Genomic DNA, 57671 nt, shown 5'->3' with positions numbered 1-57671 from the left:
ACTTTTTATTCTGTTAGCAACTCCATCCTTACATATATTTAACTCCTCACATCTAAGGGCTATAGAGTACATCCCTATAGCTACAGCTTCTCCATGAGAAACACCCTTATAATTTTCAAGCTTTTCTATAGCATGACCTATAGTATGACCAAAATTTAAAATCATCCTCTCTCCCTTGTCCTTTTCATCCTGCTCTACTACTTGTTTTTTTATACTACAGCATTTATATATTATATCTTCTATATATTCAAATAAAACTTCATAGCTTTCTATACTTTCAAACTTTTCAAAGAGCTCTTTATCCTTTATTAATCCATATTTTATAGCTTCACCTAATCCATCATTTACATATCTCTTCTCTAGGGTTTTAAGCACCTGAGGATCAATATATACTGCCCTAGGATGATAAAAATTACCTATTAAGTTTTTTCCACTAGGTAAATCTATAGCAACCTTACCTCCTATAGATGAATCGATTTGGGCAAGTAGTGATGTTGGAACTTGAACAAATGGAATTCCCCTTAAAAGAGTGGCTGCACAAAAGCCTGCTAAATCTCCAATGACTCCTCCCCCTAAAGCTATAATTAAGTTTCCCCTGTTTAGCTTAAAATCTAAAAGTTCATTATATAGCTTCATTAAAGATTCTATTGATTTACTCCTTTCACCAGGTTTCAAAACCACCTTTAAAACTTTAAAATCATTATCCTCTAAAGACTTTTTAACTATATCTCCATAAAATTTATCTACATTTTCATCAGTAATTAAAGCTATTTCATTTCCTTCATATATCTTTGAAATCTCTTCACCTATACTGTTTATAATTCCTGATTTAATGAGAATTTCATATTGATTATTGAGAAGGTTTATTTGTAAATTTCTCATAATTATCTTCCTTAAATCCCACTAATACTTTATCTCCATCTATAAGTATAGGTCTCTTTACTAACATTCCATTAGTAGAAAGAAGTTCTATGGCTTCATCCTTTGACATGTCTTTAATCTTATCCTTTAAATTCATTTCCTTATAAAGCTTTCCTGAGGTATTGAAGAATTTCTTAATCTCAAGTCCACTTTTGTCAATCCATAAAGTTAACTCTTCCTTCGTTGGGTTATTCTCCACTATATGTCTATCCTGAAATTCTATGTTATTTTCAACAAGAAATTTTTTTGCCTTAATGCATGTAGTACACTTTGGATACTGAATAAATAATATGCTCATATATGTTCTCTCCTTTTATTTTAAATAGTTACTTACTGTTATTATAAGATATTTATTACTAATTATTATACATTAATGAATTATATTTTCACATATGAATTCATTAATAGAAACTTATGAATTCATTAATAGAAACTTATGTATTAAGTTACTCCTTTTGTATTATATATATTGTGAATTAATATATATAGTGTAAAATATAATATAATGTTACATATACATTACTGTGTATATTTTATAATTTTAATTGGGGGATTCTTATGAAATTTTTTAACACACATTCCGTTATGATTGAGGAAGCAAAAAAAGCTAAACTGAAACACAATCCATTTCTCAACTTACTTATATCCTTAGTTCTTATTTTAGTAAGTCAATTTATACTTGTGGTTCCTATGGCAATAATAGGTTTTATAACTGTGATTAAATCCAATGGATTATCTATGACCATAGATAATGAAACTTTAACTCTTATAAATTTATTTGGTACTGGATTTTTAATTATACTCTGTATTTTATATTGCAAATTTAGTGAAAAAAGAAATCTTCGCTCCATGGGGTTAATAAAAAAAGGTGCTTTTAAAGAATATGGGATTGGATTAATAGTAGGACTTGTTATGTTTAGTGCTGTTGTATTGATTCTAATGATTTCTGGACAATTATCCTTTGTTAAGGTCACTCTGTCTTCTCTTCCTCTAATTATTATTTTCTTTATTGGTTTTATGATACAAGGTGCCAGTGAAGAATTTCTATGTAGAGGCTTTTTATTAACTTCCATTGCTGCTAAAAATGGAATTATTCTCGGTATTATTTTGAACTCCTGTTTATTTGGGTTTCTCCACATTTTCAATTCAGGCTTTTCTATACTACCAATGATTAATATTATTTTAGTTGGTATATTCTTTTCCGTTTATGCTTATCGTACAGATAATATTATTGGAGTATGTGCAATTCATACCATGTGGAACTTTGCTCAAGGTAATATATATGGAATTCTTGTTAGTGGAATGAACATAGGACCTTCTATTTTGAAAGTTAATAGTTTTAGTAACTCTTTACTATCTGGTGGTAACTTCGGAGCTGAGGGTGGCCTTGCTTGTACAATTGTATTAATTATATCTACATTACTTGCAGTATTTATTCCTAAAAAATCTATCTCTACATCACCTAGTGAATCAAATTAAATTATATTAGATTATAAGGAGGCTTTTATGGAGACTTTATTTGCTTTTATTCCAATGTTAATTATTTTACCCATAATTTTATTGTTTTGGGGTTTAGGTATTTATGCACTTGTACTTATGATTAAAGCTTTAAAAATTTATATTAATAAAAACTCATAATGTATCTAAATTATAGAAGACCATATCATAACTATGACATGGTCTTCCAATTTTTTATTCTTGAGCTGATAACTTCTTATAGTTATTATATCTTTCCATAGCATCTGCTTCTGTTTTTGCAAATAATTCCTCTGCTACTTCTGGGAATACTTTAGCTAAGGATGCATATCTAACCTCACCTAATAAGTAGTCTTTAAAGTTTCCATTTGGTGCTTTTGAATCTAAGGAGAAAGGATTCTTAGTTCCTTTTAAATCTGGATTATATCTATATAAAGTCCAATATCCACACTCTACTGCTCTCTTCTGTTCTTCTTGTGAATAAGACATTCCAGCTTTAATACCATGATTAATACATGTAGAGTAAGCTATTATTAATGATGGTCCATCATAAGCTTCAGCTTCTGAAATAGCTTTTATAGTCTGATTTTTATCTGCTCCCATGGATACTTGAGCTACATATACATAACCATAGCTCATAGCCATCATTCCTAAATCCTTCTTCTTAGTTCGCTTTCCTGATGCTGCAAACTTAGCTACTGCAGCCGTTGGAGTTGATTTTGATGATTGACCTCCTGTATTAGAATAAACTTCTGTATCAAAGACTAATACATTTACATTTTCTCCTGATGCCAATACATGGTCAAGGCCACCATATCCTATATCATAAGCCCATCCATCTCCTCCAAATAGCCATTGAGATCTCTTAACAAAGAATTCTTTATCTTCTAGTATCTTCTTAGCTATTTCACTATTTTCTTTCTGAAGAACTTGGGTTAGTTTAGTTGCTCTATCTCTTGTACCTTCACTCTTATCCATGTTATCTAACCAATCCTGCAACACAGACTTAGCTCCCTCTGAAATATCCCCACTTAGAGCTTCTCTTATATTCTGTGCAATTCTTTCTCTTATGGTTTTAACAGCCATAAACATTCCAAAACCATACTCAGCATTATCTTCAAAGAGTGAATTAGCCCATGCTGGTCCATAGCCTTCTTTATTAGGTCTATAGGCTGTTGAAGGTCCTCCTGCTGCCCAAATTGATGAACAACCAGTAGCATTAGCTACCATCATTCTATCTCCAAATAATTGAGTTACAAGTTTAGCATATGGAGTTTCTCCACATCCTGCACATGCACCTGAGAATTCAAGGAGAGGTTGCTCAAACTGGCTACCCTTCACAGTATTTTTATTCAATGGATTCTTCTTGTTTGCAACTTTTTCTACAACATAATTCCAAACTTCTATTTGATCATGTTGACTATCCTGCGGCTTCATAACTAAAGCTTTTTCTTTAGCTGGACAAACCTCTGCACAGTTTCCACATCCAGTACAATCTAAAGGTGTAACTCCTATATGGAAGAACATTGGAGCTTCAGTTTTAAGAGCCTTGGCTTCTAGTAACTTCATATCCTTTGGAGCATTTTCTTTTTCTTTTTCATCTAATAGAAAGGCTCTAATAGTGGCATGTGGACATACATATGAACATTGGTTACATTGAATACAGTTCTCTGAAATCCACTGCGGCACATTTACTGCTATTCCTCTCTTCTCAAAGGCAGTAGTACCTGCCATGAAGGTACCATCATCTACTCCCTCTCTAACCAATGTAGAAACTGGAATAGCATCTCCTTCCATTCTATTCATTGGTTCTACAATATCCTTAATAAATGCAGGATAATCCTTCATTATATCTAACTTATCATCCTTAGCATCCTTCCATTTACTTGGAACTTCTATTTTAGCTATAGAATTTATTCCTGAATCAATGGCAGCGTGGTTCATATTTACAACTTTTTCACCCTTCTTACCATAGGAAGTTATAACTGCTTCTTTTAAATATTTTACTGCATCTTCAATAGGTATGATATCTGCTATCTTAAAGAAGGCAGCTTGCATTATCATATTTATTCTTCCACCTAACCCAATTTCTTGGGCTATTTTAACTGCATTTATGATGTAGAGCTCTATATTATTTTCTGATATATATCTTTTTAAGTCAGCTGGTAATCTATCTTCCAAATCTTTTTCTGTCCATTGAGTATTTAAAAGGAATTTTCCACCCTTCTTTAATCCTTGTAATAAGTTATAGCTATAAACGTAGGATTGGTTATGGCAAGCAACAAAATCTGCTTTGTCAATGGTATAGTGAGATTTAATTGGTTTATTACCAAATCTTAAGTGAGAAACAGTTATTCCACCTGATTTCTTAGAATCATAAGAGAAATATCCTTGAGCATACATATCTGTATGATCTCCAATAATCTTTATAGCACTCTTATTAGCTCCAACGGTACCATCAGAACCTAATCCCCAGAACTTACATGAGGTTGTGCCTTCTGGCGTAGCATCTATATCTTCCTTTGGCATTAGTGATGAGTTTGTAACATCATCAATTATTCCTATAGTAAATCTATCCTTAGGTTTATCTTCTTTTAGGTTTTCAAATACGGCAGCTATATGAGCTGGAATTGGATCCTTTGAACCAAGTCCAAATCTTCCACCTACTACTAATGGAGCATTTTCTTTTCCAAACAGTGCTCTTACTACATCTAGATAAAGAGGTTCCCCTATAGAACCTGGCTCCTTAGTTCTATCAAGTACTGCTATCTTCTTAACTGTACTTGGCATAGCTTTTATAAACTTCTCTATAGAGAAAGGTCTATAAAGTCTTACTTTTACAAGTCCTACCTTTTCTCCCTTAGCTCTTAGATAATCTATAGTTTCCTCAACTACTTCAGATACAGAACCCATTGATATGATTATCCTATCTGCATCCGGTGCTCCATAGTAATCAAAACAGTGATATTCTCTTCCTGTTAGTTTTGTTATTTCACTCATATAATTTTCTACTACAGTAGGTATATCTTCATAGTATCTATTAAGTGATTCACACATTTGAAAATACAAATCAGGATTTTGAGCAGTTCCTCTTGTAACTGGATGATCTGGATTTAAAGCATTTTTTCTGAATTCATCAATAGCTTTATAGTCCACTAGTTTTGCAAGTTCCTCCTGCTCTATAACCTCAACTTTTTGTATTTCATGGGAAATTCTAAAGCCATCAAAGAAACTAAGAAATGGCATTCTAGCCTTTATAGCACTTAAATGTGCTACTGCTGCTAAATCCATAACCTCCTGAACAGAACCTTCTGCAAGCATTGCAAATCCTGTTTGTCTTGTAGCCATAACATCTTGATGGTCACCAAATATACTTAAGGATGACGTAGTAAGAGCTCTAGCTGCAACATGTATAACTCCAGGTAATCTTTCTCCTACCATCCTATACATGTTAGGTATCATAAGTAATAGACCTTGTGATGCTGTATATGTAGAAGATAGAGCTCCTGCTTGTAAGGAACCATGCAATGCTCCAGCTGCCCCTGCCTCAGATTGCATCTCTACCACTTTAACAGGATGACCAAATATATTTTTTCTTCCCTTAGCGGCCCATTCATCTACTAGCTCTGCCATAGGTGTAGATGGTGTAATTGGGAATATAGCAGCTACTTCTGTAAATGCATAGGATATATGTGCTGCTGCTGTATTACCATCCATAGTCTTCATTTTTCTCATGTTATTACCTCTTTTCTTACAGTTTAAATATATTGGTATGAAGGTATTTAGAACATATATCTAATGTCTCAATAGCCTTTTGTTACTTTGCTCTAAGTTATAAATTTTTAATTTTTACTCTTATACCATTTATATGTTGAGCTAAATGAGTAGATATTATGTATATCATTAAAATTTATTAAAGACTTATTACTTAACTATAAAAAAATTAGGCTTTCACAAAATAGAGTTATCCATTTTATGAAAGCCTAATTGGTAAAACTATATAATTTTTAATACTCTATATTGTAGGTTCAACACTATTCATAGACCAACCATCATTTCTTACGTCATGTATATCTATAAACTCATCCTTCTCTTCTATAGCCTTAAGCCTCTTTACTACTCCATAAGGCTCCTTTAAAGATAATTTATATCCTCTGCCTGATATTATCCATAAAGTTCTATAACCTTTTGGAGTAACCTTTAATTTATCTTCGCCTTTACCATCAGTAAAGTATATAAGTAAGTTAGTGTCAGTGTTATTTATATATTCAAATACAGGAGTAAACTGTGTTCCTCCCCCTTTAGTAACCCTTTCTCTTATATCCTTTACAGACTTAACCTTATATGCTCTTTTAATATTGCTATCACACTCTATTATAGTTACTTCACTATTGTAATTTTTTACTATTGAAAGTACTTCTTTCATAGCTTGCATAAATTCAGCATCACTTATACTTCCACTTATATCTATAGCTACAGCAATTTTAGCCCTATGCCCTCTTAACTCCCCTTTTAAATCTAATCTATTAGGTTGCCTTCGACTTCTTCTTGTTACAGTTTTCTTCTTACTACTCTCTAAGGTTCCCATTATTTTTTTCAAATAAATATTCCATGGGATTTCATTTTCACTTCCCTTTAAAGTCTTTAGCATAGCTTCTATCTCTATTGGAAGCTTTCCTTTACTAGAAAGGTCTGCAAATTTCTCAGTAAAGGACTTCAGAGTTTTATCATCTATATCATCAGATTCATCCCAGGTATCATGAGTCTTTTTAGGATCATATTCATCCTTAGTATCGCCTTTAGAATCATCCTCTTCTCCTTCTTTGTCCTCTTCTAACAAATCCAATTCTCCTTGAATTTCTCTCACATAGTACTCCATAGAATTATATGGCTCTAACTTCAAATTATATTTTGTATTTACCCACTCTAAGGTAGTTGCATAGGCAGGTAAGAAATCAATATATTGATTTGCCACTATGTCCATAGCCATATTAACAGCTAAAGTACTGTACTTTCTTCTTAACTCCTTTGCTCTTACCAAATGTAATGCTAAAATATGATGAATTTCATGTTTTATTGTTCCTTGCATCTGACTCAAGTTGAGTTGTAAAAATATAAGAGGATTAAAATAAATTATATATTTAGCTCCCTTAAAACTAATAGATGTAGGTGTAGCTATATCATATCTTATTTCTCTTTTTACCTGAAATAAAAAGTATCCATAGAAATTTTCCTTATCTTCCATCATGGCTAGATTTACTCTATCTACTAATTTATAAAACTCCATCTTTAAGTCTTCTGGCATATCTACTACAAATTTTTCGCCATCTCTTCTTGCTTTAAACATCTCTCCACCATTAACTATATTAGTTACCCTATTATAAAGCTTAGCCCTCAATTTTTCAAAATTCTTACTCATGGCTATCTACCCTTTTATCTCAGTATAAGCTGCAAAGTAATTCTCTACAAAGTCTTCATTTTCTAATATGAAGTTATATATACTTTTTTGACTTTCTCTCATATCCTGCATAATTCCAATCATCAAATCTACTGGATAAAAGCTAAGAAACTCTACAAATCTATCTATAACTCTCTTTATAGCTGCTCCTTCTAGCTCTTCAACTTTGCTGCTAATATAGTTTATTATATTACTTCCTGTTAAATATAATCTAGTGTGGCTCTCATTGGATATCCTAATTTTAACCTGCTCTGATAAAACTTCTTCTTCAAATACTTCTTCTGGAGAAATTAAAGCAGTATTATCCGACTCCATAAAATCCATAAGTTGCTCTGCAATAATTCTTCCAAGATTCCCCCTTAAAACATTTAAAAATACTCTTCTTGGTATACTATCTTTATTTTCTTTATATAACTTATAACTTTTAGACACTCTTTCAAAGCTTCGTGGGGTAGCCCTTATATCATCCTCGTTAATACTGTGTAGATGCTCTGGAAAAGTAGATATGAATTCTATTACTTTTCTATCAACTTTATTTTCCAAAGCCCATTTAATCCAACCCTTTGCGTCACTTTCCATGTTAAGCCAAACAAAGCGATTTTCTTGGGCAGCATCCATATCTACTACTTGATAATCAAAGTCTGAGCCGTATTTACTGGATGGATTCATTGCAGCCAATATCTTTACTTTATCGTGAAGCTTATATCCATTTATTTCTCTATTTAATATCAAATTCATAAGCTCTTGTTGTACACTATGCTCACACCTATTTATTTCATCTATAAATAAAAGTACATCTTTACCTTCTAAAATAAGATTATCTATTTCTCTAAGCTTTGTATGAATAGCATAGATAGTTGTCTTTTTACTTACTACTCTTCCATGTTCATCTTTAATAGTATATTCTTCCACTGTAGGGAGTCCACCTATTTCACCCTCCTTTAAAAGGTTTCCATCTATAACAACTAAACTCCATTCTCTTTGTCTCGCCAAAGTCTTTGCAAGAGCAGTCTTGCCTATTCCACTCTCTCCTACAATAAGAGGTACTTCATTAGTTTCTATTACAAGCTCTACACTTTTTAATGTATCATTAAAGTTCATTTGCATTATCCTCCTACATAATCTTTAGCTTTTCATCTATAGCAACTCTTTTTGCTCTACTACTTCCATACTTATGAATAAATATAATCTTATCCATAGAAATATTATTATACTTTTTATTTATACTTTCACAATTGATAAAATTTCTTACATAGCTCTCTTCTATATCTTCACTAGATAATCTTTCTTTTAATACTCCTTCAAGCTCTTCTATAGAAATATCTTTTATAAGATATTTAATTACTAGTATATTTTCTTTTAAAAATATTATCATCTTTTCTTTATCTAGATTATGAACAAACTTAATAGCAGCTTCATTATTTCTAATGGCAGATATCTCAGCTTTTTCACTAGGATTATTAATATACCTTAGGGCATCATAGCTAATATTTACAGCCGCTAGCTGCACCTCTTCACAAGGATTTTCTATATACTTAATGGAATCATAGTTTTTCTCAATAGCCAACCTCTGAAGATGACAGCTAGGATTCTTTATATACTGAATAGCCCATCCCTTTTGTTCAATCCCTAGATTTACTAGTTCTTCACTTGGAGCATCTATATATTTTAAAGTATTCCAGCTTTCCTTTACTGCATACTCTTTCATTTCTAAGGTAGGCTCATCTATAAATTCAATAGCATTTATATTACTCCTCAATGCTTTTATATTCATTTCCTCTGTTGGATTTTTTATGTACTGTAGAGACATTCCATCCTTCTCTACAGCCAAAAGCTTCATTTCTTCTGTTGGGTTCTTTAAGGTTTTTATAATAATTGGATTCCTCTTTACCATTTCTATAGCTCTATTATAATCCATACCCATATTCCTCCTAGGTTCATAGCTCATATAAGATTTGTAAAAATCTTATAACTCCATAACATTCACTAAATAATAGCTTTATTAAGTAATAATAATTCTCCATTTAATTATATCATTTTATAGTATATTTAAAAGCACTTTATTGAATATTTTTATTATAATTTCTTCAAGGTATATATGATTATTCTAAAAAAAATGAATATCAAAATTAATTGATATCCATTTTCTAAGTTTTTAAATATGTATTTCAACAGAAAGCATATCGTCGTCTGTTTCTATTAAAATATTTCCTTTATTACCACTCACTATTTTTTGAACATTATGTAGTCCATAGCCCCTACTAGAACCCTTAGTTGAATATCCCTCTTTAAACATTGAGGATATATTTATTTTATTCATATCTTTTACAGTGTTTTTTATAGTGATAATATATCTACCGTTAGTTGAATAATCTTCATCTATATATATCTCAACTAATTTATTTGGACTCTCCTTAGCTGCTTCTATAGCGTTATTTAATAAGTTAGTTAATATAATTACCATATCTGATTGACTAATCTTTATATTATTCAAGCTATTTTTAATGTTACACTTTATATTTACATCAGCTTTTTCTGCTTCGCAAATTTTACTATAAATAAGAGCTCTTAAAATTATATTATCTATAGTCATTAGCTTTGTTAAAGTATCTTTATAAGTTATATCTTCTATATACTTCTTTATTACTTTATTAACTTCATCATAATTTCCCACCTGAAGGGTTGAGTATATCACATTTAAATGATTTTTATATTCATGTTCACTAGCCCTTAACTTCTCAATATACTCATTTAAAATCAAATTATATTTATTTTGAATTTCTAATATCTCATTCTCCTTCATAATTTTATATATATCTCTACATAAAATCATAGTTATTATAATGAATACTAACAATGCTGAAAATAATCCAATTCTTAATCCACTGCCTATAAAATGACTATCATTTATAAATATTAATATAGTTAATATTAGAAATAAATTCACTATTCCTGTTATAATAATTTTAGTACTTATCTTAGGTATAGTTGAAATATTCACCTTAATATATTTAGTAAAATAATATATAGTACCTAAGGTAATTGTAAATACACCCACTAATGTTAAGGTTAAATTTATACTTTCTGTATTAATATCTAGTATACCTACTATAATTCCTACAATACTTTCTGCTATCATTAAAACTAATAATGATATAGTTATCTTTATTAGAGCTTTATAAAAAGTGTCATTATATAAAAATTTATTTATGAATGCATATATTATAGTTAAAGCTCCTATAGTAACTACTGGTATTTTTATAACAGTACCAAAAACATATGCTAATATAATAGAAATTAAAACATTTTTAATATTAATTTTATCAAATAAAATATTGCAAATCATACCTAGTGTAAACAATTCTAAAAAATTATTTATACTCATTTTCATACCCTAAAATCTCAAACACTTTTTCACTAAAACTTATGGATAAATCAATAACTTCACTAATGTTAACAAAATGTACTTTCCATAGCTTAGTATACATCTTGTCTATTTTCTTTATATATTTAGTGTTTACAATAAAGGATTTATGACATTGCACTATACTATTTGATTCAATCATACTTAACAGTTTTCCTAGAGATAACTTTGCATAAATTATTCCATTCTTAACTGTTACAATTTTGCACTTCCTCGGTATATACTCAACAAAAACTATATCATCGTGATATAGTTTATAAGTTATCTTACTTTCTATAGTTATCATACTATACTTTCGGTTGTCATTTTTCTTAACATTTTCTTTCATAAACACATCTATGATTCTTTTAATATCTTCTTTACTATAAGGCTTTATTAAAAAAGGCTTTATTAAAAAATCATAGCAGTGTATATTTTTAAATGCATCTACCATCTGATAACCTTGACTTGTTATAAATACTATTCCTTTTAATTCATAACCCTCCATAGCTCTAATTTTTTTAGCTATATCTATCCCAGATCCATCTGGTAAGTTGATGTCAATAAAGAATAAGTCAATATTTTTTTCATTAATAATTTTTAATGATTCTTTAAATGAATGTGCCGTTAGGAGCTCCACATTATTATAGCTTTCTTTAATTAGGTTAGACAAATTATCACTTTGAATAATATCATCTTCTATTAACAATAATTGCATCTTCATCACCCCTAACAATTATAGCACATTTTAGATAATTATTATTTACTTTTTTCTCTTAATTCCAATGGTAATTCAACTTCTCCCCAAAAGAATATAGAAGAAGATTTTAATGCTGCTTCTCCTACTCCTATACTAGCATTAGTTAATACATCACTCATAAGTTTCTTTAAATCGAATTTTTTTGTTAAATTTTTCATTACAGATTTCCCCCTGTTATTCATATAATATTCATAAATCATATATGTTCCAAATAATAATACAAGATTTATGTATACAGAATTATTTATTACTCTTACTAAAGCATATGTGAATAAATATATGAAGCTTGTCCTTAATTTTAATTTTAAAATTACTTTAGGCGCTTCTATTGCTTTAATCTTAGTTCTGTATTTAGCAGTAAAAATTGTAGCTATAACAGATACTAATATTAAAACTCTTATGAATCTTGGTATTATTACTATAGAAGATAAGAAGTACATAATTAAATATATTCCTGTAGTCTTTATAAAGCATGTTATAAAGCTATTACAATGTCCACCTCCAAGTTTAGTTCTAACTCCTAAAATTAATACTGTAATTATAAAAAATTCAGGTAATCTTTTTAGTATAAGAGATATTAAAAGTATTATAATGAATTTAATCCCTTCACTGATAAAAACCTCTACCCCATATCTAATTCTATCAAGATAATATATATCTTCTATATTAGATTCTGTGGCAATAAAATTCACAATTTTTTTTACTAAAATACTAATCATAAAACCCCTTCTTAATTTTAAGTTTTAACAAAATTATACACCATTGTTATATGTTTTATTTTGAATTTTCACGAAATTACTTATTTCGTACCTGAAATTCCTTATTTTTCACACTTACACTTTATTTTACATTAATTTTTAACTTACATGTTCGATATTTGACCTTTCGTTCCAAAAATCACATCCCAAGATTATTTTAAGCTATAATCATATATGAATAACACACTTATATAGAGGTGGTTTAATTACAACACCAGTAAAATATTAATAGAAATAATAATCTCAAATTCCTTTCATTAATATACATAAAGCACCTCTATATTCATTTTACACTAAACTTATATTTATAATTAGAATCTTTTATTGTGAGGTGCTTCTGATGAAATCTATCAAAAAAGATTTAAAATTAGATTTGATAGCTTCTATTGTAGCTATATTGATTTTCTTATTTTCAGTACCTAGATTAATAAAGACATCTGACCTTACTACCATTGCATTTTTAGGTATTTGTGTATTACTACTCCTTATATGTAACTTGCGTAAAATTCATAGTAATGATTAGGTTATTATTATAATAAATTATATTCAATAATTTAACTTAATATATGTAATTAACCAATTTAATTGTAATTGTGACTATAGAGTGTAAAGTCAATGTCCCCTATATAAAAAAGAAAACACAGTAAAGTTTCTAATCTTTTAGTACTTTACCGTGTTTTCTTTTTGTTGATAAATAAAAATAATGAAGCTTTAAATTTAATATATTAGTTTAATAATTAATTACTTTTGAATAAAATATTTTTTTAATAGTCTTTACTACAGAATCACTTTCACTATCTCCTATGATTTGTGAATTATTTTCTTTAACTGTAATAGATGCATTTTCTACTACATATCCTTCATCTGCTACTTCAAGCATAGAACTATCCTGTTCTACACCAGCAAATACAACTACTTTCTCACTTTTAATCATCTCTCTTAACTTTATCAAAGCGCTTCCTCTAGATGTTTTACCACTATACACTTTTAAAATATAGTAATCTTCGTTATACCTTTCATATATAATCTTGATGTTTTCATAATCGCTACATCCTTTAAGCCTATTATGTAGTATTTCTATTTTATCTATCTTATTAATAACCATGATGCAAATTACATCTAGCCCTTGTGGTAGTTTACTATATATATAATTTTTCAATGGAAGTACTTTCTCTAAATTATAAAATCTCTTTTCTTCTTCATTAGTAAAATTACCATAATAAATGTGCATCACATCATTAATTATAGTATGAGTAAAGGTGTTTATAGATAACTCATCACATATATTTAAGATTCTTTCAGCTATTTCATTATTTATTCCTTCATGGTAAACATAGCTTTTCTTATTAAAATCATATATTGCTGCTCCATTCATTGTAATTACTGGTAACTTAATATCCATACTACTAACTATAGGTGCTACAGTTTCTGGAGTTTTATCTGTTACTAATGTCACTAGTGCTCCTTCTTCTATCATTTCCTTTAGTTTTACCTTAGTATAAGCACTAACTTGATTTTTAGAATCCATTAAAGTATTCGTTAGTGTACTTACAAACAAAATTTTAGTATTTCTCTTCTTAGGTAACCTCATAGCATTGACCCCTAACGCTACAAAAATCCCAATTAAAGTGTCTATAATTCTATTAATAGTAAATGCATAAGGAACTACATCATCTCCATGATTTATAGCCACACTTAAAAATACTACACAACTAATATAGGATGCTGTTTGTCTTTCAAGTAATATAGTAGTATATATTAAAGGTATGATAGCTACAGATGTTAATAGATATCTTAGTTGTGGCATAGATTCAGGTATAAATCTTCTTTCTAATAATAACACTATCACTCCAAAGGCACCTCCAATTAAAGTCCCAATGGTACGATTTAAACCAACCTGCTTAGTACTCTCCACACCTTGTTGCATGCATAAAATTGCCGCTATTGCTGAATAGAATGGCATTCCTGTGCCTCTTACTAAATATATTAAAAAGCATATAAAGACTGCCACTGCTGATTTTATAATCCTCATTCCTATCCTTGGCATTAAAATCCCCTTCTTTAACTAATAATTTATAATACATTATATCATGAGTATTTATAACTTTTTATATTTAAACGTATTCTAATTTTACATATAAATATTCAAATATTCTTTAAAACCTAATGAATTTTAGTTATTCTGAAGTTTACATACATAATTAATATTGACATTCATCATGTTTTCCATATATAATTATTCCAATTATATGGAATTTCTTGTCATTACCTTTATAAAATAAGTATAAATATAAATATAGGATTTTAAGGGGGAGAAACTCATGCTTGAATTTTTTAAGCTCATACCTATAATTATTATGATTATATTTCTTTGTTTGGGAATTGGTGTCTTTCTACTTATTAATAAGATATTTAAATGACGTATTTATCTAAGTTTTGATTTGGCTTTTATAATGAATAAAGTTATATCTTATTAGATAATATAAATATATAAACTTAATAGGAGGTTCATAAATGAATAGCTTAAATTCTAAAGAATACCTTTTAAAACTAATTGATACTTCTGATTTACTTTTATGCTTCTTTACTGGAAAATGTTTTTGAGGAAATGATGACCTGCTTTGTAAAGTAGATGACTTGCTTTCTAATTATCCTAAGGCTAAATCTATAAAAATTAGTATTGATGAATTTCCTTCCTTGTGTGCAGAATTTTCAGTTTTCATAGCCCCTACAATTTTACTTTTTACTCAAGGAAAAGAAACCCTAAGAGAATCTAGGTTCATTGTCATGAATGAGTTAGATAAAAATATAAATAGATATTATAGCTTATTATTTTAATAATATCCTTTTCAACCTTTTAGTAATTTATATAATAACTAAAAGGTATTTTTTATATCTTTACTTAAAATAATTATTAAAATTATTTTATATTTGTATAAACATCCTTGACTCTATAGTGCCTATAGGGTTTAACCTTTGAAATATAAAATATTAAATTTAGGAGATGATTTTATGAATAAGGAATATTTAAATGATACTATGAAATTATTATGTGAACGTGCAAGTTGTCGAAGCTTTCTAGATAAGAAAATTCCTGACGAGCTATTGAATGAGATTATATCTTGCGGTTTACATGCTGCTACTGGAGGAAATCTTCAACCTTACTCTATAATAAAGATAACTGATGATAAGACTAAGGAACGTTTAGTTAATGAATGCGATATGCAATCACTAGTTAAAAATGCACCTGTTAATCTTCTATTCTGTATTGACTGGAGAAGAATTCAACGTTGGTGTGAAGCCTCTGATGCTCCTTTTGTAGCTACCAAGAGTTATAGACATTTTTGGATTGCTCTTCAAGATACAATAATATGTGCTCAAAATATTTGTACTGCTGCTGATTCTGTAGGTTTAGGTTCTGTATATATAGGCACAGTAGAAAGTTGTTTTATGGAATTAAAATCTATATTTAATATTCCAGAAGGCGTATTCCCTGTAGTTCTTTTAAGTATTGGATATCCAAATCAACCTTTAATTCCTGCTCCAAAGTTAGGCATAGAAGCCATAGTTCATGAGGAAAGCTATAAAGACTTAACTATAGACACTTTAGTAAAGCTACAAAATGAAAAGTACAATTCTAAAAAATTTCCCCTTAGTCCAACTAATATGGCATCAATGAAAGAAGTGACTTTAGATATAGGCGGAGAAGATTACAGTAATAAGATTATTACATCTATAGAACAGCAAGGTTATATTAATATGGCCCAAAGATATTTTGGTCTTCACTATAAAGCAAATTGGTCTTGTATAGGAAATAAGAATTTTATAGAAGCTCTTAAGGCATATGGATTTACATGGATTATGGGAGAGGACTTTCCTACTGGTGACAAATAAATATTAAAATTAAAGGATATAATTAATCAATAAATCACCAATTATATCCTTTAAATATTTCACGATAATTATTATTTCAATAATAGCTGAATCTGTCTCACCCATTTTTCATTATTATCAGATATGTTTGGCCCTATAATCAATTCTTCTATACCGATTCCTTGTAATTCCATTTTAGAAGATTTTATATATTTTAATAAGCTATGATAACTTTCTTTTAAACTGTCTCGACTACCTATATGGTCAATGACTCCATAAACCCCTTCTTTTAATGTGTATTTATTCTTAGAATCATTTAGCTTTTCTTCTTTGCTAAGAGCCAGATAACTTTTAAGATGAGTTTCTCCTTTATCATTAATATTTATTAACCTTGACGGCTTAAACATAACTTCTACACTAATACTACAATTTCTATCAAAACTTACCAAAGACCTTATTACATTATCTATAGTGCTATTTTCATTTACGTCTATTAAATATCCTTCCCTTCTTTCTAATACCATAATTCTCGGCTCTGTAGAATAATTTCCTTCCCTTAAATCATTTATATTTTTTAATTGCTCTTCTACATAACAAGAAACTTTTTTTAAGTTCTCTATGTTTTCATCAATTACATTTTTTAAATTATTAAACAATTTTTCTGTTTCACATATATCTCCACTTAAAACCTTCATAATTTCACTAAGAGATAATCCCGTAGACTGTAATGCTTTTATTTTCCACAATCTCTGACTAGAAGTACTATCATAATATCGATAACCGGACTTAGAATCTACTTCTACAGGAACTAATAATCCAATATTATGGTAGTACCTTAGAGTTTGTATGTTTATATTATGTAGTTTAGCCATTTCACCTATACTAAATTTCACTTCGTTTTCACCTCATATATTAAATAAAATTAAATTATAACCTTATAAGAAAATAGGAGACATATTACTGCCTCCCATTGTTAACACTGCTCTAAAATAATAGTTCTACTCCGGAATCCAAGCCTCTCATAAAACTTAAGTACATCCTCATTTCCTACAGCTACTCCAATTATTTTTTTATTAACCTTGTTATCATCTAGCCATTTAATGGCTCTTTTAATAAGTTCATCACCAATGCCATACTTCCTATATTCAGGCTCTATATATAAAGAACTAACTTCTCCTACAAGACCACTATTTATTGTAGAAACACAATATCCCACATATATTTTTTTATCTTTGTCCTTAACTAGATTAATATTTATATTGTCCTTCTTGTAAATAAGGAATCCATTACTTCTTTCCTTAAATGAGAGCTTCTCATATTTTTCTTTAAAATTTATAGATTTATTTTTATGATGATTATTAAGCTTATCCCACAGTGGACCTACATATTCTAATAGTTCCTTTGAGCCTGAAATAATTTCAATATTTAGCATTTTAGACACCCTCTTTAACTATAATAAATATCTATTTTTTCAAATAAAACTCCATAACATTTTTAACCATAGCTGTTGGTATTCCACTGCCGCCTCTATCCTTTACATCTTCTATTATCATAGATATGGCAACTTTAGAATCATCTGTGTTTACAGCTACAAACCATCCATTTTCTTTACCCGATTCATCTTTTTGGTCTTTCTTTATCTCTGAAGTTCCAGTTTTACCAGCTATATTAAATCCATTTACTTTTGCAGTGGTAGCTGTTCCATCTGCATCATTTATTACAGCTGAGAAAGCATCTACTAAAGCAGGTACTTTTTCTGCCTTTATAGCATTTTTCCAAACTTTTGCTTCTGGATTTTTTCCAATGTTAAGTCTTGGCTGCATTATATCTCCATTGTTTCCTAATGCACTATATGATAATGCAATATCTAATGGTGACATAAGCACCTCACCTTGACCATATCCTGTGTCAGCAAGAAGTATTTCTTTACTTAAAGTATTATCATTACTAATTTGAGAAGTCTCCATTGGGAAATCAAAACTTATCTCTTCTCCAATACCAAAGTTTTTAGCTCCATTTATAAAGGCATCTGCTCCTATATTCAATGCTACTCTTGCAAAATAAATATTATCTGAGTATTTTGTAGCTTCTTTTAAGTTTATAGCCTTACCAGGATCTTTTACTCTCGTAACCTTATATCCACCCCATGATGAATTATTTTGCCAATCTAATCCCTTAATATCCATAGTTTCTCCTGGATTAAGTGCGCCTACATCCAATCCTATAGCCGCTGTAACTAGCTTCATTGTAGAGCCTGGTGCGTATACATTATTAAACCTATTGTCAAACTGCTGACCATCAAGCTTTTTCCACTGTTCACTTAAGAATTTTGTTTTATATGTTACAAATATATTTGGATCATAGGAAGGTGAACTTACCATAGCTAAAACTTCTCCAGTTTTAGGGTCTACCGCAGTAGATGCTCCCTTCTCACCTTTCATTTCACTATATATCTTACTTTGAAGCTCTGGGTCTATTGATAGTTTTATATCCTGACCATTCTTTGCTTCTGTTTTAGCTAAAGTTATTTTTTCTTCTCCCTTTTCAATGTATATTTCTCCACCATCTTGGCCCCTTAATATATCTTCATAAACCTTCTCAAGACCAGCTTTTCCAAGGAGACTTATTTGTGAATAACCCTTATCTTTATTATTTTCTATTTCTTCTGCTGTAATGGCTCCCACATATCCTATTAGATTTCCAAAAGCTTCTCCTCCGGTGTAAACTCTGGAGTTTTTATTGTTTATTTGAACGCCTTCAATGGTGGAAAGCTTATTTAACTTTTCAGAATCAGATTGAAGTACAGATACTATTGGTACAAAATAATCTGGGTTAGTATTAGCTGCTAGCTGTTCTTCTATATATGACTCACTTATGTCTAATATATTTGCCATAGCTGTTATTTTTTCTGACTTTTTATTTTCAAATTTACTTGGATGAATCCCTACAGACTTTACTATATCATCTTGGGCTAAAAAGTTCCCATTTCTATCTAATATACTTCCACGTTTAGAATAATAATCTTCTACCCTCACCTTATCATCTGGTTTTTCCATTTGAGGGAATATTAAACTCTCATTCCACTTTACCTTATACCCGTCCTCTTCTTTAACTAAAGTTGCTTTATAATCTTTGATATCTACCTTTCCTGCCACTGTATCCATGGTCATAGTAAATGGTATCTCCAATGACTTTTTATCTCTTTCCTTTTCTCCTACTATTTGAATATCCATATTACTAGCTACAATAGCGCTATATATATTAGTGTATCTTTCTAAAAATTCTTCCTCGTTTATATATGCTTTTGATTCCACTGAAAGCATATTATACATACTTTTAAAATCTTGCTTAATCCAAGCATTTTTATAAATGTTAAAGGCATCCTTTATTTCATCTTTCTTAGAGCAACCTGTAAATAAAGCTATACCTATAATTATAGTTCCAATAATTAAGCTTAGTTTCTTTAAATTATTTTTCATTGCTATCCTCCTTATAAAATGTATTTTCTTACTGGGTATTTCACAGTTTAAATATAAGCTTATCTATTCTACTCAATAAATAAACTACTACATCTATTGTAAGTTTATATATAGTTTTATTCAATGAATTTTCTTAAAAACAAAAGTGAATCTTTTACAAATTTAAAAAATATTAATATATAATTAAAATAGAAAGGATTGGTGAAATCATGATAGATATTGAAAATGAAAGCAAAATTTATCTTCAACGTGAAGAAAGAACTAAATGGTTCCAAGAAGCTAGATTTGGAATGTTTATACACTGGGGATTATATAGTATACCTGCTGCAGGTGAATGGATTATGACTAACCGACAGATGACTGTTGAAGAGTATAAACCATACTTTGCTGAATTTAATCCAACCAAATATAACCCTAGACAATGGGCCAAACTTGCAAAGAAAGCCGGTATGAAATATGCAGTTATGACTGCTAAACATCACGATGGGTTTTGCTTATTTGATAGTGCTTATACTGACTATAAATCTACTAATACAAAAGCTGGAAGAGATTTAATTAAAGAATACATAGATGCTTTCAGAACAGAAGACATTAAAATTGGTCTTTATTACTCACTTCTTGATTGGCATCATGAAGACTATCCAGCCTATGGTGATAGGCACCATCCAATGAGAAATAACACAGCCTTTAAAAATAAAATTCATAACTTCGATAATTATGTTAAGTATTTTCATAATCAAGTTAAGGAATTAGTTACTGGCTACGGTAAAATTGATATAATGTGGTTTGACTTTTCTTATGATAATATGACCGGTGAAAAGTGGAAAGCTACTGAACTAGTAGATATGATAAGGAAATATCAACCTGATATAATTATTGATAACAGATTAGATGATAAAAAAAGTATTAAAAAAGCTAACCTTTCTCCCTATACCGGTGACTTTGACTCACCAGAACAAATTATTCCTCCAAAGGGCGTACTAAATGAAAATAGAAATCCTGTACCTTGGGAAGCTTGTATTACTCTCAATAATAATTGGGGCTATGCTTCTATGGACAAAGATTATAAATCCTCAAAGCAAGTGGTTAGGAGCTTAGTTGAATGTGTTAGCAAAAATGGTAATATGATTTTAAATGTAGGACCTAATGCAAAGGGTGAAATTCCCAAAGAATCCGTAGCTATTCTGGAAGAGGTTGGGGAATGGCTTGATGACAATGGAGATAGCATCTATGGTTGTAAAGGTAGCTACCTACCAAAACCAGAATGGGGAAGATATACCCAAAATGGGAATCTACTTTATGCTCATATTTATGATAGAGGAATCGGTCACACTAATCTGAACAATCTAAGGGGAAAGATTAAAAAAGCTAGATTGCTTAAAGACTGTTCTGAAATTAAAGTAGAGTTTCCATGGATGGCAGAAGAATTTGAAGCTGATGCCTTTATACTCTTACCTGGTGCAATTCTTCCTGATGAAAAAGATACAGTAGTAGAGTTAGAACTACTATAAACTCTATTAAAGTTCAAGCTTAATCCATGAAAAAACCTCTTTAGTTAAAATCTAAAGAGGTTTTTATCCATAATTTTTCCTATAACTAACTTTGTATGAATATTTACTATAGTTATTAAACTTTTGCTGCACTATTCTAAACTTTGTAATAAATTATCTAAATTACGTTTAAGCTCCTTTGCTTCATCATTAGATATATTCAATTTGCAAAATACTTCTCCTGGCACATCTAAAATCTCACTTTTTAGTTTTAAGCCAGCTTCTGTTAACTCTATTATGACTACTCTATCATCATTTACGTCTCTATGTCTTGTAATTAGCCCCATAGATTCTAATTTTTTTAATAATGGAGTTAAAGTACCTGAGTCTAAGTGTAGTCTTTTACCAATGTCCTTAACTGTCATCTTTTCTTCTTCCCATAACACTAACATAGCTAAGTATTGTGTATAAGTAAGATTATGCTTATCAAGAATGGATTTATACAACTTTATTACCTCTCTAGATGCTGCATATAGAGAAAAACATATTTGATTTTCTAGTTTAATACATTCACAATTCTTCATATAAATTCTCCATTTCACAGAATGACTTATTAAAATTAATTCTTAATAAACCATATTGTTTGAGATTATTTTACAATTTTAAAATTTATATGTCAATACAACAAATAATTTGAATAACATTATAAATAATTCATACAAATATCTCTTATTTTACTTTTCCTTTGAATCTACATAGGAAACCGCTGATAATGCAGCCACATTTCCTTCTCCTGCAGACTTTATATATTGATAAGGTCTTCCTACTATATCTCCTGCTGCGAAACAACCTTTTAAGTTCGTTTGCATTAGCCTATCAACCTCTACATGATTGTCTACGATTTTTAATCCCGGAACTAATTGACCTGGTGATATGCTATCTCTTAGTATAAATAAACCATCAGTAGTAATTTCTTTATTCTTTAAAACTAGCTTTTCCACTTTATCTTCACCAATTATTTCTACTGGTGTATCATTTACTACTTCTATAGATGAATGAACATTTACAAACTCTTTATACATAGGAACATAATATACCTTTGATGCTAAAGTAGCAATAAAGTTTGCCTCTTCCTCTTCTTTTTTACTATAGGCTATTATTGTAACTACTTTGTTTCTATAAAGTGGTGCATCACAGGTAGCGCAATATCCAACACCCTTACCTAGAAGTTTTTCTTCACCAGGGAATAGCTTACCATATTGAATTCCTGTAGCTAATATTACTGATGTCGCTTCATAGGTTTTATCATTTACCATTAAAGCAAAGTAATCTCCCATAGCATATATATTATTTATTTTTTCTTCTGTTATTTTTATATCCATAGCTCTTAAGTGATTGATAAAGGCTTGTTGTATCTCTTTACCACTTTTACCATGGAAACCTAAATAATTATTAATTTCATTAGCTTTTACTAATTTATTTGAAAGTTCATCATTACCAAATATGATAAAACTCTTATTTCTTATTTTTGCATTTAAAGCGGCTGATATTCCTGCTGGCCCACTACCAACTATTGCAATATCATATCTTTCACTCATAGCTTTATCCTCCAAATTTACAGATTAAAAATATAGGAGTAACCTCCTATATTTTTATTATATATAAGCTTCTACAATTTCTTTTATTCTCTCTTTTGGTACAAACCCTACTGTAGTATTTACATTTTTTCCATCTTTAAATACTATTATTGTAGGAATGGATGCTACACTATATTGCATTGATATGTCTGGGCATTGATCCACGTCAACTTTTATAAATTTAACCTTGCCTTCCATTTCAGTTGATAATTCTTCAAATATTGGAGCCAACATTTTACAAGGTCCACACCATGTTGCGAAAAAGTCTACTACTACAACACCATCTTTTATTTCATTATTAAATTCAGCTGAATTAACTATCTTTGCCATCTTTTATTCCTCCTAAAATCAATTTACCAAAATATTATTTATCTAAATTAAATTTTGTTCAATTTAATTTGTTAATACTAATTTACATGTTTATATATTAAATGTCAAGTCATTTTAAAAATATTTTTATATAATTACATAATGAAATCTTATGTTTTAAAATTTAATAATAGTAAACCCTCTAATTATATTATTTCATACTTAAATAGGTTTTATTTATTATAATAATATTTTTATTATGAAGTTTTTAACATCTATTTTAATATCTAATAAAAATATATCTCATTTTAAGAAAATATAATTATCTTAAAATGAGATAACAGCATCAACTTTTCTGTGATACTTACAACATGACTAATAATCTTATAATCCTATTAAAAGTCCTGCAATAGTTGCACTTAAAAGGTTTGCTAAAGTGCCTGCAACCACAGTTTTTAATCCTAATTTTGCAACTTCATGCTTTCTCTTTGGTGCCATTCCTCCAATTCCACCGATTAAAATAGCAATGGAAGATATGTTTGCAAAACCACATAGTGAAAAAGTCATTATAGCTGCAGTTTTTTGTGAAAGGTCACCTATTATAGGTCCTAGTTTACTAAAGGCAACAAATTCATTTAAAATTATCTTTTGTCCTAGAAGAGCTCCAGCCGTTAAAGCCTCATTCCAAGGAACTCCTATAATTGCAACCACTGGTGAGAATATGTATCCAAATATCATTTCTAAGCTTAACCCATCTATTCCAATAAGTCCACCAATAAATCCTATTATTCCATTTACTAAAGCTATAAGAGAAATAAATGCAAGTAACATGGCACCTATGTTTATCGCTAAACCTAACCCTTCTGATGCTCCCTTCGCTGCTGCATCTACCACGTTAACTGAATCATCTTTTCCTAATTCAATTTTATCTTCTAAGGCTTTTGCATCACTTTCCGGAAATATCATTTTCGCCATTATCAGTCCTGCTGGAGCAGCCATAAAGCTTGCTGAGATAAGATATTCTAGTGGAATCCCCATAAGTGAATACCCGACTAAAACAGAACCTGAAACTGAAGCTACACCTCCAACCATTACGGTAAATAATTCTGATGTAGACAGTTTATTGATATATGGTTTTATTAAAAGAGGTGACTCTGTTTGCGATAAAAAAATATTTGCAGCTGCTGATAAAGTTTCAAGTTTAGACGTTCCTAAGAGTTTTGCTAAAGCCCCACCTATTATCTTTACAACAAATTGCATTATCCCAAAGTAGTATAATACAGAAACTAAAGATGAAATAAATATAATAACAGTTAATACCTGAAAAGCAAAAACCATTCCTCCATTAGTAGGTATAGCTGCTCCAAACAAAAAATTTATTCCTTCATTTGCATACCCGATAATTGAAGTTGCCATTGTGGCTATCTTCTGTAAGACTTTCTTCCCAACAGTTGACTTTAAAACTATAACTGCAAAACCCAATTGAATTAAAAATCCTATAATAATAGTTCTCCAGTTTATTTTCTTTTTATTATTTGACAGTAAGAATGCTACTATAAAAATAAATATAATACCTATAATGCTATTTAATATGCCCATTGAATCACCTTTATCCTTTGTAATTTTTCTATTATATTGTTATCTTCAATATAATCTACTATTCATTTGTAAAAATATTCAATAATTAACCTCCTATAGAATAAATAAAAAATAGTTCGCATTAGAACACTCCATTTCCTCCGCAAACTATTTTATGTTGAATCATTAAAAATGTCAATTTATCTTATTGGATAATTAATTTACTTAAATTACCTGCTCTTAACATACTCATCTTTAATCACTCAATAATAATTATTCCCTATATATTGTATATTATCATTAACTTCTTACAACCTTCTTACAAAATAGTATTTTTTATCTATGTTTATTTTATATTTTTATGGAAAACATAGTATTATAATTTTAATTTTTACGGAGGTTAATTGAGATCATATGAGAATACCAAATCATATTGGAATAATTCCTGACGGCAACAGACGCTGGGCTTTACTTAATAATCTAACCAAAGATAAAGGATATGAACATGGCATAAATCCTGGTCTTGAAGTATTTAAACTTTGCCAAAAAGAAAATATAAAAGAGTTAACATTCTACGGTTTTACTATAGACAATACCAAACGTCCCTCTGAGCAAAAGCTTGCTTTTATACAAGCTTGCATTGATTCTGTCATGCTTTTAACAAAGGAGGATTGTGAAATCTTGGTTATTGGAAATACTGAATCAAGTGCTTTTCCTAAGGCTTTAATTCCCTTTACAACTAGAAAAAAATTTGGTAATGGTGGTATTAAGGTAAACTTTCTAATCCATTATGGATGGGAGTGGGACTTAAATCTATTAAAAGAATCCAAATCCTCTAATAAACATATTCTACCCTACATACATTCAGAGGATATTTCTAGAATTGATCTAATAATAAGATGGGGAGGTAGAAGAAGACTTAGTGGTTTCTTACCAATTCAGTCTGTTTATTCTGATTTTTACGTAATAGACACCTATTGGCCAGATTTTACTTCTACAGACTTCTACAATGCTTTAGACTGGTACAATGAACAAGATGTTACCCTTGGTGGTTAAAATGAGTTCAATAAAATCATAACTACTGATGGGCGGTATTCATTAAATAAATCAAATAGATGAAAATATAGAAATAACATATTTTCATCTATTTTAATTAAAAAACGCTCTATATATAAAAACTCGCTCTTTAACTTAATCATTTACACATATCAACTTTAATCATCATTACCCTGTAACTTAAATTCAATATCTTCATATCATAATAGTGAGATACATCTTTATAAATCATATATATTTATTTTAGTGTATTTCAAATTCCTTTTATATTACATACTCCCAAAACATAATCTTAGGAGTAAATATAAAAAGTGAGGTAATATATATGAGTAGTCATAGAAGACGTCATTCTAATTGCAAATGTGATTGCTGCTGTTGTTGTAATATACAGCCATGTTGTGACAGATGTCCAACCTCCTGTTGTACAGGATTTACAAACCATAATTGTAGTTCTAATTTTGGTTGTGATTGTGGTAATAACCAATGGTTAATATGGTTGGTATTATTGGGTTGTGGTGGTCTTGGTGGCTTTGGAAGCAACTGCTGTAGACGTGGATTATTCTGGTAGTAACTTAAGGAACTTTCACCCTTGTGGTAATTCATAAATCAATATAAAGAAACACCTGATTAGTTAAAATACTATTCAGGTGTTTTGATTTTTCTCTTTAACATTTTATTTCTGACTAACATCTATTTGTATTTAAAATACATAAATCGAACTTATTAGAATTATCTCATTGTAATAATCTTTATATTCTAATATTATAAATATGGGAATATAAACTAACTTAAAGGAGACATTTATGAAGGAGAATGAAATCACAATTGAAGCGTCCAAAATACTAAGCCTTTCCTTAGATATTGGTGAACATATGCTACGAGTTGGTGGTGAAACTAATCGTGTTGAAGATACAATTATTCGTATTTGTAAGGTTTATGAAATTGACCGTATAGATGTTTTCTCAATAAGATCATTAATTATAGCTACTATAAAAACTAGTGATGAAGAAACTCTAACACAAACACGAAGGATTTACTCCTATGGAACAGACCTTAGTCAACTTGAGAAGCTTAACTCCTTATCTAGATATATATGTCAAACTAAACCTTCTTTCAATGAAATAAAGGAAAAAATACAAGAACTATCAGTAAGTGAACCCAACATTAAGTGGAGTTCCTGCCTAGGATACATACTAGCTTCCAGTGGATTTTCTATCTTTTTTGGTGGTAATCTCATAGATGCTGCTGCAGCTGCAATCATTGGTATCCTTATATTCTTTATTGATACTTTTATCAAAAGAGAAAGCATTAATCAATTAATATATACTTTTGTTTGCTCAATTATTACTGGACTAGCGGCAATTTTATTTACTAAAATAGGAATCGGAGCTAATGTTGATAAAATTATTATAGGAGATATTATGCTTCTTATTCCCGGAATTCCATTAATAAATTCCGTTCGTGATATGCTTTGTGGCGATATTATAGCTGGTCTATTACGATTAACTGAATCCATATTAATTGCCATAGCTATTGCCTGTGGTTTTGCTATTTCATTGATTATATTAGGAGGTATATTGCAATAATGAAGTATTTAATTCAAATCATTACTGCTTACATAGGTAGCCTAGGATTTGCCTTATTATTTAATATAAAAAAGGAAAGAATACTCTATGCATCTATTGGAGGTATTATTACTTGGTGTATCTATTTACTTTCTTTTTATTATTGGAATGATATTTTTATATCTAATATGATAGCTTCCATTCTTGGTACAGCATACTCTGAACTCTTAGCTAGAATTCATAAAGCACCTACAACTGTATTTTTATTACCCTCTATCGTACCTCTTGTACCCGGTGGTAGCTTATACTATTCTATGAGTTATGCTGTAATGGGAAATAAAACAAAATTTGATCTTTACGCTCTTAATACACTTAAAACCTCCTTAGGGATTGCTGTTGGAATCATTGTGGTTTCAGTTGTTGTATATCATTTAACCAATTATAAATGTAAGCGTAGTAAAATATAAATTACATACTAAAAAAATTTTTTAAATAAAAAAGTCTGTTAAAGTTAATTATTTACTTAAACGGACTTTTATGTGTATAGGCTTTTTATATTTCTAGTTTGCTGAACTAGCCGCTGCTGAGGTTGCTGCCATAGTTGCTGCAACGGTTGCCATCTGTTGTGCAATAATAATATTAGTAATATTATTAGATATGGTTCCTTCTAATAGATTATTCTTCATGTCACCAACATATTGAAGTGCTACAAAATTTGCAGAAAACATAGCACGTTGCACTTTACTAATGGAAAATGCTCCAAACCCTTTTTTATCTTTTAAGTATTCTGCACCATTCACTAATTCTTCTGCTATAAGGTTCATATCATTAGAAGTCATGGCAAGAACTCCAAGGGTTGACATTGTTCCGTTATAACGTAATTTATACTTTTTATCCTTTAAGCATTTATATAACTGTAAAACCTTATTACATAATTCATCATCGTCATTATCTGCAAGAAGTAACACAAGTGCCAAGGCCTGCATATCATTTCCTCCACCAAGAGTTGGCCTTAATCTATCTTCTATTGTTACTACACGTCTGATTGCCAATTCCAAATCAATATCTGTCATTGCCACCATTGCAACATAAATATAATCATCTGTACTTGTTAAAAATGGATGTATTTTACGTAATCTATCATAAAACTCCTTCATACGATTAATAATTCTATTGTATTCAGATTCAGTTTTTATTTTAGCAACCTGCATTGCCGCAATGGTAAGATACTCGGACCCCCGAAAATTCTGTTGTTTCATTTTATTATATAACATTTGAGTTTTCGTAAATAAGCTCTCTGGATTTTCATCTAAAGATAGCATTGTTGCTATTATTGGGAGAGTAGTCCCTTTAAAGCTAGAAAATATTCCTGTATTCTTCTTAATGTATTCTCTCATTTCTTTTATACGATTTGCATCTAATATACGTTCCTCATTAGTATATAGCATTGAGCATAACATATGTGACAGTTTATAATCCCATTTCAGTACTTTACCTAATTGCATTGTATAATCTGCAAATATATCTAATCTGTTTTCAATTCTAGTATTCATTATTTTAATCTTCTCCTTTAATTTCTCATATTGACTATAATCCTGCTTCCCACTCTATAATAAAATTGTTATAACATTTTTGTAAATAATTACTATATTTCCATATAATTTATTATATCATTTTTAACTCTACTCTTCTATATTTTATTCATAGGTATAACTATAGTAATATATATTCTGTATCTATCTATTGACTTCTATATTTTTCAATGATATGATACATAACATAAAATATCGTATTAGGAGATAAGATTATGAATTTAAAAACGAACCTATCAATTTCAAAATTAAATAATAACTTTTTCTTTAGCTTTTTTAGATAGGTTTGTGTCTATATATCAATTATCATAGATACAAACCACACCAATGGAGTGTTTTGTATCTATGATAGCTAAAGAGTTTATGTTGCAATAAATTTAGCCTCATAGATAAACTATGAGGCCTTTTTATATCCTAGGTTAAGGGTCTCATAGTGTAATCTATGAGGCTTTTTTATTATTATAAATATTTTATATCATATTTCTAGGAGGTAATTAAAATTGCAAAATACTAAAAAAAGAGAAAAATTCTCTAGTAACTTTGGTTTCATTCTTTCATGTGTTGGTGCTGCCGTTGGGTTAGGAAACATATGGATGTTCCCTTATAGATTAGGTGAGAATGGTGGTGCTGCATTCCTAATCCCATATTTTATTTTCGTAGTACTACTAGGAACAGTTGGGTTAATTGCTGAGTTTTCCTTTGGTAGGCAGTTTAGAACAGGGTCAATGGGTGCTCTTCAAAAGATATTCAAAGAAAGAAATATTAAACATGGCTCTATTATATCTATAATTCCAACCTTAGGACTAACTGGTATATTTATGTTCTATACAGTTGTTATTGGTTGGGTATTAAAATACTTTTTCATAAGTTTAACTGGTGAGATATTAACTATAAATATAGAGTCTTACTTCACTACTTTTATAAATAGTAATATTACAGTATTTTGGCATGGTTTAGCTGTTCTTATAACTTTAGTAATAGTTAGTTTTGGAATTTCTAAGGGTATAGAAAAAATAAATAAAATCATTATACCTTTGTTATTTATTATATTTATACTTCTAATTGCCAAATCATTAAGCCTACCCAATTCGATAGAGGGTGTGAAGTATCTCCTTACTCCTGATTGGTCCTACCTTTTAAATCCAAGTACTTGGGTTATGGCTCTAGGACAAGCCTTTTTCACTGTATCCTTAACAGGATGTTGTATGGTTATGTGTGGTAGCTATACAGACGAAAATTTTGATATACCTAATTGTGCTATATCTACAGCATTGTTTGATACTCTTGCAGCTATACTTGCTGCCTTTGTAATAATGCCTGCAGTATTTGCTTTAGATCTAAACCCTACCTCTGGACCTGCTTTACTATTTGTAACTGTACCAAGTATATTCAAGACTATGAAATTAGGACAAGTACTAAGTTCTTTATTTTTCTTAAGTATTATTTTTGCTTCTATTTCATCTTCCATAGCTATGTTAGAGGGACCTGTAGAAGCAATTATGAATTTAACTAAGTGGAGTAGAAAGAAAACCACTTATATTACAGCTATATCGGCTTTTATACTAGCTATACCATTAAGTTTAAGTAGTTCTTTATTTAACAACTTCACAAACTTTATTACCATAGTTCTATCTCCATTGGGGGCATTAATTACTGCTGTTATATTCTTCTACATACTTGATAGAGATGAGACTCTAGCTCAGTTAAATTTAGGTTCAAAATGTAAAATTGGTATATGGTTTATGAATTTTGGAAAATATGTTTTTGTGCCAACAACTATTATTGTAATAATTTTAGGATTAATATACGGTGGTATTGGTTAATATATAATATAATAAAGCCTATAGTTTTCTTTAATAAAATAAACTATAGGCTTTATTATAATCTTAGCTAAAATTTATATACTTAATAGTAGATGACCACAAGTCTTTTAAATACCTCATTAATATACAATCATATATCTCTATTCACAAGTAGCTTCATTTGCTTTTATCTCTAAATCTTTTGCTAAATCTCTCATGTCTCTAGCTTTATCTTTTATTTTTTGATCCGTCTTGCTTACGATTACTCTTCCTAACCATAGTTTAGCATTTGTATAATCCCCTATTCTTCTATATAACTCACCTATAATATATTGTAAAGAATAAATATTTAATCCGTATATTGGAGTTCGTTCATTTTCATAAGCAATAACAAATCCTTGAAGTGCTCTTTCTAAAAATGCCTTCTCATCTTCTTTATTTTCTAGAAGTCTATACATCCATGCAATTTTCAAGCAAAGCATTGCCTTTGTACTATCTTTAAATTCTCCTAGCACTGCATTTAGTAATGCAAGTTTATAACGTTCAATTGCGATTTCTTCATTATAAACTTGAGGATATTCTTTACCTTGCCATTGATTGCCTATCTTTACAAGTATAACTTCACGTTTATAGGATTGTATTTTCTGAAAATCACTTTTTAATGCTGCATATCCACATGTTGGACATACCAATACTTCATAAAAGTATGGATTTACCCCCTCATATCTTATAAAAGCATCTGTATCTTTTGATTTTACTTTAGGAACATACGCTTTTACAACTCTACATGTAAAAGCTTTTAAACAAACTGGACAAGTAACCTTCTTATCATAAAGTAATGTATTAATATCAATTTTTGTTGATTTTTTATCCTTTGTTTCTTCATCGTATTTATCTTCTTTTTTTGTATATAACTCTATATCGTCTTCATAATTAAGTCCTAAGCCTTTTAACGAAGAAAAAATTTTAATCATACTAAGTTGCCCCCTACTTTAGTAATGTTCTTCATTTATCATACGCTATAGCATTCTATACTAACAAGTGTATTTAAATATATGTAATTCTACTAACATAACCTCATATTATATCAAACTTATATAAGAAAATAAAGGTTTATTTCAATTTATCATGGATTTAGCAGGTGTTTCTAATCACATTAGGTTCAATAGGTTAGGCTTTCCCCTCTTCAACTATATATCTGCATTTATATTTTCAATTTTCATACAACTCTAGTATAATATATTTAGATGGACAAATAATGGGGGGAAATATAATGAAGATCAATGCTGAAAGAGAATTTGAACTACTAAAAAAAATCGGTTTTGTAAGAACCAGTGGCTCAGAGGAAGAATTAAAAGCTGCTAACATTTTATTAGAGGAAATATCCTCAATTGGCTGTGAAGGACACTTAGAGTCTTTCAAAGCTCCTAGCTCTGTAATTAAAAAAGCTACACTAAAGGTTGTAGAGCCCTTTGAAAAAGAATATGAGATTGCACCATATAACTGCTCAATCGGTACATCTGAGGGTGGAATAACTGCAGATTTTGTATACATTGAAGACGGCTTGGATGTAAATTTAGTTGATCTTAAAGGAAAGTTTGTACTAATAAATACTCGTCCAAATTCTAAACTTTATAAGAAACTTATGGATGCTGGTATTGCTGGATATATAACTATGTCTGGTACTGCCATGGATGAAGAAGATAAAACTGATATTTCTATAGCTAGAATCCGTGAAAAGAATACACAGCATGGAAGAATACCTACAATTAACATGCGTATGAAAGACTGCTTCCATATGATTAAGAACAAAGCTTCTAAAATCCATGTAGAGCTAATCATGGAAGATGTAGAGCTAACTTCTCAAAATGTGGTGGTAACTTTAGAAGGTACTAAATACCCTGAGGAGATAATCTCCTTCGGTGCTCATTATGACAGTGTTCCTTACAGTACTGGAGTATATGACAACGGAGCTGGTTCAGTTATTATAATGGAACTTCTAAGACACTTTAAAGAAAATCCACCAATGAGAACTGTAAAATTTATGTGGTATGGCTCTGAAGAAGTTGGACTTCTTGGAAGTAAAGCTTACTTAAAAGACCATGAGGAAGAGCTTAAGAAACACCTTCTAATGATTAACGTAGACGTGGCTGGCTCTATTCTTGGAAAAGAAATGGCTCTAGTTACTGCAGAGCAAAGTTTAGTTGATTATATTGATCAAATGGCTAAGATTAAAGGTTTCCCACTTAAAGTGGAACAAGACATATACTCAAGTGATTCTACAGCCTTTGCTGATGAGGGAATCCCATCTCTTACCTTCTGTCGTTTTGCACCACAGGGTGGAGCTTTCATCCACACAAGAAACGATGTTATGGAATATTTAAGTGCTGAAGCCTTAGAATTGACTACTATTATAACTAAAGAATTCAGTGAATCAGTTATAAATTCAGTAGCCTTCCCAATAGAGAAAAAGGTTCCAGATAACATGAAAAAGAAATTAGATGAATATTTTGATAAAGACCCTAAAAAAGAAGAAACATCTGAAAAGAAATAATAGGGTAAAAGGCTTACATCACTGTATGTGAGCCTTTATATTTATATATTTATGTTACTTGTGGTATTCTTCCCCCCACGTAAATAATGATGCAATCTCATCCATCACATTCTACAAAATATCATTAGTATTTTTTGTTTTCACTTTAATCATTATTTTCTCAAAATCTTATCCATGGATTTTCCTTTTGCTAACTCATCGATGAGCTTATCCAAATAGCGAATTTCCTTCATAATTGGTTCTTCGATATTTTCCACTCGTACACCACAAACCACACCTTTAATTAAAACCCTTGCTGGGTTCAGCTTAGGGGATTCCATAAAGAAGGTCTCATAGGCTATCTGTTTTTCCAATTGAGCTTCTAACTCTTCCTGGCCATATCCTGTGAGCCAACGGATGATTTCATCCACTTCTGCTTTAGTACGACCCTTTTTCTCCGCCTTTGTAACCAAAAGAGGATAGATTTTTGCTACGCTCATTGTATAGATATTATGTTTACTCATAACACATTCTCCCTTATATAATTTTTTATATTATATCACAAAAAACTCCAACCTATTAAAAGATTGGAGTTACATTTTTACATCATTTATTACTAGACTTTCGTAAATTTAGCATTTATTTATGGTACAATTTATCCTATGACACCCAAGTTCAAAATCTATAACTGCATCTTATTCTAATAATTAAATCTAAAATTTCCTGTCTCATTAGATGTTGATAACTTCTTAGCAACAATAAGAAATCTATGCTCTGTTCCTTCTATATATCCAATTTCATTGAGTTCTCTCTCTATTTTACATAAGTTTTCAAAACAAGTATCAACGGAAAAACTAGGAAACTCCCATTCTATTATCCTTGCAAAGTATACCAAAGCTCCTGTATCATAAAAACGTATAGGAGTAAAAGCTTCTTCTGACTTAAGAATTTCAAATCCGTTATTTTCAAAACCCTCAATGTTATGTTTTAAGTCATGAGTAGTATACAACGACTCAAAATTATCTATTATCTTTTCAGATAAATCTACATCATTTTTTCCACCTACTTGTTGAGTAATAAAATACCCTCCAGCCTTTAATATTCGATTAATCTCACCAATATCATAGGATTCATGTCTATTAATTATTATATCGAAAGAATCATCTTCAAAGGGCAATCTTGAATCATCAAAAACCTGCTTAACCGTTATCCCAACAGGTTCTAATCTTTCTTTACAAATTACAACATTAGGTTCATATGACTCTGTTACAGCTGTATTACAAAACGGATGGTCCAAAGTAAGTAGAAATTCTCCTCCTCCTGTTCCCATATCTAAAAGCTTATATTCTGCTTTTAAATAAGACAATAAGATTTTTTCATAATCCCATGGTATATTTTCTCCATCCCATCTACCATCAAGATACGAGAAATCCCATCCCTGAAAACCTTTCTTTTCCTCATTTTTTAAATAATTTTTAAACGCTTCTCTATTCATTTAACTACTCCTTTTCATAATATACTAAATATGATAATTTAATTTGAAAAGTAATGCAGTTAACTGATAACAAATATCTTATTATCTCAGTACAATCTGCTATCAGATTATATTAACTGCACTGAGTAATTACCTAGTTTGTTTCTCATAATGAGTTTCACCTCTTCTAAATACTATAAATAATTTGAAGTTACAATTTTCTGTAATTCAAGTTATATATAAATTTTATCATGTAAATTGTGTTAATACAAACAATTTATAACATAATATTGTATAGAATTATAACATCTATTTTGTATTAATTAGTTGCTCTATTTTCAACTACTATACAATGCATTAAAGCTTTCAATCTTTTATTCCCTCTCACTAAAAAAATCATCACAAAACTTATCCCACTTTACCTTATATTCTTCATGAGATATTAAATTAAGGTCATATGGCGAATATATTTTTCTTTTCCTTGCTTCTTCTACAAAGCCCTCTAGGTAATCACCTGATTCTGTTAAATAGCCTTTTACCTTAGAATATCCCTTACTTACTGCATAATAAAGTCTAGTATGTCCATCTAAAGATACAAAAGAATCATTGATTCTTGTTAGAGGAATGATAATATCTTCTTCACTTTTTATGAAAGACTCTATGGCTTTAACTTTGTCTATATCAACGAAAAACTGTGAAGGCTGAATATCCTTAATAGTTATGTGAAATATATTATTGGGTGTAAAAGTTTTTATTAATTCCATATTTTCCTCATAGAAATTAATAATGTGTTCAGAATAAAATCTAAATTCATCTATCAATTGAAATATATCAACTTCCTTATCAAATAATACAATAGCAGAATCTTTATTTATTATTTTAAAACTACATTTATACTTTTCATCAACAATAAAGGCACCATGTTGATTTAAAATAGTTTTATCAAACCTATCATCCTCATAGCTATTAATTCTTTGTATTTTATGATTCATTTTCTCACTTCCTATCTACTGTTATATCTACATTTTACACAAAAATTATATATTTCCAAAGCAATATAGGATAAAACTTATTTTAGGGTTATACAAACAAAATAAATGACCCCCTGACTTATCAGAGGGTCATTATATACTGGCTTATGAACCTACTTTATCAGTAAAACCTAATAAATCCATTTGCATCATAAAAATATCGTTTGCAGTAAGATTATTTAGGCTCCCTGACATAAACTGAGATTCTCCAGCAGAATTAATACTATCTTTACGAACATCTCCACCAGCGATAATTGTTGGTACTCCATCACCAGTGTGATCTCTTGCCTCACAAGGTGTACTGTGGTCAGCTGTAACTGTTATATAACATTTATTTAAGTCGATTTCCTGCAGAATCATTCCAATGGCGTTATCTACTTTTTCAATCATATCTCTTTTTTCAATGGGAAGATTATCATGCCCTGCCAAATCTGTTGCTTTAACATGCATCACAACCCAGTCATATTTCTTTTCCTTGAGAAGGTTAATGCTTAAATCAACCTTACCTTTTAGATTAGTATCAAAACTTCCAGTGAAACTGTCATCGCAAAAGTAATCCATTCCTACAAGTTCTGCTATCCCCCCAACAGTTATATCCCCGGCTACACAAGCAGCTTTGATATTATAGAGTTCCTTAATAGATGGTATGTCTCTTTCTTGCCCTGCACCTCTAGCTATTACAACATTAGCTACATTTAGACCTTCTGCTTCACGCTGTTTATTTATAGGATGCTCCTTTAAAATCTCATAAGCTCGATTTGTAAATTCCCATAAATTTTTTGCTGTTTTTTCTGCACTACTTGTACCATCTAATGGACTTGGAATAATAAGTTTAGCACCTTCTTCTGCAGTTCCTGGGTCAGTGCAAGATATTTTATCACTTAAACCCTTTCCTCTTAAAACAATTGCTAATCTATGCTCCGTTAGTTCCTTAACAAATACTTGTGTACCATCAGATAGTTCTAAACCATTAATTGCAGTTGCTAGTTCTTTTGTTCCTTTACGAATTCTACCAGCACGTCTATCGATAACAGTATAATCATCCTCAATAGTTCCAAAATTACCTCTGAAAGCAACATCTCCTGGCATCAATTTCATTCCAGCACTATAGGCTTCAAGTGGTCCCCTTCCAGAGTAAACCTTATTACTGTCATACCCAAATATATGGAGATGTCCAACATCAGTACCTACTCTTATGCCTGGAGCTATTGGATAAACATTTCCACACATGCCCTGTGAAGCAATATAATCTAAATTGGGCGTTTTTGCGCTCTCAAGTGGAGTCATCCCATTTAATTCTGGGTTTACACGATCTCCTAAGCCATCTAATATGATAAGTAACCCTTGTTTTTTTCTCATAATCTACACCGTCCTGATATTTAAATTTTAATTTCTATCACTTTTCTTTTTAAGCCTTCTTAAGCAAATGCTTATTCTTTATCATAAATAACACGGATAATATAACAGCTAGTACCCATACCTGTATAACATATGTTTTATTAGGCTTCATAATATTGATAGCTAGTTCAGTCTCTTGTCCTGCATCAATATCCTTAAAGTCGAACCCACCAAATACATATCCATCTTTTTCAATTATATTAAAAGCTTCTTCAGGATCATACTCTACAATATTTAGAAGTTCCTTTCCCTTTGGAACAGCTATCTCAGCAGAGTAAGATTCAATATTATTAGGAGAAGTATTTACTACTTTATGCTCTATTACTAACACCCCACCTGGAAAAGTATCTCCTAATTTAGCCTCTTCTCCTTCGTATACCCCTTCTTTATTCATAGTCACTTCAAAAGTAACTTCAGACTTCTTTTCATTAAATACTATTAAATTATATTCTTGATCACCATTTTCTACCTTCTGTGGTGTCTCTACAATACTACCTTTTGTAGCTTCTACTTTTAATATTTCACTTTCATCATATAATGAAAATGCAACTTCGCCCTTGTCATTGGTTACAGCAGTTATTTTTTGTAGTATTACTGCATTTTTTCCATCAGGTATAAGTGTGTCTTCTACCTTTTCTAATTTTCCTAAATCCATTGCATAAACTCTAGTAGAAAACAAGCAAACAAAAGCAACAATTAATAATAAAAATCTCTTTTTTTTCATACCATACCCCTCCTATGCAATTCCTATAATTTTAAACCATGTCACTGAAGCTATAACCAATATTGCCCATTTAGCTAATAATACCAAAATCCCGTAAAGCATTTGTTCAAGTACTGTAAAATATCCTGTACCATAATAAATCAAATTAACCTTACTATGAGGTGGCAACGTAATAGTATCCGCTATACAAAATGCTGCAGGTAATGCTAAAGCAACTGGATTATAGCCTGTAGCATTTGCAATACCAATTATAGTAGGAATAAGTATAATCGTTCTCACAGTCTTCGAAGTAAAGAGAATATGACTAAAACTTGCTATAAACATTATTACCGCAAATAATACAACAAAGCTCATATTTTCTATACCTATTTTATTGAAAACAATATCTAGTCCCCAAGATGCAAGCCCTGTTTCATCAAGAGCTACACCACCAGCGTAAGCACCACAAGCGAATATCAGTAGATTCCATGATATTTTTGCTTCTTTCCACTTTAGAATTCCTACATATGGCAAAAAGAAAAGTGCTGATGATAGTAAGGCAACCATTACAAGACTTAACTGAAATCCAAAAAGTTTAAGCTGTAAACTGTCCATTGCCCAAAGAACTAGAGTCACTGTAAATATTAAAAGTGCCTTCTTCTCATTAATAGTCATCTTTCCAAGCTTTTTATACTCATCCTTAATCTTACCAAGGTCAAGAGTTTTTGAATCTGACTTAGGTAATTTAAATAATAGCTTACCTATAAAAAACATTGAAACTAGAGTTAAAATTGTTATCGGCGCAGATGCCAAAAACCATTCCATCCAAGAAACCTCATGACCTGTAAGGTCCTTTATAAAGCTTATTGCAAGAATCTGTGATGATGTTGCAGTAACAATTGCTGCAGTAGATAAGTTATTAGCCTGTATACCATGTAATGCAAGTAACTTTCCAAAGTTATTCTTTGGATCATTAATGTTGACTTCAAATGCTTCTACCACTAGAAGTACTATTGGAAACATCATAGCTGCTCTTGCTGTAGTTGATGGTACAACAAATGCTATTAAGAAGTTAATTATGATAAGAAGTATTAGTATACTATTAACACTCTTTCCAAACTTAGATATTAAATAAAGTGCCATTCTCTTAGCTAGCCCACTTTTTTCCATACCAGAAGCTATGATAAATGCTGCAAAGGTAAGCCAAATTACCTCATAGCCCAACACTCCCATTGCCTGTTTCTCAGTCCAAGCTCCTGTTAGTGGTAAAGCAACTATTACTAATAAGGATACTGCATAGTTAGGTATACTTTCAGTAACCCATAGTGTAAGAGCTGTAACGAAAACTCCCAATGCCATCTTTCCTGCATAAGATAATCCTTCTGGAGTTGGCATAGTATAAATTATTGCGAAAATCAATAATGCCAGTGGTAAGCCAAAAAACTGCATTTTTAGCTCAAAAGGACTTTTTACCTTTTTAACCTTAACCGTTGATTCCATAACTTTAATCTCCCCTTTATTAAAATATAAAAATTCATCAAAAGTTAACCATTTGATATTTAAATAATACTGAAAAAGCTATAAGTTATCCAATTACATTTAATTATGGTAATGATAAATAAAATTTATATTCATGAAAAACTTGATAATTATAAATAATATTTATACATAAGTTTTAAAAAATGTTGTAATATTATTTATTTATACACTTTAGAGCCAAAATAGTTTATACTATAATAAATAATATTTATGTGTAAATGTATTAATATTATTAACTCACACATATTTATACTCTAATGAGGAGGTTATAAAAAATGGATTTAGAAATCCTTGAAACCTTTTTACTTTTATCAAAGAATAACAATTTTACCAAAACAGCAGAAGAAATGTTTTGTACACAAGCTGCAGTTTCAATGAGGATTCAACGCTTAGAAACCTACCTTGACTGTCGTTTATTTAGCCGTAAATCAAAAAAAGCTGAATTAACTAAAGCAGGTCTCCTTTTTTTACCTTATGCCCAGCAGATATCCAATACTTTTGTAAATGCAAAAGAACATTTGCTACAATCAAAATTAATGGAGCAGTCTGAGATATTCATTACATCGTCTAACACACCTGGAACATACATATTACCTAATATAATGTTCTTATTTAGACAGAAATATCCTTATATTACTGTGGTTAATAATGTACAATATACTAAAAATGTAGTTAGCAGTGTTCTAAATAAAAGCTATTCTGTCGGGATAATTTCACAACCATACTTTTCTGACACTGAACACATATTGTGCGAACCTATATTAGAAGACCCCCTTGTCATAGTTGTAAATAACGAACATCCATGGGCCACTAAAAAAAGAATTTTTTTAAGTGAAATAAAAAATGAAATTTTTTTAATATCAAATCCAAATACTTCATTAGTGTCTTACTTAGAGAAAGTAGGTAACTTTAAGTTTGTTCCAAGTAACTTATACGTAGTCGGTAGTATCGAAGCAATAAAGCAAAGTATATATGATAATTTAGGAATATCAGTAGTATCGGAAAGTGCTGTGAAGCAAGAACTTAAACTAGGACTTTTGAGCAAAGTTGAAATAGTTGATGAAATTAAGCTTCTGCGTCATGTTTACTGTATAAGACGTAAAGATGAAAAACTTCCATTTTCTACGGAACTATTCTTAAAATTTGCAAAAGAATTTATAACTTCGAAAGGTAAATAGATTAAAATAATAGATCAACCATTAATTGGTAGTAGATAGAGTGTTTCAATATAATCCTCAATTTCTAGATTAGACCATTATTTTAACCCATTGAAAAAGCGAGCTCTAAAGAACTCGCTTTTGTTTGATTTACTTATAATACAATGTTTTAGTGCTATTTCAAGTCTACTTCATAATAAGCCATTCTTAAATTTAAATCCTAGCCACAACTCTCACGGGGGATGCTTCCGCTTTTATTTTAAGAGGCAATGCAATAATCTCAAATTCATCTACATTCAATAAACTTCCGAGATTTTTCATATTTTCAATAATAAGAATATCTTTTTCTAGTAGCATTTTATGAACTTGAAAAGGGTATTTATCTGGAGATGGCAAGTCCATGCCAATCATCTTAATATTTCTATCTATAAAAAATTCAGCTAACTCTTTTTCCACTATGGGGTGGTTAGTAAAGTAATCATCGCATCCAAATTGGTTTTCAAAGCCGGTATATAGAATCACTATGCTATCCTTTTCTACAATATCTAAATACATCTTTTTCATTTTAATAACATCTTGGTTTCTAACATCAAGTAAACATCCTTTTCCAATAAACTTATCTGCTGGATAATTATCTATTAAAACATTACTATCTAACATGTGGCTTACAACATCAATATGAGTTCCAACATGCATACCAGTTTCTAGTTTCGTGTCATTGTATTTGTCTTTAACCAAAAATCTATTTTGATATAACTTTAGTTCTTCATCGTAAGGATGAGTACTTAGTCCATTTTCTATGGTATAACTTAAATCAATATATTTAGCCATCTATCTATTCCTCTTTAAAATTGCTAATATAGAATCTACAAACAAATCTCTAATCTCTTCAACCCCTCTTTGTGTAGCATCAATAAGGTAGTCTTTCCAACGCCCGGTGCGGAGTTTAAAATTATAGCCTTCACTTTACAACATCCTGATAAATAATATTCACTATTTCAGTTAAGCTTAATTCTTTATGTATACATACCTCTGGAATCATACCTATTAAATCTTTTTCATTCCACCATTTTCTCATTTCTTTTTCCCCAAATTCATGTGCATTAGGTTTTTGTTTATGACGATTTAAAGTTTCTTCAAAAGGTATATTAAAGTAATATGCAAAAATTTGATTACCAAACTCATTATGTAAATTTTCAAATAGTTTTCTATACCACCTTGAATTTAAAATACCTTCTAAAATTACAATATTGCAATGCTTTTTCCCATATAGTACAAGTTCATTTAATAATTTAATTGCTTCTGTGTCAGGGCCATCTTTCACAAACAACATTTCTCTTCTAACAACATCCTGTGATATTAACATGGTACCATGCCCAAATTTCTTTTGTAATGCCTTTGCTGTTGTAGTTTTACCACTTCCTGAATTGCCTCTTAGTATTATTAACTTAACCTCTTTATCCATCTATTACATGCCCTTTCAAATTGATTAAACTAACATTTTATACTATATATTAAAAATACAGATTGTATAAACATTATTTACTATTAATTATACCATTTTATTGAAAATTGTATATTAAAATAATTTTTCATACTACTTATGATAAGGACTATCTCAAAGTTTTTTAAGATAGCCCTCATAGATTTTAATTTAATTACTTTAGCTTAACATAATTTCCAAGAGGAGTACCAACAGGCATGTGAATGTAAGCATCATCAATATGATCAGCGTCTACTACATAAATAAAATGTGCTTCTTTAGTTTCATGTGGTTCAAAATCACACAGCATAAATTCCATCCCTTCATAAAAAGATATATACTCTGCATAATTTTTAAAGCCTAATTTATCAAGCTCTGTTTGATCAATTTCTGATTCTTTAGTTTCTTCATTCTTAAATTTATCAAAATATATTGGTTCTCTAACTGCTGCAAGATCACTAATAAAATCACTATTATTAGTAAAAGCTTCAAGGGTGCCATTTGCTGCTTTAGTCCTAAGCTCAACTTTTGGATCAATAATTTCGTTTATTAACTTTGTATCAGAATGATTTGTCATGATTACAGTTACGTAAGCAAACTTTAATTTTGCTGTTTCAGTAACATTTTTCATTTCATTGCTTTCCCATTTAACAGAAACTCTTTCATAATCCTTTAATGTTCCGTCTTCATTTATCATTTTAGAATACTCATCATAGTTATAGAACTTACTTTTATCTAATGTAGGTAATTTATCCATAAATTTAGCGTCTTTTACAATATAACTTAGCTCACCATTAGCAGACTTTTTACCAGTTATTTCTTGTCCCATAGCACATATTCCATCAGCAGGAATTGGTAGGTCAGTAGTGTCTCCTGTTATATCAATGGTTTCACCAGTAACTGGATTATATTGAACCATGAATTTTCCTGGAATTACTTCATATTTAATGTTTTCTGCTACCTTTTTAAGTTCTTCTAAAGAAATACCATTAAGTCCGCCAACTCTAATAATTTGCCCATCTTCTTCATAACATAAATCAATAGTACTGTCTCCATCTTCGTATGTTGTAATCAGTGCTTTTACACCACCAATAGTGGTTTTTTCTATACTTTTATATTTTGGTGGTTGATAAACATAATCGGATTGATATATTAATATCTCGCCACCTCCTGCAGAAGCGTCACCATTAAGGAAATACTTCGAATTGTCTCCTACATATTGTTCATATCCATCTGGAAGATAGCCTGGAGTTATATTTATTAGTGGTATTCCTTTGATAGGAACTTCTGATTGTGCCTCAACAGTAGTAATTCCTGTTTCTTCGTTCCTACTTGTAGTAAATATAATTCCTTTGTTTATTCCATAGGCTGTTACAGATAATGCTAAAGTTGCTGTAATGGCTGCAATAAGTACTATAGTCTTTTTCTTTGTCATTCCTTTCCTTTTTCTATTTGATATAGGAATAGGCTCTATATTTTTTACCTTTTTAATCATTTTCATCTTCTCACCTTCATACTTTTTTGAGAACCCATGTGGTTCTGTAAATTTATCCAATTCTTCCATAGCATCTTCTTCACCTATTAGATACGCCATTCTATCAATATCAATTTTATTATCCATACAATTCATCTCCTATCATTTCTTTTTCCATCAGTTCTTTTAGCAACTTTCTTCCACGTTCATATCTTTTAGCTGCTGCCTTTTCACTGATATTTAACAATAGTGATATCTCCTTATAACTAAGTTCGTAATAACACCGATACCTAATTATCTCACGGTATTTTGATGGCAAACTAGAAAGTAAATGTACGACGATTTGTCTATCTTCTACAGTTTTTACATAAGCAATTTCTTTTTGATTTTCACTTATCATTGGTTCGTCTAACCCTTTAGTAAATAGTTCAGATTCTTTACTATTCCTACGATATATATCAATTGCAATATTTTTTATTGTGTATGTTATTAATCGTTTAGTCTGTACACTTACTACACTATTAATATCTCCTAGATATGGAATTAACTTTATAAATGCGTCTTGAACTGCATCCTCAGCTTGACCCACGTTATTTAAAATTGAATATGCTATGCCATACATTTTATGTTCGTAAGCATCATAAAGCTGTTCTAACATGTTATTTTGAAAAATTTCATCTGACGAAGCTTTCACTTAATCACTCCTTATCCTTTAAGAGTACTCTCAACTAATATAACGAATGAAACTTAAATTTGCGACATTTTTATATTAAAAGTTTTTTTCTGATTTACTATAATTATTATATAACCGTTTATTACATTTCTCATTTTATATTACTTATGATAAAGCATTTAGTCATAAAAATAGCTTTAGCCAATTTATATCAATGGCTAAAGCTATTTTTCACATTTTTTTATACGGTGTATAAGTTCTGCTCACCAAATCAAAGATCTGGAGCATCACTTACGGTACGGTTCTTAACAACACTCCTAATATAATTTATTTAATGAAATATCATTTTAACTATTTCTTTTTATATTTTTTCCAACTTCAATACCCAAAAACATTCCTATAGGCGTACATATAAGTGCATTCATTATATAATAACTAGAAATAGCGCCGATTACAAAGCCAAGGATCATACCTTCAGACATATAAGTTTCCTTATGGTTTTTCTTCATCACTTTTATTGCTGTAACAACAATAGTACACACCACTATAACTGTAAATATTATTTGAATTATGTGTTTCATTTCTATATATCTGCCTCCTCAATCTAAATTTTAAAATCAATTTAACAATATGATTATATTCCTTTAATAGTAGAGATTTCTGTAACGAAGGGGTAAGTTCATATCCGTCTATTTTTTTCCAATAATCATTAATTGAGTGGCTCCTGCTAAACCATACTTGTTCATCCATTCCTTCAGGTCTTCAAAACGTTTCTTTATTTCTTCATACCTTGGTGACTGCCTTATATTTTCTATCCTTTTCCCAACAGCAGTGTATATTTCTTCAAACTCATCTGTATTTGTACTAATCTCATCACTATATTTAAATTCGAAAGCATCAAGAATTTTAATGCCCTGTGATCTTATAATTTCCTTTATTTCTTCTCTTCTATAGGTGTAATTATGATTCATTCGGTTAGTAATCATATCAATATCTGCACCTATATGATGTACATAAACATGTGCCATCTGAGCTTCGTTCTGATGATCACAGAACATCTCATTTATAATAAAAATCCCATTAGTCTTTAATACCCGCTTCATTTCTTCAATTACCCTTGTTTTATCTGATAAATGATGTAGAGTATTTGATAGACAAACTGCATCAAAGCTTTCATCTTCAAAATCCATATTTTCTCCATCCATTTTAATTAACTCAACATTCTTTGTATGAAGCTTTTCCCTAGTTGCATCCAATATTTCTTCATGGCTATCAATTCCAACAATCTTATCATACCCCTTAAGATTTTCACTCAAAAGTTTGATGAAATCTCCTCGTCCTGTTCCTACATCTAAAATCTTTCCTCCATAAAACTTGCTAAGGTTCTCTTTAATAATCCGCACATTACCACTCCTTTTTCTACCATCTTCATAAATTTATCCTTGAGAATTTTGTTTCAAATATTCATGTACTATTATTTGAACATTCTTATTTAAGTCCTCATCTCCATTTAGTCGAAGTACTTTACAAGGTAACGTATTAGCCCATTGTGCATAAATATAATCATCTATATCAAAATAAGGGAATTTAAGTTTTTCTGCAACCAATTTTCCTAATGTTGTTTTTCCAGAGCCAGATGAACCAAAAATAATAATTCCTCTTGCCATTTATTTTACCTCCTTAACACAAGATTCTTATTTGTCTTACATATAAAAATTATTCTTCCTCTTTAATTGTAACATATTTTGTAAATTAGTATTACTTAGGATACGTTATTTCCACTTGCAAAAATAGCCTTAGGCATTCGTATCAATGCCTAAAGCTATAAACCACACTTGGTCTTAATTGAATATTTATAATCAGGTAGTGTAATTTTTTTGATCTCAAGTTAGAAACTGCTTATTCTTTACGGATTTATTTCGCCGTTTTATTGATAAAATCAATTTCATACTGATGTTGACCGTATTTTTTTTCATTGTCAGTAATTGTACCCTCTGTGAGAGAGATACGCAGAACGATTGAGTTAGGATTGTCTTCGTCGCCAACTTCATCGAACCAATCGAAAGTTTTTTTGAATTTCGCTCTGATTTCCGCATTCTTCTCGTCCTTGACCCAACCGAGATTTTCAGCCGTACCTTGGAACGCATACCAATCTAACCCACAGACAGAAACCTGGTTGTTCTTCTCAATTTGTAGCATTTTACTTTTTTTTGCATCCGTAGAAACATAAAATACACCGTCTTCATAATAAGCGCATACCATACGGACAGCAGGACGAGGATTACCGGCAGCGCTTGAGGATAGTGATATTGTCGCAAGGGCAATAACTTCCTCTTTGCCATTTCCACAACGTTCCTCCATAAGTTTCATTGCATTTTCATACTTGCTCATTTTTTAATTCTCCTTTAAATTTAATTATTCTATGCTGTAATTATAGTAAAGCCACTTTAAAAGTTACCCAATATTTACAATTCAAGCTTTAGCCACAAAGCAGGACGAACACCGCCTGTACATTTGCCATCACTGATGTTACCTTTCAATATATTGTTGCCTTGTATACCTATATTACCGTCAGTCCCGAAGATGTACACGGCTTTTACATTAACTCGACCGGGTGATCGAAGCCACCACCACCAACTCCCTTCTTTACCCAGAAGTTTTGCTATTCGCTTACTGTTGTTTTCATCTTTTCTTTGAAACCAATATCTTTGATTTTTCCCTCGGTTATACAGTTTTGAAGTGCTATCACCAAAATATTTGCACACTTCCTCAATGCTTAATAAAAATATACTGTCTTCCGTATCTGCTCCGCCCTTTGAACCATACCACTGATTATCAAGATTTTTATTTATTACCGGAATTATCCTTGATTTATCAGTTGCATTGAATTTGTCATAAAATTCACCATTAAGATATTTTCTTAACGCGCAGTCAGCCCATGTTATATCTTTATACGCATCATGGTAAGGGCGTTGTTCTATAATATCTTCGGTTATAATCAAAGCCGTATTGTTTTGTATGTCAAGCACACGCCAATTATAACCGCCCAATGATAATGCTGAGTCGATTTTAATATCTTCCATTTAAGCACCTCTTTCTTTGTAATAGTTAATCTGCCTTACCCTTCTCCTTAAATTGATTAATAATTATTATATCTCACATAAATGATTTGGTAAATCATTGAAATAAAAAAATTTCTCAACCATGTTAAAAACTAATGTAAATCAGATTATAATATGAACTATATATCTTCAATTCTGATTAACGTAGAAAAAGCTACAGATTTTTATACAATCTGTAGCTTCATTTTTTAATTTTAATATATTTTTCATTGCATATCATAAAGGGAATTTTAATCCCCTAAACAGACATACTATAGGGAGTCATCGTTACTTACGGTACCATTCACCGTAATATTTATGACATTAACCTTTTTATTTGTTTTATACACCTAATCTAATAAAATATTATTCCTAGAACTTTTTAGTTTGTTCAGTGCAAAGCCAATATAAACATAAGCTATAGTATGATATACTAACCAATAGAAACTAAAATGTTCTATACTTAAAATTTTCAAGATTGTATTTATTATAAGCGGAGTAGTTAGTGCATAAATACTTAAGCTATACAACTGCCCATATTTCAACTTTGTTTTAAAAATTCCATTGATTATAAGGGCAAATAGAGCTAAAAATAGAGAGCTTAATAGTCCACCCAAGAAATACCCAAGGATATTTACAATAAAAATAAATGGTATAATAATCTTTGCATAATGAAAGTAGCTATATGCTATATCTTTATTTATGGTTAATCCTTGTAATGATTTGAATTCGATTACTTGAGTTTGTAATTGGTTCTCTTTTTGAATAATTTTATCTTTTAGTATTAGAATACCTTCACTATAAGAATCTAGAACATCTGGATTAGTACTGTTAGTTGTATCTATAATAATATAATTATCTTCATCCTCTGATAAAACCATTGGCATAACGCCCTCAACACTTAACTCTCCATTTATAAGCTCAAAGTTTGGACAATTGTCATTATATATTTTTATAAACTCTGATATACCATTATTAACCTCAATAGATCCTCTTATAGATCCAATAGCTCCAAGAAACAGCGATATTAATAGCAAATATAGTACTGCCTTCCCAGTAGTTTCTTTTAACACATTCTCATAATGCTCTATTCCTTGAATGCTACCTATTATTTTCTTCCAAAAACTTAACTTTATTTTTTCTGTATTATCTTCCATAAAACCCTCCCAAATATATAAATATTTCTAATTATATATTTATTCGATAATTTCAGGACAATTCCTCTTTGTGATTAGAAAAGAGCTACATCACTTATAGTATGGTTCACCGTAGCTATTATAAATGAGGTTTTCCCATTTTATTCTTGTGTGTATATTCTACATAAGAGGAAACTCACTATTCACATACGTTCATATGAGTAAGTTCAATTAACTAAATCATAGATTTAGAATTTCACTTATGGTATAATTCTAAAGTACAATTTTATAGCTAACTGTGGGCTACTGGTATCACTTACCTCTTTTATGAAGGGAGGTGATACTTAATGAGTAATGACGTTTTAATGTTACTATTTACTGGTGGATTATTTTTATTAGCACTATTAACATTTATGGTGTTACTTATAGATAAAATATCAAAAAAATAGTAGCCCCACGCGCAATTTGGAAGCTACTATTTTTATTACCATAAAAATATGTGATAGCAGTTGCCTAAGCAACTAGAATTGTATATAGTAGAGTGTTAGCGCACTCTACTTTTTTATTATCTGCATTTCTTATTTAGCTTTGCATAAGTTCGATTAACTAAATCATAGATTTAGAATCTTACTTATATTATATCAAATTTTTATCAAAAATAAACCTAAATAATTTTTTCTATTTAAAAATCTTTAACTAACACATAAATTAGAATTCAAAAATTACTTTTTTACTTTTGGAGCAGGAAGTTCTTCATACATTTTTGTAATCAGTTGATATAGAAACTCTTTATTATCAACATCGTCAACCAAAAACATTGGTTTTGCCCCATCATAAGGCAACTCTTCAATTGCTCCTAGCATCAAGTGTCTACTTGTCTTGGTTATCTTAACCAAAAACCGGTCATCGTATATTCCACCAAAAATTTTTCCTCGAAAATATAAAATATATTCTCCCATCATTTTTCTGAAGGAAATATCGTCCAGCGTATCTAATTGCCCAATAATAAAATCTAAATACTCTTGACTAGAAGCCATATCCTATCCCACCTTACAAATTTACTATTTATCTCTTCCTCAAATTTATTCTTAATTATATTATAACATATTTTGTTAAATTTTAATTACTTATGATATGGTCTTTTCACCTACAAAAACAGCCTTAACCAAGTAATATAAATGCCTAAAGCTATAAACCTCACTTGGTCTTAAAGGAAACTCGACTCACTTCGTTCGCTGAGTAAGTTCGCCTAACTAAATCAAAGATTTAGAGGCTTACTTATGGTACGGTTCTCCGTATCAATATTAAGTGAGGTTTTTAATTGTACTTAAAGTTCTTCTATGTCTATTATATAACTTATACCTATACTAAATTGCTTTTTATTGTCTAATAATAGATATAACATATCATCCTCTTCCTCATCTTTAGCTAATTCTAAAAACAATAATCTACCTTCTATTACCTTACCTTCATTATCTGTAACTCTTATCTTAGAACCTAAATCAATATATATGTCCATACCACTCATATTGTTCTCTTTTGTAACCTTTATACACGGAATAATATTTGTAACTACCATTTTATTCACACTCCTTAACTATGAATATTTTATTTAACTCTATTTATATTATCTAGTACCCTACCATGATAAGCTGGGTCTTCTTCCTCTGCATCAAATACAACTTTTCTGTCTATTCCAAATTCATCTAACCAACTATAATCATATAAATCAGTCCACGAAACTATAAATACTTTATTAACTGTATTTTTTATTAAATCGTCCAATATTTCTTTACGTTGTTCCTCATTCTTTCTACATATTGAATCTACTGGATATAATATAGATACATTATATTTTTCACCTTTCCATGACATCTTATTTATTGTATCTATATACATCCTCAAGTTTCCTATTTTAATTCTTGTATTCAATTTTTCTGATTTTAACTTATGTTGAAAAATACTATTTATATTATCTTTTCCGTTAATCCTAAATAAAACTTTAACACCATCTTTTACATTTTTATTTAAAGTTCTCAAAACTTCCATATGTTTTTCATATTGATGCGTTCCGGTTATAAACATTATTTTTTCATTATCTGATTTTATAAATTCTATAATCTCTTTTTTTAAATTCTCTCTATTATTCATAATTTCTCTCCCTAACATTAGATTTCAATTTTTCTATATAAATATAATTATAACATTATACATTATATAACAATACTTAAATTCAATACCTTCAATCCAATATTTATTAACATAAAAGAAGAAGGAATACCTTTAATAGGTACTCCTCCTTCTTTTACTAGATATTCAACTAGCTTATCATTTATATTAAGTTTTATTGATTCTATTTCTCTTGATTCATTCATCGTTATTTCAGATATTATCATATGTAGTAACTTTTTCTGTTGCTCTCTACTTACACTACTATTTAATACTTTACTGAAATTCATAAGTATATCTTTAATGAACTCATATGGTATCTCTTCACTTACATCCTCAGAAATTGTGTTTAGTAACGGCTTCTTTTCTTCTTCTAAAATTCTGATTTTCTCATTTAGTTCATCCTTTCTAATTTGAAACTCCTCTTTAGTTAAGATATCATCCTCATATGCTTCAAAGATTTTTCGTTTTCTTTTATCTAGTTTTTCAAGCTCTTTATCTATGTCACCTAACAATCTTTTAGCTGGTTTAACTTTATCTTTTCTTTCCTTATTAATGTTTTTAACAACTGCTTTAATCATTGCTTCATTAGACACTAATTCTTCAATCTTTTTAAACACATATTCATTAGCTTTATCTACTCTTATTGTATTACTATTGCAAACAGAAGTTCCTTTATTCTTCCAATTACCACAACAGTAATAAGCTATTCTCTTTTTAGTACCATCTGCTAATGTATTGGTTGTCCTAGAAATCACCATACCAGCTCCACACTTAGGACATCTTAGTATTCCCGTTAATGGATATTCTCCATCATATATTCTTGAGGGCTTTCCTTTCTTACTTTCTAAAATTAATTGAACTTTATCCCATAGCTCTCTATCTATAATAGCTTCATGTTTTCCTTTAACTCTTATTGGATTAGGATTTATATTCCTTCTTCTTTTCTCACTCCAATTTTGTCTTACATTATATCTTATTTCTCCTATATATACTGGATTAGTTAGTATATCTCTTATACTTCCTACTGAAAAGTTATTTCCTTTCTTAGTTTTATATCCTAATTTATTTATTTGATTAGTTATTGCTTTATATCCCTTTCCTTTACTATATTCATTAAATATAAATCTTACTATTTCGGCTTCTTTTTCATTGATTTCTAGTTTGTTTTTCCCCTTTTTTTCTTCTTCTGGTGAGTTATTAGGTACTAAGTCATATCCTAAGACTCGTCCACCGCACCAATTTCCAGATTTCGCCTTTGCAATCATCCCCATCTTAACATTCTGTGCAATAGTCCCCCTTTCAAACTCTCCTATTAAAGCCATCATTTGAAATTGCATTCTTCCTGCTGGTGTATCTGTTTCAAAAGGTTCTGAATAAGATTTGAATGTTATATTGTTTTTCTCTAATAGACTTACAATCTTTAAAACATCTTCTAACTTTCTACTTACACGGTTTATCTTCCAAGATATAACCATATCGAACTTTCCTTCTTTAGCATCACTTAAAAGTTCTTTTAATGCGGGTCTATCTTTTATGTTTTTTCCACTTATTCCTCTATCAGAATAACATTTATAGATTATGTAATCATTAGCTTTACACCATTCTTCTAAAAGTCTTTTTTGTTCATCTATACTATATCCAAATTCTGCCTGTTCATCGGTACTTACCCGGCAATATATGGCAATTATTTTCCTCCTTTTTTCAATTTTTATATCATTAACCAATTTCTTAAATCCCATAGAACTCCTCCTAATATCTAATCAAATTTATAATATATACTTAACTTTCTATTTCACTACCCTAAACTTATTATGGAAAATATCGTAGTAATTACATTTCGATATTTCAATACTTCGATATTTTCCATTGTTAATTAATCTATATAAAATCAGATAATTTTAAAAATTCTTTCTCAACTCCTAATGGTTCAAATTTATATATGAATATATAATCTTTCAACCTAAATTTTCTCATTACTTTTTTTAACATTTCTCCTACATTACCAATGTCATTACAACATTCCTCTTGACTAAACCCATATGAACCTATTAAGTTAAAATCAAAAAAATTAATTACTATTTTATCTTTGTCTTCCCTATTTAAACTTACATGGTAGATACCTGTTGAACAATACAATTCTGTAATTAACTTTTCTATCCATCCTTCTTTTCTTCTACTTCTTTTATTTTTCATAATAACTAACTTATTATGAACAGCTACCCATACACTTTTATTTCTTAACTCCATGTATTCACTTGAGTCACATTCAAATTTTACTTTAATATTATTCATTTCTAATCTCTCCTCCATATATGCTTATTAATTTACATTGTATTTTTTAATTATTTTCTTCTTTTACACACTCTCTAGTAATATAATTAATTATTATTTCTGAAATTAAATCTATTATTTCTTTGCAACTATTAATATTATTCATTTTACTAACTCCTTTTATCTTGAAATTATCGACATTATCGAAGTATTGAACCACGATAATGTCATTAATAAATTAAAAATCAATTACTTCTGATTCTGATTGTATAAAATTAGCTATATCGGATACTTCCATTGATGATTGTCCACAAATAAGTTCTTTAGGACTTTTACGGATTTCAATTTTCCTCCCTAAACTAGTATTGCTTGTAGAAAATGTTATTCCCTCCATAAGAAGATTAGATTTTAATTCATTTAATCTTCTACTAAGTACATTAGGTTCTTTTGCCCATAGCTTTGATTGAATATCAATCTTTTCATCTTCTGCAATGGAGTTTAGAACTTCTAATAATTTAGATGCTGACCCTTCAAAATACTGTGTATTTTCCATTAATCTAATAATTGCTGTTGCAATTGGATTTGAGCTAACTGCTTCATCATTAGCTTTATGTTGGTTATTAAGGTAGGCTTTTAAAAACTTTTCTCCACCAATACCACAAGCTTCTGCTATAGCATATCCCCATCTAGTAAAGTCAGCCATTCTTCCTAGCTTCTTTAACTTTACACTAGGATAAATAGTTAACGCTTTTGATATAGTACTAAATATAGCTCCTAACATTTTAGGTTTATCTCTGTTAAACTCTTCCCATACTTCACTTTCTTCCTTTCTTTCATCTTCGGATATTCTTTCAAGTCCTAAAAGTAAACTTCTATCTAATAAATCTGGTCTTGTTGCTACAACATTTATTCCATTAAGAATTACTGGTACTTTATATTCATATATATTCTCCTCATCATCTGTATAAAGCTTTCTTCTACTAAATCCTCCCCCTGTAGCAGCTGTGCATAATATGTCACTCTTTTCTGCTGAAATACTATCTATGTTATCAAAACATGGTAAGTAATTATTATGTAAAACTAATGATAAATCTGTTGAACTCTTAGGCATTGATATTACATCTCTTGCTGATGGGTCAACTATGCTTCTATCCATTCTCATAGTAGTTGTCTTTGATGCTCCCTTTTCGCCATGATAAACTATTATAGGATTTCCTATACTTAAAAATTTGGTAACAGTACTAACAGTATGTAAAATTTTATCTTCATCTGTCTTAAATCTATAATGTTTATTAATTATAGATATGTCATCATACTCTTCTGGTAAAACCTGTGGTTTCATTGTCTTACGTCTTATAAATAATATTTGTCCACTATTATCAAGCTTCCAACCTTCCGTAGTAATTTTTATGAATGACCATTCCTTATCACCTAGGTCATAATAAATAGCTCCTTCTCTTTCCGTGCACCTTTTAGCTACATTAATCTCTTCTCCATCATATTGAGCTAAAGCTTCTAATACACTTACTGCTTGATTAATTGAATCCTTAGATGGAGCTTTTTTAGTTTCTTTGAAAAATCGCTTAACTAAAAAAGATTTATAGTCCTGTCCATTAACTTTAAGTACTAACGGATTTCCTTCTCTCTTTATGGCTACATACTTTTCATTTAATTCATTATGAAAAAACTCATCTTCTTCATTCATTGCCATTTCAATCATTATATCTGCTTGACTTTTTTTCTCCTCTTTTAGATTTTTATTTCTACTTTTTTTACCTTCATAGCGCTCCCTAAGAGTTTTCCAACTCTCATGGGAACAGCTATCATGATGGCACTTAGCACTTATTCCACCTTCATGAAATTGAGTTATTGAAGCTGATTTATCTGTATGTTTTTCATTCCAAGGACACCTTTTCAATACATAACAAGTTCTATCTGACTCATCTTTTATTCTATCTATATCTATTCCATACGTATCTAGCCATTCTTTAACGTCAATTTTACTTTGAATTTTGCTAGTATTACTTTTCTTTTTAGCTTTAGTTTTATTTCCCTTTTTAGGCATAAGCTCTGCTATCTTATTTATTAAAACTTCCTCTACTACTTCAAATTTTTCTGGTACATCTACAATTCTTGACCTTCTATGGGGTCTTCCTTCAATGCTATCTCCTTTACAAGCAATAGTTCCATAAAGCTTGGTTATTCTAGCTGGATTATAATTAGTAGTATCGACTTTTGCTTTCTCTGTACTGAATTTATTATCTAGCACTTGTAAAAAAACTTTTATATTTTCAGTTACTTCCTTAGTATTAGGTAAATCTAACTTATATAATAAGTGATATCCATTTCCACTACACGCTTTAACTGGTTGTGGAAATTCATTATCATCTAAAAACAACTTAACTTCATCAGCAATTTTATTAGCATATTCAAGTTCTTCATCAGTTGATGAAATTCCTGATGCTCTGCATGGGTCAATATCAATAAGTAGTAATTTTCTTCTTATAATATCTGAATCTGATGTAGTATGTTGTGCATAATCTAGCAACTTATCCTTTGCTCTTGCCATTAAATCATCTGAAAAAACATTAAGTGTGAAAAAAATATTATCTACACCATCGTATTTCTGAATATCACTTAAAAGCTTGTTCTTATCAATGTAGTATCCACTTCTAGTTCCCTTTTTTGTTTTAAGCATTCTAATCTCTAATGGATTTTCCATCTTTTCTAAAACATTTAACCCTTTCATTACTTCTTCTCTTAATTTTAAATTGTTATTACTCATTCTTCTTCCTCCTAGCCTTTGTAAACGTTTACTAAACTACATAGTATAAACCAATTTGCTATCTTTTCCTATAAATAAATCGAATTATTATTTATATTTATTCATAGCTTATATTGTTTTATTTACTTTATATTTTGTATTATACCAATATTTTTTAATATGTAAACACCCTCAACCTTTGCTATATCAAGGCTTCCACGTATTTTAATTCACTATTTTTCAGTTACATTCATCGCCTTCCAACCCAAGACTTCCTGGCATAAAAACCTAATCAACTTTTTAAGCCTAGATTTCCTTACTCTTAACCAAATTCCAACCAACCCATTGATTCCACTTGGTTTATAGCCATTTTTGCTCTTATGTATTTTATTTCCCTTTGCATATTTATACTTAAATTACTTCATTTTTGCATAAATATTTTTTATTTTTTTTTAGTTTTTCCTAATTGTACTTAAAAATATCGTTGTTATCGTATTATATATAACGGTAACAACGATATATTCCCCCTAAAAAAACACCTTACATCATATTTTACAAAAAAAAATCACTAAATATCTATTAAAAATTTAATAAATATCTAGTGAAAATTTATTTATAATTAGACTAATTCCTCACCTGTTGCAGTTTTCATTTTTCCTCTAAAAATATTTACAGCATCTACTATTGACCATACGTTATTAACTAAAACTAAAGGCTCAAAGAATATTATTGCTATTAAAAATATTGCTACTTGGATAAATCCTTTTTCTTTATAGCCTAAATAAAAATTATGAATTCCTATAGCTCCTAACAATATTGCTGAAATACCAGCTACTACTTTAGAATTTCCTATTGGTTTACCTGTCCCATTACTTCCTTTTAAACTATTAGATATGTTTATTTTTGAATTCTTTAATTTACATCCACAATTTAAACATACTTCTGCTCCTTCTTTATTCTTAACTTCTGTACCACATTCACTACAGTAATTATTACCTTGTCCTTTATTTGTTCCACAATGAACACATACAACAGCTTTTTCATTCTTAAATTTATTTCCACATTCTTTACAATACATAATTTATACCTCCACTTTTTCCTTATTTTTTTCTCTAATTATTTCCTTACTTATAACTTGTTGTAGCCAATTACACGTATATCCTAATTTCCTTGACAACTCTTTTAAGTTTTTACCATTATAGTTTTTATTTAAGTATTCTAATATGTAACTTTTAGAATATAATCTCATTGGAAAAGTTACTTGCTGACCTCTGTAATTCTCATATATCTTTAATGTAATCTCCTCTCCCAATACTTCCACCATATCTTTATAAATACCACTATAATTTTCACTCTTTTTACTCATACATATATTTACTCCTCCTTTTCATTTATAATATAAATAATAACCTCACTTACATTTTTTGTAATGTTGATTATATATGTGATTTTCTATTGTAAAATCACATATATAATTTCAATATCTAAAAATAGACATTGAAACTTTTGTATTAATATTACTTATCTGAATCATTAATATAAAAAGAGTTAATGCTCCTAAAGTATAGAAACATTAACTCTTTTTTTAATTTTATTTATTGGTAT

The 57671-nt window shown here is 29.8% G+C and carries 56 protein-coding genes (1 of these 56 running past the window's edge); 13 read left to right on the top strand and 43 right to left on the bottom strand.

Annotated elements, in window-relative coordinates; all coding sequences use genetic code 11:
• Together aroB and IO99_RS14655 are read right to left on the bottom strand one after the other, a co-directional pair.
• On the bottom strand, window positions 1-882 hold the 5' portion of the coding sequence (aroB, locus tag IO99_RS14660) for a 3-dehydroquinate synthase (RefSeq protein WP_035134737.1). It extends 180 nt beyond the left edge of the window; only the first 882 of its 1062 coding nucleotides appear in the window; it begins with the start codon at window positions 880-882; the stop codon falls past the left edge of the window.
• Window positions 851-1219, bottom strand: coding sequence for an arsenate reductase family protein (locus tag IO99_RS14655; protein WP_035134735.1), 369 nt, complete (start codon window positions 1217-1219; stop codon window positions 851-853). The genes aroB and IO99_RS14655 overlap by 32 nt, the downstream gene beginning before the upstream one ends.
• A 260-nt stretch (window positions 1220-1479) precedes the next feature.
• Here IO99_RS14655 and IO99_RS14650 point away from each other — a divergent pair, with 260 nt between their 5' ends.
• On the top strand, window positions 1480-2400 hold the full coding sequence (locus tag IO99_RS14650; protein ID WP_035134733.1) for a CPBP family intramembrane glutamic endopeptidase: 921 nt from the start codon (window positions 1480-1482) through the stop codon (window positions 2398-2400).
• A gap of 27 nt (window positions 2401-2427) precedes the next feature.
• Window positions 2428-2559, top strand: a complete 132-nt coding sequence (locus IO99_RS19690; protein ID WP_278245262.1) for a hypothetical protein — start codon at window positions 2428-2430, stop codon at window positions 2557-2559.
• A gap of 54 nt (window positions 2560-2613) precedes the next feature.
• Here the strand turns inward: IO99_RS19690 and nifJ are convergent, their stop codons facing one another.
• From nifJ to IO99_RS14615, 7 genes are all read right to left on the bottom strand, one after another.
• Complete coding sequence (gene nifJ, locus IO99_RS14645) at window positions 2614-6132, bottom strand: pyruvate:ferredoxin (flavodoxin) oxidoreductase (protein WP_035134731.1); 3519 nt, start codon at window positions 6130-6132, stop codon at window positions 2614-2616.
• Window positions 6133-6412: 280 nt separating this feature from the next.
• Entirely contained in the window at window positions 6413-7816 is a 1404-nt protein-coding gene (locus IO99_RS14640) for a vWA domain-containing protein (RefSeq protein ID WP_035134729.1), read from the bottom strand.
• 6 nt (window positions 7817-7822) lie between these two features.
• The gene (locus IO99_RS14635) at window positions 7823-8956 is read right to left on the bottom strand and encodes an ATP-binding protein (RefSeq protein ID WP_035134727.1); all 1134 of its coding nucleotides are present in this window, start codon (window positions 8954-8956) and stop codon (window positions 7823-7825) included.
• Window positions 8957-8969: 13 nt separating this feature from the next.
• Window positions 8970-9773, bottom strand: coding sequence for a hypothetical protein (locus tag IO99_RS14630; protein ID WP_035134900.1), 804 nt, complete (start codon window positions 9771-9773; stop codon window positions 8970-8972).
• A gap of 237 nt (window positions 9774-10010) precedes the next feature.
• Window positions 10011-11240 carry a sensor histidine kinase gene (locus tag IO99_RS14625; RefSeq protein WP_035134725.1) on the bottom strand — a complete coding sequence of 410 codons (1230 nt, stop codon included), beginning with the start codon at window positions 11238-11240 and terminating at the stop codon, window positions 10011-10013.
• Window positions 11227-11976, bottom strand: a complete 750-nt coding sequence (locus IO99_RS14620; protein WP_035134724.1) for a LytR/AlgR family response regulator transcription factor — start codon at window positions 11974-11976, stop codon at window positions 11227-11229. The genes IO99_RS14625 and IO99_RS14620 overlap by 14 nt, the downstream gene beginning before the upstream one ends.
• A gap of 41 nt (window positions 11977-12017) precedes the next feature.
• A complete protein-coding gene (locus IO99_RS14615; RefSeq protein ID WP_035134722.1) occupies window positions 12018-12737 on the bottom strand; it encodes an accessory gene regulator B family protein in 720 nt (239 codons plus the stop codon).
• A 379-nt stretch (window positions 12738-13116) separates the two neighbouring features.
• Between IO99_RS14615 and IO99_RS14610 the strand changes: the two genes are divergently transcribed.
• The gene (locus IO99_RS14610) at window positions 13117-13299 is read left to right on the top strand and encodes a hypothetical protein (RefSeq protein ID WP_035134720.1); all 183 of its coding nucleotides are present in this window, start codon (window positions 13117-13119) and stop codon (window positions 13297-13299) included.
• A 207-nt stretch (window positions 13300-13506) separates the two neighbouring features.
• Here IO99_RS14610 and IO99_RS14605 read toward each other — a convergent pair whose 3' ends face one another.
• A complete protein-coding gene (locus tag IO99_RS14605) occupies window positions 13507-14823 on the bottom strand; it encodes an HAD hydrolase family protein (protein ID WP_035134718.1) in 1317 nt (438 codons plus the stop codon).
• A 965-nt stretch (window positions 14824-15788) separates the two neighbouring features.
• Here IO99_RS14605 and IO99_RS18495 point away from each other — a divergent pair.
• Window positions 15789-16670, top strand: a complete 882-nt coding sequence (locus tag IO99_RS18495) for a nitroreductase family protein (protein ID WP_051824168.1) — start codon at window positions 15789-15791, stop codon at window positions 16668-16670.
• Window positions 16671-16741: 71 nt separating this feature from the next.
• On the opposite strand, the gene IO99_RS18490 is transcribed toward IO99_RS18495, so the two are convergent.
• From IO99_RS18490 to IO99_RS14580, 3 genes are all read right to left on the bottom strand, one after another.
• The gene (locus tag IO99_RS18490) at window positions 16742-17542 is read right to left on the bottom strand and encodes a MerR family transcriptional regulator (RefSeq protein ID WP_051824167.1); all 801 of its coding nucleotides are present in this window, start codon (window positions 17540-17542) and stop codon (window positions 16742-16744) included.
• Window positions 17543-17622: 80 nt separating this feature from the next.
• Entirely contained in the window at window positions 17623-18081 is a 459-nt protein-coding gene (locus IO99_RS14585; RefSeq protein WP_035134716.1) for a GNAT family N-acetyltransferase, read from the bottom strand.
• Window positions 18082-18112: 31 nt separating this feature from the next.
• Window positions 18113-20128 carry a penicillin-binding transpeptidase domain-containing protein gene (locus IO99_RS14580; RefSeq protein WP_035134714.1) on the bottom strand — a complete coding sequence of 672 codons (2016 nt, stop codon included), beginning with the start codon at window positions 20126-20128 and terminating at the stop codon, window positions 18113-18115.
• Between the two features lie 209 nt (window positions 20129-20337).
• On the opposite strand from IO99_RS14580, the gene IO99_RS14575 reads away from it, so the two are divergent.
• A complete protein-coding gene (locus IO99_RS14575; protein ID WP_035134712.1) occupies window positions 20338-21639 on the top strand; it encodes an alpha-L-fucosidase in 1302 nt (433 codons plus the stop codon).
• Window positions 21640-21770: 131 nt separating this feature from the next.
• Here IO99_RS14575 and IO99_RS14570 read toward each other — a convergent pair whose 3' ends face one another.
• The 4 genes from IO99_RS14570 to IO99_RS14555 form a co-directional block, all read right to left on the bottom strand.
• Window positions 21771-22202, bottom strand: coding sequence for a MarR family winged helix-turn-helix transcriptional regulator (locus IO99_RS14570; RefSeq protein WP_035134710.1), 432 nt, complete (start codon window positions 22200-22202; stop codon window positions 21771-21773).
• A gap of 150 nt (window positions 22203-22352) precedes the next feature.
• Window positions 22353-23216 carry an NAD(P)/FAD-dependent oxidoreductase gene (locus IO99_RS14565; protein WP_035134708.1) on the bottom strand — a complete coding sequence of 288 codons (864 nt, stop codon included), beginning with the start codon at window positions 23214-23216 and terminating at the stop codon, window positions 22353-22355.
• Between the two features lie 57 nt (window positions 23217-23273).
• Window positions 23274-23585 (bottom strand): thioredoxin, encoded by a 312-nt coding sequence (trxA, locus tag IO99_RS14560; protein WP_035134706.1) that lies wholly within the window; start codon window positions 23583-23585, stop codon window positions 23274-23276.
• A gap of 363 nt (window positions 23586-23948) precedes the next feature.
• Window positions 23949-25163, bottom strand: a complete 1215-nt coding sequence (locus IO99_RS14555) for a NupC/NupG family nucleoside CNT transporter (RefSeq protein WP_035134704.1) — start codon at window positions 25161-25163, stop codon at window positions 23949-23951.
• 393 nt (window positions 25164-25556) lie between these two features.
• Between IO99_RS14555 and IO99_RS14550 the strand changes: the two genes are divergently transcribed.
• The 4 genes from IO99_RS14550 (at window position 25557) to IO99_RS14535 (ending at window position 28230) form a co-directional block, all read left to right on the top strand.
• A complete protein-coding gene (locus IO99_RS14550) occupies window positions 25557-26198 on the top strand; it encodes an undecaprenyl diphosphate synthase family protein (RefSeq protein WP_035134702.1) in 642 nt (213 codons plus the stop codon).
• Window positions 26199-26523: 325 nt separating this feature from the next.
• Window positions 26524-26766 carry a hypothetical protein gene (locus tag IO99_RS18800; protein WP_084178198.1) on the top strand — a complete coding sequence of 81 codons (243 nt, stop codon included), beginning with the start codon at window positions 26524-26526 and terminating at the stop codon, window positions 26764-26766.
• Window positions 26767-27001: 235 nt separating this feature from the next.
• Window positions 27002-27784 carry a threonine/serine exporter family protein gene (locus IO99_RS14540; RefSeq protein ID WP_035134698.1) on the top strand — a complete coding sequence of 261 codons (783 nt, stop codon included), beginning with the start codon at window positions 27002-27004 and terminating at the stop codon, window positions 27782-27784.
• Entirely contained in the window at window positions 27784-28230 is a 447-nt protein-coding gene (locus IO99_RS14535; protein ID WP_051824166.1) for a threonine/serine exporter family protein, read from the top strand. Before IO99_RS14540 ends, IO99_RS14535 begins: the two co-directional genes overlap by 1 nt.
• Window positions 28231-28323: 93 nt before the next feature.
• On the opposite strand, the gene IO99_RS14530 is transcribed toward IO99_RS14535, so the two are convergent.
• On the bottom strand, window positions 28324-29316 hold the full coding sequence (locus IO99_RS14530) for a DUF4003 family protein (protein ID WP_035134694.1): 993 nt from the start codon (window positions 29314-29316) through the stop codon (window positions 28324-28326).
• A 539-nt stretch (window positions 29317-29855) separates the two neighbouring features.
• Between IO99_RS14530 and IO99_RS14525 the strand changes: the two genes are divergently transcribed.
• Window positions 29856-31178: a sodium-dependent transporter gene (locus tag IO99_RS14525; RefSeq protein WP_035134692.1), complete on the top strand. Its 1323-nt coding sequence runs from the start codon at window positions 29856-29858 to the stop codon at window positions 31176-31178.
• A 140-nt stretch (window positions 31179-31318) separates the two neighbouring features.
• Here the strand turns inward: IO99_RS14525 and IO99_RS14520 are convergent, their stop codons facing one another.
• Window positions 31319-32131, bottom strand: coding sequence for a DUF2225 domain-containing protein (locus tag IO99_RS14520; RefSeq protein WP_084178197.1), 813 nt, complete (start codon window positions 32129-32131; stop codon window positions 31319-31321).
• A 299-nt stretch (window positions 32132-32430) separates the two neighbouring features.
• Between IO99_RS14520 and IO99_RS14515 the strand changes: the two genes are divergently transcribed.
• Window positions 32431-33711, top strand: coding sequence for a M28 family metallopeptidase (locus IO99_RS14515; RefSeq protein ID WP_035134690.1), 1281 nt, complete (start codon window positions 32431-32433; stop codon window positions 33709-33711).
• A gap of 152 nt (window positions 33712-33863) precedes the next feature.
• On the opposite strand, the gene IO99_RS14510 is transcribed toward IO99_RS14515, so the two are convergent.
• From IO99_RS14510 to IO99_RS14485, 6 genes are all read right to left on the bottom strand, one after another.
• Complete coding sequence (locus IO99_RS14510; RefSeq protein WP_035134688.1) at window positions 33864-34214, bottom strand: DUF2200 domain-containing protein; 351 nt, start codon at window positions 34212-34214, stop codon at window positions 33864-33866.
• Window positions 34215-34390: 176 nt separating this feature from the next.
• Window positions 34391-35185 (bottom strand): class I SAM-dependent methyltransferase, encoded by a 795-nt coding sequence (locus tag IO99_RS14505; RefSeq protein ID WP_051824165.1) that lies wholly within the window; start codon window positions 35183-35185, stop codon window positions 34391-34393.
• 353 nt (window positions 35186-35538) lie between these two features.
• Window positions 35539-36156: a hypothetical protein gene (locus IO99_RS14500; RefSeq protein ID WP_035134686.1), complete on the bottom strand. Its 618-nt coding sequence runs from the start codon at window positions 36154-36156 to the stop codon at window positions 35539-35541.
• Window positions 36157-36300: 144 nt separating this feature from the next.
• Window positions 36301-37554, bottom strand: a complete 1254-nt coding sequence (apgM, locus tag IO99_RS14495) for a 2,3-bisphosphoglycerate-independent phosphoglycerate mutase (RefSeq protein ID WP_035134684.1) — start codon at window positions 37552-37554, stop codon at window positions 36301-36303.
• A gap of 49 nt (window positions 37555-37603) precedes the next feature.
• Complete coding sequence (locus tag IO99_RS14490; protein WP_035134682.1) at window positions 37604-38317, bottom strand: hypothetical protein; 714 nt, start codon at window positions 38315-38317, stop codon at window positions 37604-37606.
• A gap of 12 nt (window positions 38318-38329) precedes the next feature.
• Window positions 38330-39796, bottom strand: a complete 1467-nt coding sequence (locus tag IO99_RS14485) for an SLC13 family permease (RefSeq protein WP_035134680.1) — start codon at window positions 39794-39796, stop codon at window positions 38330-38332.
• A gap of 314 nt (window positions 39797-40110) precedes the next feature.
• Here IO99_RS14485 and IO99_RS14480 point away from each other — a divergent pair, with 314 nt between their 5' ends.
• Window positions 40111-41013, top strand: a complete 903-nt coding sequence (locus IO99_RS14480) for a LysR family transcriptional regulator (protein ID WP_035134678.1) — start codon at window positions 40111-40113, stop codon at window positions 41011-41013.
• 192 nt (window positions 41014-41205) lie between these two features.
• Here the strand turns inward: IO99_RS14480 and IO99_RS14475 are convergent, their stop codons facing one another.
• From IO99_RS14475 to IO99_RS14430, 10 genes are all read right to left on the bottom strand, one after another.
• Window positions 41206-41823: a cyclase family protein gene (locus IO99_RS14475; protein ID WP_035134676.1), complete on the bottom strand. Its 618-nt coding sequence runs from the start codon at window positions 41821-41823 to the stop codon at window positions 41206-41208.
• Window positions 41824-41953: 130 nt separating this feature from the next.
• A complete protein-coding gene (locus IO99_RS14470) occupies window positions 41954-42457 on the bottom strand; it encodes a kinase (RefSeq protein ID WP_035134674.1) in 504 nt (167 codons plus the stop codon).
• Between the two features lie 193 nt (window positions 42458-42650).
• Window positions 42651-44096, bottom strand: a complete 1446-nt coding sequence (locus IO99_RS14465; protein WP_035134672.1) for a hypothetical protein — start codon at window positions 44094-44096, stop codon at window positions 42651-42653.
• Window positions 44089-44643 carry an RNA polymerase sigma factor gene (locus IO99_RS14460; RefSeq protein ID WP_051824163.1) on the bottom strand — a complete coding sequence of 185 codons (555 nt, stop codon included), beginning with the start codon at window positions 44641-44643 and terminating at the stop codon, window positions 44089-44091. Before IO99_RS14460 ends, IO99_RS14465 begins: the two co-directional genes overlap by 8 nt.
• Window positions 44644-44969: 326 nt before the next feature.
• A complete protein-coding gene (locus tag IO99_RS14455) occupies window positions 44970-45203 on the bottom strand; it encodes a hypothetical protein (RefSeq protein WP_035134670.1) in 234 nt (77 codons plus the stop codon).
• A 108-nt stretch (window positions 45204-45311) separates the two neighbouring features.
• Complete coding sequence (locus tag IO99_RS14450; protein WP_035134668.1) at window positions 45312-46025, bottom strand: class I SAM-dependent methyltransferase; 714 nt, start codon at window positions 46023-46025, stop codon at window positions 45312-45314.
• Window positions 46026-46058: 33 nt separating this feature from the next.
• Window positions 46059-46289 (bottom strand): shikimate kinase, encoded by a 231-nt coding sequence (locus IO99_RS14445; RefSeq protein ID WP_051824161.1) that lies wholly within the window; start codon window positions 46287-46289, stop codon window positions 46059-46061.
• A gap of 247 nt (window positions 46290-46536) precedes the next feature.
• Window positions 46537-47013 carry a pyridoxamine 5'-phosphate oxidase family protein gene (locus IO99_RS14440; protein ID WP_035134666.1) on the bottom strand — a complete coding sequence of 159 codons (477 nt, stop codon included), beginning with the start codon at window positions 47011-47013 and terminating at the stop codon, window positions 46537-46539.
• Window positions 47014-47087: 74 nt separating this feature from the next.
• Window positions 47088-47705 carry a DUF6273 domain-containing protein gene (locus tag IO99_RS14435; RefSeq protein WP_035134664.1) on the bottom strand — a complete coding sequence of 206 codons (618 nt, stop codon included), beginning with the start codon at window positions 47703-47705 and terminating at the stop codon, window positions 47088-47090.
• A gap of 368 nt (window positions 47706-48073) precedes the next feature.
• Complete coding sequence (locus IO99_RS14430; protein WP_035134662.1) at window positions 48074-48880, bottom strand: DUF1189 domain-containing protein; 807 nt, start codon at window positions 48878-48880, stop codon at window positions 48074-48076.
• A 326-nt stretch (window positions 48881-49206) separates the two neighbouring features.
• Here IO99_RS14430 and IO99_RS14425 point away from each other — a divergent pair, with 326 nt between their 5' ends.
• Window positions 49207-49308 (top strand): putative holin-like toxin, encoded by a 102-nt coding sequence (locus IO99_RS14425; RefSeq protein WP_035134660.1) that lies wholly within the window; start codon window positions 49207-49209, stop codon window positions 49306-49308.
• A 273-nt stretch (window positions 49309-49581) separates the two neighbouring features.
• On the opposite strand, the gene IO99_RS14420 is transcribed toward IO99_RS14425, so the two are convergent.
• The 8 genes from IO99_RS14420 to IO99_RS14385 form a co-directional block, all read right to left on the bottom strand.
• Window positions 49582-49896, bottom strand: a complete 315-nt coding sequence (locus tag IO99_RS14420; RefSeq protein WP_035134657.1) for a TfoX/Sxy family protein — start codon at window positions 49894-49896, stop codon at window positions 49582-49584.
• Between the two features lie 290 nt (window positions 49897-50186).
• Window positions 50187-50438: a hypothetical protein gene (locus IO99_RS14415; protein WP_035134655.1), complete on the bottom strand. Its 252-nt coding sequence runs from the start codon at window positions 50436-50438 to the stop codon at window positions 50187-50189.
• A 29-nt stretch (window positions 50439-50467) separates the two neighbouring features.
• A complete protein-coding gene (locus IO99_RS14410) occupies window positions 50468-51010 on the bottom strand; it encodes a hypothetical protein (RefSeq protein ID WP_035134653.1) in 543 nt (180 codons plus the stop codon).
• A gap of 62 nt (window positions 51011-51072) precedes the next feature.
• Window positions 51073-52770, bottom strand: a complete 1698-nt coding sequence (locus IO99_RS14405) for a recombinase family protein (RefSeq protein ID WP_051824160.1) — start codon at window positions 52768-52770, stop codon at window positions 51073-51075.
• A 139-nt stretch (window positions 52771-52909) separates the two neighbouring features.
• Window positions 52910-53323, bottom strand: a complete 414-nt coding sequence (locus tag IO99_RS14400) for a hypothetical protein (RefSeq protein ID WP_035134651.1) — start codon at window positions 53321-53323, stop codon at window positions 52910-52912.
• Window positions 53324-53540: 217 nt separating this feature from the next.
• A complete protein-coding gene (locus IO99_RS14395; protein WP_035134649.1) occupies window positions 53541-56087 on the bottom strand; it encodes a hypothetical protein in 2547 nt (848 codons plus the stop codon).
• Between the two features lie 598 nt (window positions 56088-56685).
• Window positions 56686-57144: an NINE protein gene (locus IO99_RS14390; RefSeq protein WP_003466824.1), complete on the bottom strand. Its 459-nt coding sequence runs from the start codon at window positions 57142-57144 to the stop codon at window positions 56686-56688.
• A 3-nt stretch (window positions 57145-57147) separates the two neighbouring features.
• Window positions 57148-57432: a Mor transcription activator family protein gene (locus tag IO99_RS14385; protein WP_003466845.1), complete on the bottom strand. Its 285-nt coding sequence runs from the start codon at window positions 57430-57432 to the stop codon at window positions 57148-57150.
• Window positions 57433-57671: the final 239 nt, after the last annotated feature.

The organism is Clostridium sulfidigenes, assembly GCF_000732635.1.
In the GTDB taxonomy this organism is placed as follows: Bacteria; Bacillota; Clostridia; order Clostridiales; family Clostridiaceae; genus Clostridium_J; species Clostridium_J sulfidigenes.
This window is presented reverse-complemented; position numbering and strand designations above follow the sequence as displayed.

Coding starts and splice junctions, on each gene's coding strand:
- IO99_RS14655 (WP_035134735.1), bottom strand. CDS start 1,219: ATGAGCATATTATTTATTCAGTATCCAAAGTGTACTACATGCATTAAG.
- IO99_RS14650 (WP_035134733.1), top strand. CDS start 1,480: ATGAAATTTTTTAACACACATTCCGTTATGATTGAGGAAGCAAAAAAA.
- IO99_RS19690 (WP_278245262.1), top strand. CDS start 2,428: ATGGAGACTTTATTTGCTTTTATTCCAATGTTAATTATTTTACCCATA.
- nifJ (WP_035134731.1), bottom strand. CDS start 6,132: ATGAGAAAAATGAAGACTATGGATGGTAATACAGCAGCAGCACATATA.
- IO99_RS14640 (WP_035134729.1), bottom strand. CDS start 7,816: ATGAGTAAGAATTTTGAAAAATTGAGGGCTAAGCTTTATAATAGGGTA.
- IO99_RS14635 (WP_035134727.1), bottom strand. CDS start 8,956: ATGAACTTTAATGATACATTAAAAAGTGTAGAGCTTGTAATAGAAACT.
- IO99_RS14630 (WP_035134900.1), bottom strand. CDS start 9,773: ATGGATTATAATAGAGCTATAGAAATGGTAAAGAGGAATCCAATTATT.
- IO99_RS14625 (WP_035134725.1), bottom strand. CDS start 11,240: ATGAGTATAAATAATTTTTTAGAATTGTTTACACTAGGTATGATTTGC.
- IO99_RS14620 (WP_035134724.1), bottom strand. CDS start 11,976: ATGCAATTATTGTTAATAGAAGATGATATTATTCAAAGTGATAATTTG.
- IO99_RS14615 (WP_035134722.1), bottom strand. CDS start 12,737: ATGATTAGTATTTTAGTAAAAAAAATTGTGAATTTTATTGCCACAGAA.
- IO99_RS14610 (WP_035134720.1), top strand. CDS start 13,117: ATGAAATCTATCAAAAAAGATTTAAAATTAGATTTGATAGCTTCTATT.
- IO99_RS14605 (WP_035134718.1), bottom strand. CDS start 14,823: ATGCCAAGGATAGGAATGAGGATTATAAAATCAGCAGTGGCAGTCTTT.
- IO99_RS18495 (WP_051824168.1), top strand. CDS start 15,789: ATGAATAAGGAATATTTAAATGATACTATGAAATTATTATGTGAACGT.
- IO99_RS14585 (WP_035134716.1), bottom strand. CDS start 18,081: ATGCTAAATATTGAAATTATTTCAGGCTCAAAGGAACTATTAGAATAT.
- IO99_RS14580 (WP_035134714.1), bottom strand. CDS start 20,128: ATGAAAAATAATTTAAAGAAACTAAGCTTAATTATTGGAACTATAATT.
- IO99_RS14575 (WP_035134712.1), top strand. CDS start 20,338: ATGATAGATATTGAAAATGAAAGCAAAATTTATCTTCAACGTGAAGAA.
- IO99_RS14570 (WP_035134710.1), bottom strand. CDS start 22,202: ATGAAGAATTGTGAATGTATTAAACTAGAAAATCAAATATGTTTTTCT.
- IO99_RS14565 (WP_035134708.1), bottom strand. CDS start 23,216: ATGAGTGAAAGATATGATATTGCAATAGTTGGTAGTGGGCCAGCAGGA.
- trxA (WP_035134706.1), bottom strand. CDS start 23,585: ATGGCAAAGATAGTTAATTCAGCTGAATTTAATAATGAAATAAAAGAT.
- IO99_RS14555 (WP_035134704.1), bottom strand. CDS start 25,163: ATGGGCATATTAAATAGCATTATAGGTATTATATTTATTTTTATAGTA.
- IO99_RS14550 (WP_035134702.1), top strand. CDS start 25,557: ATGAGAATACCAAATCATATTGGAATAATTCCTGACGGCAACAGACGC.
- IO99_RS18800 (WP_084178198.1), top strand. CDS start 26,524: ATGAGTAGTCATAGAAGACGTCATTCTAATTGCAAATGTGATTGCTGC.
- IO99_RS14540 (WP_035134698.1), top strand. CDS start 27,002: ATGAAGGAGAATGAAATCACAATTGAAGCGTCCAAAATACTAAGCCTT.
- IO99_RS14535 (WP_051824166.1), top strand. CDS start 27,784: ATGAAGTATTTAATTCAAATCATTACTGCTTACATAGGTAGCCTAGGA.
- IO99_RS14530 (WP_035134694.1), bottom strand. CDS start 29,316: ATGAATACTAGAATTGAAAACAGATTAGATATATTTGCAGATTATACA.
- IO99_RS14520 (WP_084178197.1), bottom strand. CDS start 32,131: ATGATTAAAATTTTTTCTTCGTTAAAAGGCTTAGGACTTAATTATGAA.
- IO99_RS14515 (WP_035134690.1), top strand. CDS start 32,431: ATGAAGATCAATGCTGAAAGAGAATTTGAACTACTAAAAAAAATCGGT.
- IO99_RS14510 (WP_035134688.1), bottom strand. CDS start 34,214: ATGAGTAAACATAATATCTATACAATGAGCGTAGCAAAAATCTATCCT.
- IO99_RS14505 (WP_051824165.1), bottom strand. CDS start 35,185: ATGAATAGAGAAGCGTTTAAAAATTATTTAAAAAATGAGGAAAAGAAA.
- IO99_RS14500 (WP_035134686.1), bottom strand. CDS start 36,156: ATGAATCATAAAATACAAAGAATTAATAGCTATGAGGATGATAGGTTT.
- apgM (WP_035134684.1), bottom strand. CDS start 37,554: ATGAGAAAAAAACAAGGGTTACTTATCATATTAGATGGCTTAGGAGAT.
- IO99_RS14490 (WP_035134682.1), bottom strand. CDS start 38,317: ATGAAAAAAAAGAGATTTTTATTATTAATTGTTGCTTTTGTTTGCTTG.
- IO99_RS14485 (WP_035134680.1), bottom strand. CDS start 39,796: ATGGAATCAACGGTTAAGGTTAAAAAGGTAAAAAGTCCTTTTGAGCTA.
- IO99_RS14480 (WP_035134678.1), top strand. CDS start 40,111: ATGGATTTAGAAATCCTTGAAACCTTTTTACTTTTATCAAAGAATAAC.
- IO99_RS14475 (WP_035134676.1), bottom strand. CDS start 41,823: ATGGCTAAATATATTGATTTAAGTTATACCATAGAAAATGGACTAAGT.
- IO99_RS14470 (WP_035134674.1), bottom strand. CDS start 42,457: ATGGATAAAGAGGTTAAGTTAATAATACTAAGAGGCAATTCAGGAAGT.
- IO99_RS14465 (WP_035134672.1), bottom strand. CDS start 44,096: ATGGATAATAAAATTGATATTGATAGAATGGCGTATCTAATAGGTGAA.
- IO99_RS14455 (WP_035134670.1), bottom strand. CDS start 45,203: ATGAAACACATAATTCAAATAATATTTACAGTTATAGTGGTGTGTACT.
- IO99_RS14445 (WP_051824161.1), bottom strand. CDS start 46,289: ATGGCAAGAGGAATTATTATTTTTGGTTCATCTGGCTCTGGAAAAACA.
- IO99_RS14440 (WP_035134666.1), bottom strand. CDS start 47,013: ATGAGCAAGTATGAAAATGCAATGAAACTTATGGAGGAACGTTGTGGA.
- IO99_RS14435 (WP_035134664.1), bottom strand. CDS start 47,705: ATGGAAGATATTAAAATCGACTCAGCATTATCATTGGGCGGTTATAAT.
- IO99_RS14430 (WP_035134662.1), bottom strand. CDS start 48,880: ATGGAAGATAATACAGAAAAAATAAAGTTAAGTTTTTGGAAGAAAATA.
- IO99_RS14425 (WP_035134660.1), top strand. CDS start 49,207: ATGAGTAATGACGTTTTAATGTTACTATTTACTGGTGGATTATTTTTA.
- IO99_RS14420 (WP_035134657.1), bottom strand. CDS start 49,896: ATGGCTTCTAGTCAAGAGTATTTAGATTTTATTATTGGGCAATTAGAT.
- IO99_RS14415 (WP_035134655.1), bottom strand. CDS start 50,438: ATGGTAGTTACAAATATTATTCCGTGTATAAAGGTTACAAAAGAGAAC.
- IO99_RS14410 (WP_035134653.1), bottom strand. CDS start 51,010: ATGAATAATAGAGAGAATTTAAAAAAAGAGATTATAGAATTTATAAAA.
- IO99_RS14405 (WP_051824160.1), bottom strand. CDS start 52,770: ATGGGATTTAAGAAATTGGTTAATGATATAAAAATTGAAAAAAGGAGG.
- IO99_RS14400 (WP_035134651.1), bottom strand. CDS start 53,323: ATGAATAATATTAAAGTAAAATTTGAATGTGACTCAAGTGAATACATG.
- IO99_RS14395 (WP_035134649.1), bottom strand. CDS start 56,087: ATGAGTAATAACAATTTAAAATTAAGAGAAGAAGTAATGAAAGGGTTA.
- IO99_RS14390 (WP_003466824.1), bottom strand. CDS start 57,144: ATGTATTGTAAAGAATGTGGAAATAAATTTAAGAATGAAAAAGCTGTT.
- IO99_RS14385 (WP_003466845.1), bottom strand. CDS start 57,432: ATGAGTAAAAAGAGTGAAAATTATAGTGGTATTTATAAAGATATGGTG.